Annotated in this window: 45 protein-coding genes (1 of these 45 running past the window's edge); 31 read left to right on the top strand and 14 right to left on the bottom strand. The window is 60.8% G+C overall.

All coding sequences use genetic code 11. The annotated features are described in order from the left end of the window. From accB to EDC28_RS13305, 3 genes are all read left to right on the top strand, one after another. Window positions 1-446, top strand: partial view of an acetyl-CoA carboxylase biotin carboxyl carrier protein gene (gene accB / locus EDC28_RS13315; protein ID WP_050659663.1) — the 3' portion only. The gene continues 13 nt to the left of window position 1, outside the view; 446 of the gene's 459 nt are visible here — the last part of the coding sequence; its start codon lies off the left edge, out of view; it ends in the stop codon at window positions 444-446. Window positions 447-456: 10 nt separating this feature from the next. Next, entirely contained in the window at window positions 457-1,812 is a 1,356-nt protein-coding gene (gene accC, locus EDC28_RS13310) for an acetyl-CoA carboxylase biotin carboxylase subunit (RefSeq protein ID WP_050659664.1), read from the top strand. A gap of 85 nt (window positions 1,813-1,897) precedes the next feature. After that, the gene (locus tag EDC28_RS13305; protein WP_123421934.1) at window positions 1,898-3,895 is read left to right on the top strand and encodes an OPT family oligopeptide transporter; all 1,998 of its coding nucleotides are present in this window, start codon (window positions 1,898-1,900) and stop codon (window positions 3,893-3,895) included. Between the two features lie 27 nt (window positions 3,896-3,922). On the opposite strand, the gene EDC28_RS13300 is transcribed toward EDC28_RS13305, so the two are convergent. The 3 genes from EDC28_RS13300 to EDC28_RS13290 all read right to left on the bottom strand — a co-directional run bounded on the left by EDC28_RS13300 (window position 3,923) and on the right by EDC28_RS13290 (window position 7,392). Next, complete coding sequence (locus EDC28_RS13300) at window positions 3,923-4,393, bottom strand: hypothetical protein (RefSeq protein WP_148049852.1); 471 nt, start codon at window positions 4,391-4,393, stop codon at window positions 3,923-3,925. Beyond that, window positions 4,357-4,752 carry a hypothetical protein gene (locus EDC28_RS13295; protein WP_050660123.1) on the bottom strand — a complete coding sequence of 132 codons (396 nt, stop codon included), beginning with the start codon at window positions 4,750-4,752 and terminating at the stop codon, window positions 4,357-4,359. Before EDC28_RS13295 ends, EDC28_RS13300 begins: the two co-directional genes overlap by 37 nt. A 129-nt stretch (window positions 4,753-4,881) precedes the next feature. Beyond that, window positions 4,882-7,392, bottom strand: coding sequence for a S8 family serine peptidase (locus tag EDC28_RS13290; RefSeq protein ID WP_123421933.1), 2,511 nt, complete (start codon window positions 7,390-7,392; stop codon window positions 4,882-4,884). A gap of 293 nt (window positions 7,393-7,685) precedes the next feature. On the opposite strand from EDC28_RS13290, the gene EDC28_RS13285 reads away from it, so the two are divergent. The 5 genes from EDC28_RS13285 to EDC28_RS13265 are packed head-to-tail and all read left to right on the top strand — an operon-like array spanning window position 7,686 to window position 11,181. Next, on the top strand, window positions 7,686-8,105 hold the full coding sequence (locus EDC28_RS13285) for a curlin subunit CsgB (RefSeq protein ID WP_232338740.1): 420 nt from the start codon (window positions 7,686-7,688) through the stop codon (window positions 8,103-8,105). An 18-nt stretch (window positions 8,106-8,123) separates the two neighbouring features. After that, on the top strand, window positions 8,124-9,605 hold the full coding sequence (locus EDC28_RS13280; protein ID WP_123421932.1) for a hypothetical protein: 1,482 nt from the start codon (window positions 8,124-8,126) through the stop codon (window positions 9,603-9,605). 37 nt (window positions 9,606-9,642) lie between these two features. Continuing rightward, window positions 9,643-10,023: a curli production assembly/transport protein CsgE gene (locus EDC28_RS13275; RefSeq protein WP_050660126.1), complete on the top strand. Its 381-nt coding sequence runs from the start codon at window positions 9,643-9,645 to the stop codon at window positions 10,021-10,023. A gap of 2 nt (window positions 10,024-10,025) precedes the next feature. Continuing rightward, a complete protein-coding gene (locus tag EDC28_RS13270) occupies window positions 10,026-10,409 on the top strand; it encodes a curli assembly protein CsgF (protein ID WP_123421931.1) in 384 nt (127 codons plus the stop codon). A 4-nt stretch (window positions 10,410-10,413) separates the two neighbouring features. Further along, window positions 10,414-11,181, top strand: coding sequence for a CsgG/HfaB family protein (locus EDC28_RS13265; RefSeq protein WP_050660128.1), 768 nt, complete (start codon window positions 10,414-10,416; stop codon window positions 11,179-11,181). Between the two features lie 24 nt (window positions 11,182-11,205). Here EDC28_RS13265 and EDC28_RS13260 read toward each other — a convergent pair whose 3' ends face one another. After that, window positions 11,206-11,868: a helix-turn-helix transcriptional regulator gene (locus EDC28_RS13260; RefSeq protein ID WP_050660129.1), complete on the bottom strand. Its 663-nt coding sequence runs from the start codon at window positions 11,866-11,868 to the stop codon at window positions 11,206-11,208. Window positions 11,869-12,041: 173 nt separating this feature from the next. Then, on the bottom strand, window positions 12,042-12,275 hold the full coding sequence (locus EDC28_RS13255; protein ID WP_050660130.1) for an HP1242/YdcH family protein: 234 nt from the start codon (window positions 12,273-12,275) through the stop codon (window positions 12,042-12,044). Window positions 12,276-12,408: 133 nt separating this feature from the next. On the opposite strand from EDC28_RS13255, the gene prmA reads away from it, so the two are divergent. The 3 genes from prmA to fis all read left to right on the top strand — a co-directional run bounded on the left by prmA (window position 12,409) and on the right by fis (window position 14,715). Continuing rightward, window positions 12,409-13,284, top strand: a complete 876-nt coding sequence (gene prmA, locus EDC28_RS13250; protein WP_050660131.1) for a 50S ribosomal protein L11 methyltransferase — start codon at window positions 12,409-12,411, stop codon at window positions 13,282-13,284. A 139-nt stretch (window positions 13,285-13,423) separates the two neighbouring features. Next, complete coding sequence (gene dusB / locus EDC28_RS13245; protein ID WP_123421930.1) at window positions 13,424-14,386, top strand: tRNA dihydrouridine synthase DusB; 963 nt, start codon at window positions 13,424-13,426, stop codon at window positions 14,384-14,386. 32 nt (window positions 14,387-14,418) lie between these two features. Then, window positions 14,419-14,715, top strand: a complete 297-nt coding sequence (gene fis / locus EDC28_RS13240) for a DNA-binding transcriptional regulator Fis (protein ID WP_050660133.1) — start codon at window positions 14,419-14,421, stop codon at window positions 14,713-14,715. 95 nt (window positions 14,716-14,810) lie between these two features. On the opposite strand, the gene EDC28_RS13235 is transcribed toward fis, so the two are convergent. The 3 genes from EDC28_RS13235 to EDC28_RS13225 all read right to left on the bottom strand — a co-directional run bounded on the left by EDC28_RS13235 (window position 14,811) and on the right by EDC28_RS13225 (window position 20,119). Then, window positions 14,811-15,950: an efflux RND transporter periplasmic adaptor subunit gene (locus tag EDC28_RS13235; RefSeq protein ID WP_123421929.1), complete on the bottom strand. Its 1,140-nt coding sequence runs from the start codon at window positions 15,948-15,950 to the stop codon at window positions 14,811-14,813. Next, complete coding sequence (locus EDC28_RS13230) at window positions 15,943-19,098, bottom strand: efflux RND transporter permease subunit (RefSeq protein ID WP_123422089.1); 3,156 nt, start codon at window positions 19,096-19,098, stop codon at window positions 15,943-15,945. Before EDC28_RS13230 ends, EDC28_RS13235 begins: the two co-directional genes overlap by 8 nt. A 127-nt stretch (window positions 19,099-19,225) precedes the next feature. Next, window positions 19,226-20,119, bottom strand: coding sequence for a LysR family transcriptional regulator (locus tag EDC28_RS13225; RefSeq protein ID WP_123421928.1), 894 nt, complete (start codon window positions 20,117-20,119; stop codon window positions 19,226-19,228). A 603-nt stretch (window positions 20,120-20,722) separates the two neighbouring features. On the opposite strand from EDC28_RS13225, the gene EDC28_RS13220 reads away from it, so the two are divergent. The 9 genes from EDC28_RS13220 (at window position 20,723) to EDC28_RS13180 (ending at window position 35,369) form a co-directional block, all read left to right on the top strand. After that, window positions 20,723-21,694, top strand: coding sequence for an aldo/keto reductase (locus tag EDC28_RS13220; protein WP_123421927.1), 972 nt, complete (start codon window positions 20,723-20,725; stop codon window positions 21,692-21,694). A 439-nt stretch (window positions 21,695-22,133) separates the two neighbouring features. Continuing rightward, window positions 22,134-23,327, top strand: coding sequence for an efflux RND transporter periplasmic adaptor subunit (locus EDC28_RS13215; protein ID WP_123421926.1), 1,194 nt, complete (start codon window positions 22,134-22,136; stop codon window positions 23,325-23,327). Continuing rightward, on the top strand, window positions 23,324-26,524 hold the full coding sequence (locus EDC28_RS13210) for an efflux RND transporter permease subunit (protein ID WP_123421925.1): 3,201 nt from the start codon (window positions 23,324-23,326) through the stop codon (window positions 26,522-26,524). Before EDC28_RS13215 ends, EDC28_RS13210 begins: the two co-directional genes overlap by 4 nt. Window positions 26,525-26,697: 173 nt before the next feature. Beyond that, window positions 26,698-27,294 (top strand): TetR/AcrR family transcriptional regulator, encoded by a 597-nt coding sequence (locus tag EDC28_RS13205; protein ID WP_050660141.1) that lies wholly within the window; start codon window positions 26,698-26,700, stop codon window positions 27,292-27,294. Between the two features lie 89 nt (window positions 27,295-27,383). After that, a complete protein-coding gene (locus EDC28_RS13200) occupies window positions 27,384-28,421 on the top strand; it encodes an NADP-dependent oxidoreductase (protein WP_050660142.1) in 1,038 nt (345 codons plus the stop codon). A 12-nt stretch (window positions 28,422-28,433) separates the two neighbouring features. Next, window positions 28,434-29,111 carry a type 1 glutamine amidotransferase domain-containing protein gene (locus tag EDC28_RS13195; RefSeq protein ID WP_050660143.1) on the top strand — a complete coding sequence of 226 codons (678 nt, stop codon included), beginning with the start codon at window positions 28,434-28,436 and terminating at the stop codon, window positions 29,109-29,111. A 4-nt stretch (window positions 29,112-29,115) separates the two neighbouring features. Continuing rightward, window positions 29,116-29,403 carry a DUF1330 domain-containing protein gene (locus EDC28_RS13190; RefSeq protein WP_123421924.1) on the top strand — a complete coding sequence of 96 codons (288 nt, stop codon included), beginning with the start codon at window positions 29,116-29,118 and terminating at the stop codon, window positions 29,401-29,403. Window positions 29,404-29,562: 159 nt separating this feature from the next. Next, the gene (locus EDC28_RS13185; RefSeq protein WP_148049851.1) at window positions 29,563-34,422 is read left to right on the top strand and encodes a CHASE domain-containing hybrid sensor histidine kinase/response regulator; all 4,860 of its coding nucleotides are present in this window, start codon (window positions 29,563-29,565) and stop codon (window positions 34,420-34,422) included. 17 nt (window positions 34,423-34,439) lie between these two features. Beyond that, on the top strand, window positions 34,440-35,369 hold the full coding sequence (locus EDC28_RS13180; protein WP_244946593.1) for a diguanylate cyclase: 930 nt from the start codon (window positions 34,440-34,442) through the stop codon (window positions 35,367-35,369). A 5-nt stretch (window positions 35,370-35,374) separates the two neighbouring features. On the opposite strand, the gene EDC28_RS13175 is transcribed toward EDC28_RS13180, so the two are convergent. The 3 genes from EDC28_RS13175 to EDC28_RS13165 form a co-directional block, all read right to left on the bottom strand. Beyond that, the gene (locus tag EDC28_RS13175; RefSeq protein WP_123421922.1) at window positions 35,375-36,793 is read right to left on the bottom strand and encodes a S10 family serine carboxypeptidase-like protein; all 1,419 of its coding nucleotides are present in this window, start codon (window positions 36,791-36,793) and stop codon (window positions 35,375-35,377) included. A gap of 95 nt (window positions 36,794-36,888) precedes the next feature. Continuing rightward, window positions 36,889-38,253, bottom strand: a complete 1,365-nt coding sequence (locus tag EDC28_RS13170; RefSeq protein WP_123421921.1) for a heavy metal sensor histidine kinase — start codon at window positions 38,251-38,253, stop codon at window positions 36,889-36,891. After that, window positions 38,246-38,926 (bottom strand): heavy metal response regulator transcription factor, encoded by a 681-nt coding sequence (locus EDC28_RS13165; RefSeq protein WP_050660148.1) that lies wholly within the window; start codon window positions 38,924-38,926, stop codon window positions 38,246-38,248. The genes EDC28_RS13170 and EDC28_RS13165 overlap by 8 nt, the downstream gene beginning before the upstream one ends. 154 nt (window positions 38,927-39,080) lie before the next feature. Here EDC28_RS13165 and EDC28_RS13160 point away from each other — a divergent pair, with 154 nt between their 5' ends. The 3 genes from EDC28_RS13160 to EDC28_RS13150 are packed head-to-tail and all read left to right on the top strand — an operon-like array spanning window position 39,081 to window position 42,113. After that, window positions 39,081-40,946, top strand: a complete 1,866-nt coding sequence (locus EDC28_RS13160) for a copper resistance system multicopper oxidase (protein WP_123421920.1) — start codon at window positions 39,081-39,083, stop codon at window positions 40,944-40,946. Further along, a complete protein-coding gene (locus tag EDC28_RS13155) occupies window positions 40,946-41,755 on the top strand; it encodes a copper resistance protein B (protein WP_211355739.1) in 810 nt (269 codons plus the stop codon). Before EDC28_RS13160 ends, EDC28_RS13155 begins: the two co-directional genes overlap by 1 nt. A 10-nt stretch (window positions 41,756-41,765) precedes the next feature. Next, window positions 41,766-42,113, top strand: coding sequence for a heavy-metal-associated domain-containing protein (locus EDC28_RS13150; protein ID WP_123421919.1), 348 nt, complete (start codon window positions 41,766-41,768; stop codon window positions 42,111-42,113). 164 nt (window positions 42,114-42,277) lie between these two features. Here EDC28_RS13150 and EDC28_RS13145 read toward each other — a convergent pair whose 3' ends face one another. Then, window positions 42,278-44,224 carry a M1 family metallopeptidase gene (locus EDC28_RS13145; protein ID WP_123421918.1) on the bottom strand — a complete coding sequence of 649 codons (1,947 nt, stop codon included), beginning with the start codon at window positions 44,222-44,224 and terminating at the stop codon, window positions 42,278-42,280. Between the two features lie 258 nt (window positions 44,225-44,482). Between EDC28_RS13145 and EDC28_RS13140 the strand changes: the two genes are divergently transcribed. Continuing rightward, complete coding sequence (locus tag EDC28_RS13140) at window positions 44,483-46,789, top strand: GH92 family glycosyl hydrolase (RefSeq protein ID WP_123421917.1); 2,307 nt, start codon at window positions 44,483-44,485, stop codon at window positions 46,787-46,789. Between the two features lie 40 nt (window positions 46,790-46,829). Here the strand turns inward: EDC28_RS13140 and EDC28_RS13135 are convergent, their stop codons facing one another. Further along, a complete protein-coding gene (locus EDC28_RS13135; protein WP_050660152.1) occupies window positions 46,830-47,480 on the bottom strand; it encodes a DsbA family oxidoreductase in 651 nt (216 codons plus the stop codon). A 163-nt stretch (window positions 47,481-47,643) separates the two neighbouring features. Here EDC28_RS13135 and EDC28_RS13130 point away from each other — a divergent pair, with 163 nt between their 5' ends. Next, complete coding sequence (locus tag EDC28_RS13130; RefSeq protein WP_123421916.1) at window positions 47,644-48,477, top strand: AraC family transcriptional regulator; 834 nt, start codon at window positions 47,644-47,646, stop codon at window positions 48,475-48,477. A 62-nt stretch (window positions 48,478-48,539) separates the two neighbouring features. Then, window positions 48,540-49,157: a LysE family translocator gene (locus tag EDC28_RS13125; protein WP_050660154.1), complete on the top strand. Its 618-nt coding sequence runs from the start codon at window positions 48,540-48,542 to the stop codon at window positions 49,155-49,157. On the opposite strand, the gene EDC28_RS13120 is transcribed toward EDC28_RS13125, so the two are convergent. Next, window positions 49,154-50,062, bottom strand: coding sequence for a LysR family transcriptional regulator (locus EDC28_RS13120; protein WP_336391537.1), 909 nt, complete (start codon window positions 50,060-50,062; stop codon window positions 49,154-49,156). The two genes, EDC28_RS13125 and EDC28_RS13120, sit on opposite strands and share 4 nt — an antisense overlap. Before the next feature lie 150 nt (window positions 50,063-50,212). On the opposite strand from EDC28_RS13120, the gene EDC28_RS13115 reads away from it, so the two are divergent. Genes EDC28_RS13115 through EDC28_RS13095 form a run of 5 tightly spaced genes read left to right on the top strand, consistent with a single transcriptional unit; the run spans window position 50,213 to window position 57,529 of the window. Continuing rightward, on the top strand, window positions 50,213-51,904 hold the full coding sequence (locus EDC28_RS13115) for an L-lactate permease (RefSeq protein ID WP_050660155.1): 1,692 nt from the start codon (window positions 50,213-50,215) through the stop codon (window positions 51,902-51,904). An 11-nt stretch (window positions 51,905-51,915) separates the two neighbouring features. Beyond that, window positions 51,916-52,674: a (Fe-S)-binding protein gene (locus EDC28_RS13110; RefSeq protein WP_123421915.1), complete on the top strand. Its 759-nt coding sequence runs from the start codon at window positions 51,916-51,918 to the stop codon at window positions 52,672-52,674. Continuing rightward, a complete protein-coding gene (locus tag EDC28_RS13105) occupies window positions 52,667-54,091 on the top strand; it encodes a LutB/LldF family L-lactate oxidation iron-sulfur protein (RefSeq protein WP_123421914.1) in 1,425 nt (474 codons plus the stop codon). Before EDC28_RS13110 ends, EDC28_RS13105 begins: the two co-directional genes overlap by 8 nt. Beyond that, complete coding sequence (locus EDC28_RS13100) at window positions 54,084-54,731, top strand: LutC/YkgG family protein (RefSeq protein WP_123421913.1); 648 nt, start codon at window positions 54,084-54,086, stop codon at window positions 54,729-54,731. The genes EDC28_RS13105 and EDC28_RS13100 overlap by 8 nt, the downstream gene beginning before the upstream one ends. Next, window positions 54,731-57,529 (top strand): FAD-binding and (Fe-S)-binding domain-containing protein, encoded by a 2,799-nt coding sequence (locus EDC28_RS13095; RefSeq protein ID WP_123421912.1) that lies wholly within the window; start codon window positions 54,731-54,733, stop codon window positions 57,527-57,529. Before EDC28_RS13100 ends, EDC28_RS13095 begins: the two co-directional genes overlap by 1 nt. The last annotated feature ends 142 nt before the right edge of the window (window positions 57,530-57,671 follow it).

Raw genomic sequence — 57,671 nt, 5'->3', positions numbered from 1 at the left:
AAATCAAGAAGCTGATCGAGCTGGTCGAAGAATCTGGCATCAACGAACTGGAAATCACCGAAGGTGAAGAAGCGGTTCGCATCAGCCGTGGCGGCACCGCCCCCATGATGCCCATGCAATACAGCGTTGCCCCGCAAATGGCCGCTCCGGCGCCTGCCGCTGCTGCCCCGGCTCCTGCCGCCGCGCCGGTTGCCGCCAAAGAAGAAGTCAGTGGCCAGGTGCAAAAATCACCCATGGTCGGTACCTTCTACCGCTCCTCCAGCCCGGGCGCCAAAGCCTTTGCTGAAGTGGGCCAGCAGGTCAGCAAAGGCGACACCCTGTGCATCATCGAAGCCATGAAGATGATGAACCAGATCGAAGCCGAAGTATCCGGCACCATCAAAGCCATCCTGGTGGAGAACGGCGAGCCTGTCGAATTCGACGAGCCCCTGTTTATCATCGAATAAGGACAGCCCCATGTTGGATAAAGTGGTTATTGCCAACCGTGGTGAGATTGCGCTGCGAATTCTGCGCGCCTGCCGCGAGATGGGCATCAAAACCGTGGCCGTGCATTCAACTGCCGACCGCGACCTCAAGCATGTGTTGCTGGCCGATGAAAGCATCTGTATCGGGCCGGCACCGTCGCCCCAGAGCTACCTGAACATTCCGGCCATCATCGCCGCCGCCGAAGTCACCAACGCCGTGGCCATTCACCCCGGTTATGGCTTCCTGGCCGAGAACGCCGACTTTGCCGAGCAGGTAGAGAACAGCGATTTCATCTTCATCGGCCCCAAAGCCGACACCATCCGCCTGATGGGCGACAAGGTGTCGGCCATTGCCGCCATGAAAAAAGCCGGTGTGCCTTGCGTACCGGGCTCCGACGGCGCTCTGACCGACGATGAATCCCGCAACAAGGCCATTGCCAAGCGCATCGGCTACCCGGTGATCGTCAAGGCCTCTGGCGGCGGCGGCGGCCGCGGCATGCGCGTAGTGCGCAGCGAAGCCGAGCTGACTAGCGCCATCGCCACCACCCAGGCCGAGGCCAAAGCCGCCTTTGGCAACCCGGAAGTCTATATGGAGAAGTTCCTCGAGAACCCGCGCCATATCGAGATCCAGGTACTGGCCGACGGCCAGGGCAACGCCATTCACCTGGGCGAGCGCGACTGCTCCATGCAGCGCCGCCACCAGAAGGTGGTGGAAGAGGCCCCGGCCCCGGGTATCACCGAGTCCATGCGCAAGGCCATTGGTGAACGCTGTGCCCGCGCCTGTGTGGAAATTGGCTACCGCGGCGCCGGTACCTTCGAGTTCCTGTACGAAAACGGCGAGTTCTATTTCATCGAGATGAACACCCGTATTCAGGTGGAGCACCCGGTTACCGAGATGGTTACCGGTGTGGATCTCATCAAGGAACAGCTGCGTATCGCGGCCGGCCAGCCGCTGTCTATCAGCCAGTCTGACGTGATCATTCGTGGCCATGCCATCGAGTGCCGTATCAACGCTGAAGACCCGCGCACCTTTATCCCCAGCCCCGGCAAGATCACCCGTTTTCACTCTCCGGGTGGCCTGGGTGTGCGCTGGGACAGCCACATCTACGCCGAGTACAAGGTGCCGCCGAACTACGATTCGATGATCGGCAAACTGATCTGCTACGGCGAGAACCGCGATGTGGCCATCGCCCGCATGCAGAACGCCCTGTCTGAGCTGGTGGTTGACGGTATCAAGACCAACATCGACTTGCATAAGCTCATTATGAAAGACGAGAACTTCTACAACGGTGGCACCAACATCCACTACCTGGAGAAGAAGCTCAAAGCGATGGAAGGCCAGGCCTGATATCGACCAAGACGCCGGCAATAAGCCGGCGTTTTCTTTTTGTTAACAACCGAATAAGGTAGGGCATAACAACAAGGAGATTGTGATGTCTGACCAACCCCTGGTATCGCCCGAGCGCAATTTGCAGGAGCTCACCCTCAAGGCCCTGCTGCTGGGGGCCTTCCTCTCTGCGGTACTGGCCGCTGCCAACGCCTATATCGGCCTTTTGGTGGGGCTGACCGTATCCGCCTCTATTCCTGCTGCGGCCTGTTCCATGGGCATTTTGCGGCTGTTTCGCCGCTCCAGCATCTTGGAAAACAACATGGTGCAAACCGCCGCCTCTGCCGGGGAATCCCTGGCGGCGGGCATCATCTTTACTCTGCCGGCGCTGGTGATGATGAAGGCCTGGGCCGGCTACGAGTGGGGGCCGATGGTGGCCATCGCCATTCTTGGCGGTGTGTTGGGGGTGGCCTTTACCATTCCCCTGCGCCGGGCGCTGATCGTGGAGGCTAAACTGGCCTTCCCTGAAGGGGTGGCTACCGCCCAGGTGCTGAAAACCGGCGGCATTGAAACCGACAAAGACCACCCCGAGTGGAAGCCGAGCGTTGAGGCCAAAGAGGGGTTCAAGCAATTGCTGCAAGCGGCCGGCCTTGGTGGCGGCATCAAGTTGCTGGAAGCAGGCTTTGGGGTGCTGTCTGGCGGGGTGGCGGCCACCAAGGGCTTTTTTGCCGGCAAGTGGCTGTTTACCGGCGACATTACCCTGAGCCCGGCGCTGCTGGGGGTGGGTTATATCGTTGGCCTTAACATCGCCGCCCTGGTGTTTATGGGCGGCGTGATCGGCACCTTGATTGGCGTGCCCTTGAACTGGGCCTTTAACGGCGACGAAATCGCCCAGCTTGCCGGGGTAACCGGCAACCCGGCAAGCTGGACCGCTCAGGATTGGGAAGCCTTGGCTGGCAGCTCCTGGCAGCAGTGCCGGCGCATCGGTGTGGGGGCCATGATGGTGGGCGGGCTCTGGTCCCTTATCACCCTTGCCAAGCCGTTGTGGCAGGGCGTGCGGGCGTCCTTGCAGGCGTATAAGGAATCGAAAAGTGAGGCCGGCAAGGTGCTGCGCACCGAGTTCGACATTCCCATTCCCTACGTGGGGATGATGGTGCTGGTGTCGGTTATTCCGCTCTATTTCCTGTTCCTGAACGCCCTTGGCGACTACAGCGAGCGCTACTGGATAGCCGGGGTGATGACGGTACTGATGCTGCTGTTTGGGTTTATTTTCTCGTCGGTGGCCGGTTACATGGCGGGGCTGGTGGGGTCTTCCAACAACCCCATCAGCGGCGTGACCATTGCCACCGTCATTGTCTCTGCGTTGATTTTGCTGCAATTGATGGGTAACGAGGGCCTGGCCGGCACCTTGGGGCCCATCGCGGTGATTTATCTCGCCGGCATGATCTGCTCGGCGGCGGCCATTGCCGGCGACAACATGCAGGACCTCAAATGCGGCCATATGGTTGGCGCCACGCCCTGGCGCCAGCAGGTGTTCCAGATAGTGGGGGTGGCTGCCGCCGCGACCGCCATTCCCTGGGTGCTCAACATCCTCGATAAGGGCTACGGCATCGGCCGGGTCAGCCCGGTTAACCCCGACGCCACGCCACTTTCTGCTCCGCAGGCCGGGCTGATGAAAGATCTCTCCACCGGCATCTTTGGTGCCGGTATCGAGTGGACCTACATCTACATCGGCTTTGTTCTGGCGGTGGCGCTGATCATCCTCGACGAAGTGCAGAAAAGGCGCGGCGCCAGCTTTCGCTTCCCGGTGCTGGCGGTGGCGGTGGGGGTTTACCTGCCGCTGGGGTTGTCGGTGCCCATCTTCCTTGGCGGCCTGCTGGCCCATTGGCAGCAGAAAAAACGCGGCACCCATGAGGCAGAAGGCAAAGGCTTGTTACTGGCCTCCGGCCTTATCACCGGTGAAGCGCTGATGGGAGTGCTGGTGGCCATTTTGGCGGTGAGCCTGCCGGGCAAGGTGCCCTTTATGGACGGCTTTGCCCTGGCGCCCTGGTTGGGCACGGCAGGCTTGCTGCTGTGCCTGGGTTACCTGGCCAAAAAAGGCTGACAAAAAACCGCCCCTCGGGGCGGTTTTTCACTGGGCGTTATCTGCTGGCGGGCCGGTGCGGTGAAAGACGGTGCCGATAAAACCTTGGTTCATGCGCTGCAGCGCGAAGTAGTGGTTTTTATCGAGCTTGAGGATGTAGGGCAGGCGCAGGCTGTTATCGACCCGGAACTGGGCATCGTCCGGCGGGTTTTCCAGGCTGAACAGGTTGCGGTTGGTGTCCGGGGTTTTACCCAGATACACCAAGTCCATCTGCTGCTCGCCTAAAAAGGCTTTGCTGTCGCTGTAACGGACAGTGGCATTGATGCGTTTGCCTTCGGTGTGCAGGCGATAATCCATCTTGATGAGCTGGTCACCTAAGTCCTGGAAGTAAACCCCCTGCCAGTTGCCCTCGATGGACCACAGCGGCCGCCACTGGGCGCTCAGGCGCCCGGCAACAAAAGCCAGGGCCAGCACACACAGGCTCAGGATGATGGGATAGGCAAACCTTGGCACTGCCATCCGTCCTCCCAAGGGGTGCAAGCGACCCACTGTTCTTCAAAGTAAGCCACCACGCTACCGGCTGGCAGCGTTTTGGTGGCATCCAGTACCGCTTTGGTGGGGGCTTGGGTGTAGATCACCTGCTGCTCAAGATAGGCCTTATGGTCGACAGCAATGCTGAAGCGGGAAAAGGCGTAACAGAAGGTGGCAACGGCGCCAGCGGCAAGCAGAACGTAAAATAGCAGTTGTCGCCAGGGGAAACGGCGTTTCCTGGGACTGTACAACTGACCGAGGAAGTTAAGCTCCTCATCACTCAGTACGTGGTCGATTGAATGCTGCTCGCTAATGGTAACATCCTCCAATGGAGCAGAGACTGACATGCTAATTCCTAACAATGCCTGACTGAATTTTAGGCAACAGCAGGTAACTTCGCCAAAATAGGCAAGAAATGTGCAAATAGAGCGAGATTGAAGAAAAGGCAGCCCGAAGGCTGCCTTTTTTGTGGGGTCTTAGAAATCGACCACCAGCGGGGAGGAGCAAAGGGCAGTACCACTCAAGCACAGGGTGTAACTGACGCTGGCGCTACTGGTAGCAAAGCGGTCGCGGTAGCGGCCATCGTTGAGGGTGCTTTCTACCAGCACGCCGTCACGGTACAGGTCTACCAGCTCGCCGTCGGCCCCTTCCCAGCGCAAGTCCACCAGGGCATTGCCGGTGCGAGACAGGAAGCTGCGGTTGAGGGTCAGGGCGATGCTGGTGTCAGACACCGTGACCGCTTGCCGGGCTTCGTTACTGAGGCCGGTCGAGTCGGTGACAGTGAGCGAGACATTGTAGGTGCCAGCTTCCAGGTAGCTGTGACTGGGGCTGGCTTCCACCGAGGTGGTGCCATCGCCAAAGTCCCACAGCCAGCCGCTGATGTCGTCATCGCGGTCGGTGGAGCTGTCGGTGAAGGTCACCTCCAGGCCGTTGGCGGCCGCGCTGAAAGCCGCCACCGGCGCGCTGGGGCCGGCGTCACCGGTAAGGGCGGTGATATGCAGGTTCCAGCTATTAAGAGTGCCGGTATCCGAGCCTGCGTAATCGGCCACTTTCAGCGTCCAGGTGCCTTGCATCTGCTCACCGTTGAATACATTGCTGCTCCAAGTATCGACGATGTCGTCTTCGCTGCCCCCTTCGCGGTCGCTGAGCACCAACTCGGTGCCTGCCGGTGATACCAGGGTCACGGTCAGGTCGCCACGCCAGGTATGGGTGATGTCGACGCCTACCGACATGGCGAATACCGGCCCGCTTTGGCCTATCTCAATAGTGCTTTGAATGCCGCTTGGGTCCAGATCCGGAATGGGCATGGCGCTGTTGTTGCTGTAGTCAAAGTCTTCCAGGCCCTGGGGCAGCAAGTTCAGGCGCATCTGGGCTTCTTTGTGCAACTCGCCGCTAACACCAGTGACGGTAAAGACGTATTCGCCCCAAGGGGTGTCGGCGCTGGTGGGGATGGTGAGCATTACCACATCCCCCGGCTGGGCGGTTGCAGCAGAGAGGCTGGCACCGGCCAGGGGACTGGCCAGGGTCAGGCTGACATCGCCGCTCCAGTCGGCAACGTTACCGATGCTGATGGCAAAGGTGGCGGTGCTGCCGGCCACCAGTTCCTGGCTGCGGGTATCGGGGGTCAGTTTGAAGGTGGGGCTGGGGTCGGCGGCGTCGATGGCCGATTTGAGGTTAATGCGCTTGCCGGAAACCGTGGTGCCGGCCAAGTCTGCCAGCGGGTCTCCTGAGTCCATCAGCAGGGTTTTCACCTCATCAATACCCAGGGCGGGGTTCACCGACCACACCAGAGCGGCGGCCCCTGTTACATGAGGGGTAGCCATGGAGGTGCCGGAGGCCATGGCATAACCACCGCCGAGGTAGGTGGAGAGAATATCGCTGCCCGGCGCGCCAAGGTCGATGGTGGTGGCGCCGTAGCTTGAGAAGTAAGACATCTCGTCGTTGTGCTCGGTAGAGGCCACCGCCAGGATGGCGTCCGAGTCATAACTCGCCGGGTAGCCTGGGCTGGCGTCCAGATCCAGCGCGTCGTTACCGGCAGCCACCACAAACAGGATGCCGGCGTCCCCGGCCGACTCAATGGCCGCCTTGAGGGACTCGGAATAATCGCCGCCACCCCAGGAGTTGTTGGTGGCGCGGACATTCACCCCGTGGTTGAGCTTGAGGTCGGTGAAGTAATCCAGGCACTCGATGGCATCGTCGGTATCGCCGTAGCCGTCGGCGTCAAGGAACTTACAGCCGACGATGGTCACGTCCCAGTTCACCCCCACCACACCGATGCCGTTGTTACCCTCGGCGCCGATGGTGCCGGAAACATGGGTGCCGTGGCCATGGTCGTCCATGGGGTCGCCACTGTTGGCGAAACTGGATATGCCGTGTACGTCGTCAACGTAGCCGTTGCCGTCATCATCGATGCCGTTACCGGGGATTTCGCCGGGGTTGGTCCAGACATTGGCGGCCAGGTCGGGATGGCTGTAGTCGATGCCGGTGTCAATCACCCCCACCACCACGTCATGGCTGCCGGTGGTGATGTCCCAGGCTTCGGGAGCGTCGATATCGGCGTCAGCACTACCGCCGGTCTGGCCGGTGTTATTCAGCCCCCAAAGCTCGCTAAAGCGCGGATCGTTCGGCTCGGCTGCCAGGTGCAGCCGGTAGTTGGGCTCGGCCACGGCAATGGCCGGGTCCTGGCTCAGTTTTTTCAGTAGCGCATCCCGGTCCATCCCTTGCGGCACCATCACCTTGGCCAGGCGACCACCGGCAAGGTGCTTGAACCGCAGGTCGCGCCCGGCGCTATCCAGGGTCCGCAATTTGCCGCCGGCACTTTGAATGGACAGCAACCGCTGCTGGCGGTCGATGCCGGTTTTGAACATCACCAAGATGGAATCGGTAGCGGCGCTCGGGGTCAGGGACTTGCCAGGGGCTGCGTAGGCGCTACTGGCGCCAAGCAATGCAGCGCCCACCGCGAGCGCGATTAGCTTTTTATGACTCATGAATTTTCCTTGTCTGTGGTCTCTGAAGGTTGGTGCAGGCACCTCTTCAAGCCTTATCAAGGAGTTGGGGTTCTGCCCGTACCCAAGCGGTAATACACCCTTTTGGGCTAGTCCCGCTGGCAGTGCTATTGCCGGGCATTGGCGTTAGAGGGCTGAAACTTAAGAAATAATTAAGTTTGGGCATGGCTCTCGTTTTTGCTCCCTATCACCCTTTCTTCCGATTGCCTGAGATCCTCGCTGGGGTAGGCTGAAGGCTGAACTGTCAAAATAATGACGCTTGCCAAGGAGCCAAGGTGAAAAGTCATCCCCTCTTGTTGTCTCTGCCACTGCTGCTGAGTTGTGCCGTTTGGGCTGACGACCCCTTGCCCGGAGGCCAGGTATTGAGCCCGACCCTGGCAGCGCTGTTGGAGCGCCAGCAACTGGCCAACACCCTGGTGCTGGCACAAACCGGCCAGGCCAACAGCGCCGTGCTTAACCAGCAGGGCCTGGCCAACCTGGCCGTTATCCAGCAACTGGGTGAGCAAAACAGCCTGGATTTGCTGCAAATCGGCCGCGGTAACCAGGCCAATGTGCTGCAACAAGGCACCGGCAACCAGGCCAGCCTCAGCCAACTTGGCAATGACAACCAGATCACGCTGGGACAATGGGGCCAGAGCGGCTTTTCCATTGAACAGCTTGGGAACGGGGCGGAAATCACCGTCCTGCAATATTAAAGATAGGGAGAGTCCTCGATGTGTTCGTTTAAATACCGTAAACACCTGCTCAGCCTGGCCATTGGCCTGGCCTTCAGTGGCAGTGTGCTGGCTGCTGGCAATGAAGCCACCATTACCCAAACCTCCGCTGCCGGCGTAGCAGCAGGTAACACCGCCACCGTGACTCAGACTGGCGACATCAACGTTGCCGAAGTGACCCAAGACGACGAGCTGAACGTGACCACCGTGACCCAGGATGCGGTCTGGGCGGAAGCCTATGTCGACTCCGCCGGCGTCAACAACCAGGTGACCGTCACCCAAAGTGACGACTGGCATATCGCCAGCGTGTCTGCCGAAGGCAACGACAACACCGCCAGCGTTATCCAGACCGATTTCCTCAACGTTGCCGACGTAGAAATGAGCGGCGATGCCAACAGTGTTGCCATCGAACAGCATGGCCAGCTCAATGAAGCCACAGCCCTGACCTACGGCGACAACAACAGCGTCAGCCAAAGCCAGTTCGGCTCCAGCAACTGGAGTGAAGGCAGCTTTGTTGGTAACAACAACAGCCTGGAAAGCACCCAGGAAGGCAGCGGCCAAGAATCCGGCCTGATGGATGTGTACGGCAACAACAACGCCATGGAAGTCGAGCAGTACGGCGTGTCCAACGTCGGCGGCGTGGTGGGTGTTACCGGCGACGACAACACCGCCTACATCTACCAAGAAGGCACCTCCAACGTCTTTATCGCCCGCGATCTGTCCGGCACCAACAACATGCTGGACGCCTATCAAAGTGGCGTGAGCAACCAGTTTTTGCTGCAACCGGTTTCCGGTGACGACAACGTGGTGCTGGCCGACCAGCGCGGCGACTACAACACCATCGAAGCCGGCTACGGCCTCCCGGGTGACGACAACTACGTCGATATCCAGCAGCGCGGCGACGACAACTACAGCTACGTGGAAGTGGGTGAAGATCACCACGATGTGGTGATCAACCAACTGGGTGACCAAAACCAGGCCGAAGCCCTGACCTACGGCGACAGCAACAGCGTCAAGATCACCAGCCGCGGCGACATGAACCTCGCCAGCGTCTATGCCGATGGCGTAGAGGTGGATGCCGAAGTGATCCAAGAAGGCACCGACAACTGGGCCATCATGGATGTGTCCGGCGAGTTCACCACTGTCGACGTTGACCAGGACGGTACCTCCAACACTACTTACATCTACGGTGACCGTGCCCAGAACGACACCATCGCTGTTGCCCAAACCGGCGACCTGAACATGGTGGATCTGCTGGTATCGAGCTCCCAGAACGTGGTGGATATCGCCCAGAACGGTAACACCAACACCGTGGTTGGCCTCGATGGCGGCGCCTTTGCGGTAACCGGCACCGGCGGCGATGTCAGCATCACCCAAACCGGCAACGGCAACATGGTGATGGGTGCCCAGGGCGGCGCGTCCAACATCATGACCATCACCCAGAGCGGTGACATGAACACCGCCACCATCAGCCAAAACTAAGGCTAAAGGCGCGGCCGTCTGGCCGCGCCTTTTCACCATGAAAAAGCATTGGCTGCTACTGGTGATACTGCTGCTAAGCCCGGTGAGTATTGCCAAGGAAATCGAGCTGTCCGGCCTGGTACTGGACCGAACCCTTACCCGTTTTGGTAAGGATTTCGTGTTTTATTTTTCTAGTTACTGGCGGGACTTGCCCCAGACCGACGGGATCTCGGTGGTGGTCTATGAGCGGGTTTATCCCCAGGCCGGCACCTATCTGTGGGTCGAGATGAATCAAACCCGCATTTACGCCACCTACTTTGGCCGGCGTTACAACAACATCAAAGAAAAGGCCGAGCAGGCCACCCTGGTAGCGGTGAATGAGCTGGCGCAGATCCGCGCCCGGGTCATTACCGGCGAAGGATTGGAACAAGGATTGTAGCGATGACAAGAATGTTGGCCCTCGTGGCCTTGCTGGCGTCGGCCAGCGCCGGGGCAACCGAATTGGTCTATACCCCCATCAACCCCAGCTTTGGCGGCAACCCCCTCAACGGCAGTTTTCTGCTGAACAAGGCCCAAAGCCAGAACGACCACAAGGCCGAAGATGAGTCTCTGAGCTTTGAGGATCAATTCAAGGCCGCTCTTGAGCGCAACATTATCAGCTCCCTGACCCGGCGTATCTCAGACGGCGAGGTCACCGAAGGCACCTGGGACACCGGTGATTACCGTATTGATGTCAGCGCCGGTGACGGCAGCGGCGTGATTGTCACCATCACCAACCTGGCAACAGGGGAAGTGACCATCATTACCATGCCGTCCATGGGGTAACACGATGCGCCTTGTACTTTCGTTGGCAGCCAGCTTGCTGCTGGGTGGCTGCGCCGCCTTTAACAACCCCCAGTTCAACCTGAGCGATGCCCAGGTCAACCCGCCGTCCCAGGACATGCTGGCGTTGGAAAAAGGCCCCAAGCCACGCCACCCCATTCCGGTGGCGGTGTACGCTTTTCGTGACCAGACCGGCCAGTACAAACCCCAGGAGAACGTCAGCTCGTTCTCTACCGCCGTTACCCAGGGCGGCACTTCCATTCTGGTGCAGTTGCTGCTGGATTCGGGCTGGTTTATGCCCATGGAAAGGGAAGGCCTGCAAAACCTGCTGACCGAGCGCAAAATTGTCTCGGCTGCCCAGCAAAAGGGCCAGGAGCTACCCAGCCTGCAAGAGTCGCGACTGATCTTTGAAGGGGGCATCATCAGCTATGAAACCAACCTCAACACCGGCGGTATCGGGCTGGAGTATTACGGCATCGGCGCTTCTGAGCTGTATCGGGAAGACCAGGTGTCGGTTTACCTGCGGGCGGTGGACGTTCGCAGCGGCCGGGTGCTGTTGTCGGTGTCGGCCTCCAAGAAAGTGCTGTCTCAAGAAATGAGGGCCGGGCTGTTCCGTTATGTCAGCCTTAACCGCCTGGCCGAAGCTGAAGCCGGCTTTACCACCAACGAACCGGTGCAACTGTGTGTACGCCAAGCCATGGAAGCGGCCCTTATCGGGCTTATCCAGCAAGGCGAAGACAAAGGCTATTGGCGGGCAGACGACACCGGGGCCTGAGCGTCCATCAGGCCCCGGCTTGGGTTACATCATCATCCGCGGCTCCCGGCTGAGCTGCTGCGCCCAGCGCAGCAGCTCGACCCGGTTACGTGACTGGGTCTTTCGGAAAATCGACGACAGATGTGCCTTGACGGTATGGGCGCTGATGTTGAGGTTGTAGGCAATTTCCTTATTGCGTGCCCCTTGCCCCACCAGCTCGATGATGCGCTTTTCCTGGCGGGTCAGCGACATCATCGCCGACACATCACCCTGCTCGGCGCCCAAGGACTGGCGCTGGCGCACCATGTCGTCCACCAGCGCCGACAGCAGCGCCCGGTCGTAATAGAGCTGGCCCCGCATCAACAGCTTGATGGCCAGCAGCACCTGATCGAGCTGCTCCTCACGGTGAATAAGGCCCCGCACGCCCAGCATCAAGGCGATTTGCGGGTCGACCAGCCGACTCTCCACCTGATAAAGAAAGATGGGCGAGAACTGCATGGCATGGCGCAGGGTATTGGGCAGGCCGTGTTTATCCAAGCGCAAGCCACTAAAAGGGATCGCCAGCAGGGTGCTGTCGTCGGCTTTTTCCATGGCTTGGATATCGTCTCTGACCACCTCGGCTTCAAAGCCAAGGGATTGAGCCAGCAAGGGCAGGTTGCCCGGTGGCTCTCGGTTTGCAAGCACTATGATTTTTCTAAAGTCTTCCATGATCACCTCAAGGCATCATCAGTCATCCCACTTCACTGTGGTGTTATTGGTTGATTCAGGTACGCATCGCGGACGCCATTGAGTGACTTATATTGACGATTAATTAACCTTTTTTCTACATCTTTGCGTGATGTCCTAGCCCAATGGGCTAGGACAAAAGGGTGAGGTGGGGGTTAGCGGATCAGCCAGTTGTACAGTTCGTCCTTTAATTGGGCTCGTTTCTGTTTGAGCCCCTTCATGGTTTGGTCATCCACGGGCTGGTTACGCATCTGCAGGCCTCTTATCTGGTGGTCTAGCTTGTGATATTCGGCGGCGGCGCGCGCAAAATCGGCATGAGCGGACTTGAGTTCCTGGATACGGTCACAGTGATCGGGGAACTCGGTATAAAGGCTGTGGTTGTCCGACATCTCTTTGTTCCTCCTTTTCAGGCAGTGGATGAATTACCGGGCCCGTTGCGGCTGTTCCATACCGCTATCGCGCCCGGTCTCAGCAAGTATGACCCATGATAGACTTACCCGTTCGCGCGAATCGGAGAATGACATGGCCTGGATTCAGGTACGTACCAATACCACTGCCCAAGTAGCGGAAAAGCTTGGGGATCTGCTGATGGAACAAGGGGCACTGTCCATCACCTTTATGGACGCCAAAGACACCCCGGTGTTCGAGCCGCTGCCCGGCGAGACCCGCCTGTGGGGCGATACCGACCTGATGGCACTCTTTACTGCCGACGCCGACACCAGCGGCGCCCAGGCCCTGCTGCGCACCGTGTTGGGGGAAGAGGCGCCTATCAAGGTAGAAGTGCTGGAAGACAAAGACTGGGAACGGGCCTGGATGGACAACTTCCACCCCATGCAGTTTGGTAAGCGGTTGTGGATCTGCCCGTCCTGGCGTGATGTGCCAGACCCGAGCGCCGTCAACGTACGGCTGGACCCGGGCCTGGCCTTCGGCACCGGCACCCACCCCACCACGGCGCTGTGCCTCGAATGGCTGGATGGTCTCGATCTTAGCGGTAAAACCGTGGTGGATTTTGGCTGCGGCTCCGGCATTCTCGCCATCGCCGCCCTTAAACTGGGCGCCGCCCGGGTGGTGGGAGTGGATATCGACCCTCAAGCTATCGAAGCGAGCCGCGCCAACGCCGAGCGTAACGACGTAGCCGACCGCCTCGAGCTGTACCTGCCCAAAGACCAGCCCCTTGGCCTTAAAGCCGATGTGGTGGTGGCCAATATCCTCGCCGGCCCCTTGGCTGAGCTGCGTGACATCATCCTTGGTTACCTCAAGAGCGGCGGTGCCATCGCGCTTTCAGGGGTGCTGGAAAGCCAGGCCCAAGGCCTGGTCGAGCACTACGGCGAACAGTGCCAAATGGCGCCGGTGGTTACCCGCGAAGAGTGGTGCCGCCTGAGTGGTATCAAGGGCTGAATGCAAGGGAAATCGGGCCCTTGATGATGTTTTTGCCTGTGAGCCAACAAAAAACCGCTTTCGGTTAATTTGTGACCTTTTCAGACCGGTCATAAATGCGTAAACTACGCGGCCCTGTGCTACTGGCTTTCCCGGGTTCATGCAAATCGGTCCTTACAAACTGGATGTGCCGCTGATCCTGGCCCCCATGGCTGGGGTGACAGATCAGCCTTTTCGCAAGCTTTGTCTGCAGATGGGTGCAGGCCTGGCGGTGTCGGAAATGCTGTCTGCCAACCCCGATGTCTGGCAGTCGGAGAAATCCCGGCTGCGGATGGTCCATGACCAGGAAGCGGGTGTAAGGGCAGTGCAAATAGCCGGCTCAGAGCCCCAGTTGATGGCCGATGCGGCCCGTTTCAACGTTGAAAATGGCGCCCAGGTGATCGACATCAACATGGGTTGCCCCGCCAAGAAGGTAAATAAAAAGCTCGCAGGTTCTGCGTTGCTGCAATTTCCTGATCTGGTGGAAGACATTTTGAAGGCCGTGGTGGCGGCAGTGGATGTGCCCGTCACCTTAAAGATCCGTACCGGCTGGGACCCGGAAAACCGCAACGGTGTGGTTATCGCCAAGCTGGCCGAGCGTTGTGGTATCCAATCCCTGGCGGTGCATGGCCGAACCCGCGCCTGCATGTTCAAGGGCGACGCCGAGTTCGAGACCATCAGGGCCATCAAAAGGGCCGTGGACATGCCGGTGGTCGCCAATGGCGACATCACCAGCGTGGAAAAGGCCCAATGGGTGCTCAAGCATACCGGCGCCGATGCCATCATGATTGGCCGAGGCGCCCAGGGGCGACCCTGGCTGTTCCGGGAAACCGCACACTTCCTCGAAACAGGGCGGCACTTGCCGGCCCCCTCGATTGGGGAGCAGGCCTCTATCCTTCGGGAACATGTCGAGGCACTGCATGGGTTCTATGGCGATTTCAAAGGCGCCCAGATCGCCCGCAAACACGTGGGGTGGTATCTGGCGTCTCATGATGAGGGTGGCGAATTTCGCCGGGCTTTTTATGCGTTGACGGACGCCCAGTCGCAGCTTGATGCGCTGGCGCGCTATTTCCGTTCATTGTAGTTTTCAAGATAACAACCAAGAGCGTTAAGACTATGTTTGACTCCAACATGACGACTGATGTTTCCAAGTCTCTGACTGCCGTGAGCCCTAAAACTGGCGACTCACAGCCCCTGCGTAATTCCGTACGTCAAGCGCTCCAGAACTACTTCTCCCAATTAGATGGCCAGGAAGTAACCGAGCTGTATGAAATGGTGCTGAGCGAAGTCGAAGCCCCCCTGCTGGATGTAGTGATGACCTACACCCGTGGCAACCAAACCAAGGCTGCCAACATGCTGGGCATCAACCGCGGTACCCTGCGCAAGAAGCTGAAAAAATACGGCATGAACTAAGCGATTGGTTGATGCAAAAGAAAAACCCCGGTGCGAAAGCCCGGGGTTTTTTGTTGCTTGGGATATAAAAAAGCCCCGCTTCGGCGGGGCTTTTTTCAGGCGTCGGAGTTGACCACCCTGACCTGGGTATCGTTGCTGACCCCGTCGGGGGGATTGGTGATCACTTTGTCGTTAACGGTCAGGCCGGTGGCCACTTCCACATCCCGGCCCAGATCGCGGGCGATGCTGATGGGCTTGAGGTGGACCTTGTTGCCGCTATCGACGGTGGCCACGGACAGGCCCTTGGCATCGAAGATAATAGCGCTGGCGGGCACCGTCACCACCCCCTTGGGTTTGGGGAGATCGAGCTCGACGCTGGCATAGCCGCCGGGCAGCAATTCCCCTTGGCTGTTGTCCATCACCAGTTGCATCAAAGCGGTGCCGGAGTCCTGGTCAACCGCCTGGGAAGAGGCTTCCACCCTGGCCTGGTAGTGCTTGCTGGGATGTTCGGGCACGCTGATGCTGGCCAGGGTACCCACCGGCACTTGGGGCACGTCTTGTTGGGGCACCCGGATATAGACCCGCAGCCGGCTGACATCGGCCACCTGGAATAGCGCCTGGCCGCCATTGCTGCCAGAGCTAATAAGGTCGCCAATATCGGTGTTGCGGGCGGTTACCACGCCGGCAAAGGGCGAGACGATGGCGGCGTAATCTTTTTGCACTTCCAGGTATTTGACGTTGGCCTCGGCGGCGCGCACCTGGGCCAGGCTGGCCTCATAGGCACTTTGATTCTGCTGGGCTTCCTGCATCGACACCGCCTTGGTCTGGGCCAGTTTCTGCCAGCGCTCGGTGGTGGATTTGGCCAAGGCGGCGTTGGCCTTGGCCACGCCCAACTGGGCCTTGGCCTGCATCAATTGCTGGTCGATATCGGGGGTGTCGATGCTGGCCAGCTGCTGGCCAGCAGCCACCTTGCTGCCGATATCCAGTTGCCAGCTTTTTAAGTAGCCATTGACCCGGGCGTAGATGGGGGCCTGGCGATACGCCTCCAGGCGCCCTGGCAGTTGAAGCTGCATCTGGCCGGCCCCGGCGCTGGGGTTAACCACCGCCACCGCCGCAATGGCCTGGGCGTCGGTCCAGGTCTTGAGGGCGTCGTCTTCCTTGGCGCGCAGCACCAGGCCCGAGCTGGCAACGGCGGCCGCCACCACGAACACACCAATGCCGATGTTGCGCAGAGTATGGGATTGAGACTTAGACATGGGCGTCGCTCCGATGAGAGTGGCGGTGAAAGAGGCTAAACAGCACCGGTACAAAGAACAGGGTGGCGATGGTGGCAAACAGCAGGCCGCCAATAACGGCGCGCCCCAAGGGGGCATTCTGCTCGCCGCCGTCACCCAAGCCAAGGGCCATGGGCAGCATGCCGATGATCATCGCCAGCGCCGTCATCAATACCGGGCGCAGGCGAGCATAACCGGCCGCCATGGCGGCCTGGGTGGCATCCCCCAATTCAGCCAGTTTTTCCTTGGCAAAACTCACCACCAGCACGCTGTTGGCGGTAGCCACCCCCATACACATGATGGCGCCGGTCAGGGCAGGTACGCTGAAGGTGGTATGAGTGGCAAACAGCATCCAGACAATGCCGGCTAGGGCCGCTGGCAGGGCGCTCACGATGACGAAAGGGTCACGCCAGGACTGGAAGTTCACCACGATCAGCAAGTACACCATAACGATGGCTCCCAGCAGGCCATAAAGCAGGCCGGTGAAGGCGCTGTTCATGGTTTTCACCTGGCCGCTCAGGGTCACCACGGTGCCCTTGGGGCGGTCGCTTTGATGGGCGTCCAGCAGATTTTGCAAGTCGTTGGCCACGGCGCCTAAGTCCCTGCCTTGTACGGTGGCGAAGATCTGCACCACAGGTTGAATGTTGTATTCGGTTACCACCGCATCGGTGCGGCTACGGGTAAATTGCACCAGGCCACCCAGCACCGTGGTTTGCCCAGCGCCGGTGCCGTTGACCGGCACGTTTTTAAGGGCCTTGAGGGAGTCGATATGGTACTGCGGGGTTTGCAGGACTATGGGGTAGGTCACGTTGTTTTGGGGGTTTAGCCAATAGGTGGGCGCCACCTGGCTGGAGCCAACCAGATTGACCACCAGGCTGTTGGCGATGTCCTTTTGGGTTACCCCGGCATAGAGGGCGCGGGTGCGGTCAACGTTCACATCCATGGCTGGGGCGTTGGGGGATTGCTGGATGCGCACATCGGCAATACCGGGGATGCGTTTAAGCGCTGGCAGCAAGGTGTTGGCATAGGCAAAGCTGCTGGCGGTGTCGCGGCCTTGCAGCCGTACCTCGATAGGCGAGGGAGTACCGAAGTTCAATATCTGGCTGACGATATCGGCCGGCAGGAAGGAAAAGGCCATGTCGGGAAACTGCTGGGGCAGCACTTCCCGCAGCCGCTTGATGTACTCGGCGGTGGGGGCATGGCCCTTATGCAGCGAGATCTGGATGTCGCCGTCCTCGGTGCCAATCATGCCGTTGTTGGCATAGATGGTATTGATGCTGGACGCGTAGGTGCCCAGGTTGTCGGTCAGGGCCGCCAGATCCTTAGCCGGGATCACTTGGCGGACAGCCTGCTGCACCTTGGCAAAACGGGCAGCGGTTTCCTCTATCCGGGTGCCCACCGGCGCCCGGGCGTGCAGCACGATTTGCCCGGCATCAACGGTGGGAAAGAAGTCCCGGCCCACAAAAGGCACCAGCGCAAAAGACAGCATCACAAAGGCCATAAAGACGGCGATGAAGGTTTTGGGGGTGGCCATGGTGGCGGCAAGGAGCTGATGATAGCTATGGCGAAAGCGGTTGAAGCCGCGCTCAAAGCCAGCCTGGAAACGCTGGAAAAAACCCAGCTTGCTGTGGCCAGGGCCTTCGCCCTGGTGGGGTTTTAACAGGTACTTGGCCAGGGTCGGCACCAGGGTGAACGACAAAATAAAAGAGAACAGCATGGCCAGCATCACCGCTTCGGCCATGGGCACAAAGAGGTAGCGGGGTAGCCCATCCAGCAAGTACATGGGCACGAACACGATGCAGATACACAACAGCGACACAAAGGCCGGCATCAGTATTTGCCGGGTGCCGTCAAGGATGGCCTGCTCTACCGCTTGTCCCTCTTCAAGGTGAACGTTGACGTTCTCTATGGTCACCGTGGCCAAATCCACCAAAATGCCCACTGCCAGGGCCAGGCCGCCAAGGGTCATGATGTTAAGGGTTTCGCCCAGCAGCGACAGCACGATGATGGCGCCGAGGATCGATAGCGGAATGGACACCGTCACAATCAGGGTGGAGCGCCAACTGCCGAGGAACAGCAAAATCATCAAGCTGGTCAGCAGCGCCGCTATCACCCCTTCGGTGACTACGCCGTCGATGGCCCCCTCGACAAACAGCGACTGATCCCCCATGACCTTCACTTCCAGGTTGTCCGGCAGCTGGGCCTTAACCTGTTCAAGCTTGTCTTTCACCCCGTTGATGACATCCAGGGTCGAGGTGTTGCCGTTCTTGTAGATGTTCATCAGCACCGAACGGCCGCCGTCCACGTGCACGATATTGGTTTGCACGGCGCTGCCGTCGCGCACTGAGGCGACGTCACGGATAAACACCATGGCCCCGTTGACCATTTTCACCGGGAAGTCGGCAATTTCGGCCAGGTTTTTCGGGGAATTGTTGAGGTTGATGGCGTATTCGAGGTCGCCAATTTTCTCGGTACCGGCCGAAATCACCAGGTTCTGGGCCGCCAGGGCGTTGGCCACGTCCTGGCCGGTCATGCCGCGGGCCTTGAGCGCCTCGGGTTTGAGATCGATCTGCACCTGGCGCTGTTTACCGCCGTAAGGGTAGGGAATGGCGGCGCCGGGCACCGTCACCAGGGCGGTGCGCAGCCGGTTCAGCGCCAAGTCGGCCAGCTGTTGCTCGGTCAGACCCTTGCCCGACAGGGCCAGCTGCATCACCGGCACCGTCGAGGCGCTGTAGTTGATGATAAGAGGCGGCTGGGCACCGGGGGGCATGCGTTTGACGATGGTCTGGGCCACCGCTGTCACCTGGGCGTTGGCCAGGTTGATGTCCACGTCCGGCTGGAAGAAGATTTTAACGATGCCGGTGCCGTTGTAGGAGTTGGCCTCGATGTGCTCGATGTTGTTGACGGTGGTGGTCAGCACCCTTTCAAAGGCGGTGGTCACCCGGCCGGCCATTTCTCTTGGCGGCAGACCCTTGTACTGCCAGGCCACCGCCACCACCGGAATGTCGATGTTGGGGAAGATATCCTTGGGTGTGCGCTTGGCGAGCAGTGGCCCCAGGATCAACAGCACCAGGGCCATGACCACAAAGGTGTAGGGGCGGCTCAATGCAACGCGAACAAGTCCCAACATAAAGGCCAACTCTGTCTATAAGCAAAGCGCCAAACCTTATCCTGCTAATAAACACTGGCATAGAGAAGATGCGACGAGTCGCCCGAAGGGTGGGACTCATTCATGAAAAGCAGCACCTTTGCTACGGTTAATCCTTCAAACGCAGGGCATCGAGCACCAGGCTGAACGCCGTGGAGTGCTGGCGGCGATTGGGGTAGTAGAGCGAATACCCATCAAAAGGCGGGCACCAGTCATCGAGGATCTGCACCAGCTCGCCTCGCTCCAAGTAAGGCGTGACCATATCCAGGCTGGTAAAGGCGATACCATAACCATCCAGGCAGGCCTGCAGTGCATGTTGACTGTCGTTAAAGGCCAGCTGCCCCGACACGCGCACCGCCATTTCTTCGTCCCCTTTACCAAACTCCCATGCGTAAAAGCCGCCGTAAGTGGGCAAGCGAATGTTGATGCAGTTATGCCTGGCAAGATCGCTCGGATGCGTCGGCGCCGGGTGCTCGGCAAGATAGGCGGGGCTGGCCACCGCCACCATGCGCAGTGGCCCTGAGAGGGGCACCGCTATCATGTCTTTTGGCAGGCTTTCGGTGAGGCGCACCCCCATGTCGAAGCGCTCGGCAACAATATCGGTGAAGCGGTTTTCAGCGGAGATCTCGATATGGATCTCAGGGTAGTTTTGCAACAAGGGCTTGAGCCTTGGCCATAAAAATTGGCTAACGGCATGGCGCGATGCGTTGATGCGGATGGTGCCGGTGGGTTTGCCGCGCAAGTCGCCAATGGCCGAGAGCTGTTCTTCGATTTCTTCCAGGCGCGGCGCCACCGTCAGCAGTAGCTTCTCGCCAGCTTCGGTAGGAGACACGCTGCGAGTGCTGCGGGCCAGCAGCCGCAGCCCAAGGCGCTCTTCCAAGCCGCGCATGGCGTGGCTCAGCGCTGAAGTAGACACCCCCATCTGCGCCGCCGCCTTGGTAAAACTGCCCTCTCGGGCCACGGTGACAAAGGCCACCAGATCGTTGAGGTTTTCGCGCAGCATGGGGATCCTGATGGAGGGGGGGGGAGAATTGTTTTATTTTATATCACTCACCAAAGTGATTATTGTTGAGTTATTTTCATTAGGCCTTACGCAACTCTCCTCCTAATGCCCGTGACTTTCCTTTGGTAAGATCGGTGTTATGCCTTTTGGGCAACCGCCTGGAATTGCTCCGCCTCCACTTTCTTGGAAACCTTGGCCCTACCGCGGAAGCAGCAGCTCGGTATATGGCCATGCTGGCAGTACACTGAAAACAGGTCAGCGCGAAAGAATGGCGTTTAAAAGCCGGTCTTGAAAAAGGATGAAACCCGAAGCAGGCATAAAATAGGAGGCGGCTACTTACATTTTTATTTTGTATATGTCGTATATCGAAAAATGATTTGTAAAGTTAACGCCATCTTTTAAATCTTATTTCTTGAAAAATACTAATAAGCGCGTTCGGAAATTTAGTTTAATGAGTGACGAGCGAGCTTGTTAGAATCCTGTTTCCGTTGTATTCGCCCTGTAATTCTTATCGGACCATCACACGAATGATTTTCCTGCGCCTTCATATTGAGGGCTTGGTTGTCTTTCGTTTCTCACCTCACTTCCTGGCAGGAGATACCGATGCTGCAACGACAATTAGGTCAATTTGGTCCGCAGGTGTCGGCGCTGGGCCTGGGTTGCATGGGGCTGAGCGGCGGTTATGGCCGGCCGGTGAATCATGGCGATGCCCTGCGCCAGCTGCAAAGCGCCGTGGATATGGGGGTCAGTTTCTTTGATACCGCCGAAGCCTATGGCCCTTTTACCAACGAAGCCTTGCTGGGCCAGGCCCTGGCGCCGGTGCGGGACAAGGTGGTGATCGCCACCAAGTTTGGCTCGCAGATCAGCCGTGACGGTACCCTGCACGCGCCGCAAAGCCGGCCCGACCATATCCGGGGCGTGGTAGAGGCCAGCCTGACCCGGCTCGATACCGACCATATCGACATCCTTTATCAGGACAGGTTTGACCCACAAGTGCCCATCGAAGAGGTGGCGGGCACGGTGCAGGCGCTTATCAAGGAAGGCAAGGTGCGTTACTTTGCCATGGCCAACAGCTGCCCTGATATCATTCGCCGTGCTCACCAGGTACAGCCCCTGGCGGCAGTGCAATGTGAGTACTCACTTTGGCAAAGGCCCGAGCCGCAGATGCTGGCACTGGTCGCGGAGCTGGCCATCGGCCTGGTGGCCTGCCGCCCCTTGGGCCAGGGGCTGCTGAGTGGGCTGTTGGACCAGCACAGCCATTTTCGCCGTGGCGATGTGCGCCGCGACCAGCCCCGTTTCAGCCGTGCTAATTTGCAGCAGCTGGCGCCTTCCCTGGCGCGGCTGCACGCCATTGCCGAGGGCCACCGGGCCAGCTGCGCACAAGTGGCGCTGGCCTGGCTGCTGGCCCGCTATCCGGCACTGGTGCCGGTGCCGGGGTCCAGTAACCCCCAGCATCTGGCCGAAAACCTGGCGGCAACCCGCTTGGTGCTTCCCGAGGCAGAACTGGCCTTGCTGGATGGCCTTTTTGCCACTGAACAAAGCCTGCCGAATGAAGCCATGATGGCGATGGCCTAAGGCAGATATGGCGAAAGATTTGCTGTTTTTTCGGCAGGTAGCCGCTGATTGATGAGCCAGATTGAAAGATGTGTTCAGAAATACCTAACTAATCAAGGGATGATAAATGCGGTATTGTATTCATTGCTTGCCCTCGGGATTAAATAAAGCCAACACCCCCATTAGCCAGGCAACCTATTTTACTCCTAACCAATGCCGGTATTTATCCAGCCGATAAATCCAACCATGAGCGGCAAAATGCCGTGAATTACATCACTGATATGAATTGATTTTATAACCGTGGTGAATAGGTGTTTTGGTTTTCTCCAAAACACGGTTTGTGCCGCCCGGCGCAGTACACGAATTCAAGACATTTTTTATTTCCTATTCGGCGACGAAAGCCCTTTTCTTTCTGGCCGGTGAGGGTCCTTTTTTACTGTTAAAACGAAGGTGAATCGACATGAGCGCGCCCAAACTGCCCGTTCGCAATACCTGGCTGCTTGCCGCCGCCCTGGTGACCGCCAGTGCTGGCTTGTCCCTGATGATGCCTTGGGAGTCTTCCCAGGCCAGCGAGCCTGCCGCCGCGCCTGCCGCCGCGCCTGCCGCGGTGAGCGTGTCGGTGGCCAAGGTTGAGGCCAGCCACTTTACCAATTGGGCCGAGTTTTCAGGCCACCTGGATGCCATCAACCGTGTTGAGGTGCGGCCCAGGGTGTCTGGGATGCTGCTTAGCCGTCATTTCACCGAAGGGGCCCTGGTGAATAAAGGCGATCTGCTGCTGACCCTCGACCCAGCTCCTTTCGCCGCTGAAGTGGCCAGGGCCAAGGCCGATGTGGCCGCTGCCAAGGCGCGCCAAGCCCAGGCCCATAATGACTACGACCGGGCTCAAGGCCTTTGGAAAACCAAGGTGATTGCCAAGAACGACCTGGACCAGCGCCAAAACGCGGCCTTGGAGTCCGATGCCGAGCTGGAAGCGGCCAAGGCCCAGCTGCAAACCGCCGAGCTGAACCTTTCCTACACCCAGGTTAAGGCGCCCATCGCCGGGCGCATCGGCAAGCTGACCGTGACCGAGGGCAACCTGGTGGCCGCCGGCCCCAGCGCCCAGGCCCTGACCAGCATTGTCTCGGTTGACCCCATCTACGCCAGCTTTGACGCCGACGAACAAACGGTGATGCGCGCCTTGAGCGGCATTTCCGCCGCCGACCGTGCCACCAGCCAATATGGCGCCGTGGCGGTAGAGCTGGGCACCGCCGCCACCGACAACACCCCCATCCTGGGCAAATTGCAGTGGGTGGATAACCAGATTGACCCCGGCAGCGGCACCATTCGCCTGCGCGCCCAGTTCAGTAATGCCGGCGCCACTCTTATTCCCGGCCAGTTTGTACGGCTGCGCCTGGGCCAGGCCCAGCGCACCGACGGCTTGCTGATCACCGAGCGGGCCCTGGGCACCGATCAGGACAAAAAATACGTGCTGGTGGTGGGCACCGACAACAAGGTGCAGTACCGCGAGGTGCAACTGGGCGACGCCGTGGGCGACCTGCGCCTGGTGAAAAGCGGCCTCAAAGCCGGTGAAAGCATTGTGGTCAGCGGCCTACAACGGGTGCGCCCAGGCATGACCGTTGCGCCCCAAACCGTTCCCATGGAGCCGAAAGCATGAATTTATCCCGTTTCTTTATCGACAGGCCCATCTTTGCCGGGGTGTTGTCGGTATTGATCTTCCTGGCTGGGGCGGTGTCCCTGCCGCTGCTGCCCATTTCCGAATACCCGGAAGTGGTGCCGCCCACCGTGGTGGTGAAAGCCTCTTACCCCGGCGCCAACCCCAAGGTGATTGCCGAAACCGTGGCCACGCCGTTGGAGGAATCCATCAACGGCGTGGAAGGCATGCTCTATATGAACAGCCAGGCCACCACCGACGGCGCCATGACCCTGAATGTGGTGTTTGCCCTGGGCACAGACCCTGACAAGGCCCAGCAACTGGTGCAAAACCGGGTGGCTCAGGCCGAGGCCAAGCTGCCCCAGGAAGTGCAGCGCCTGGGGGTAACCACCACCAAGGCCTCGCCCGATCTGACCATGGTGGTGCACCTGGTGTCGCCCAACGACCGCTACGGCATGGACTACCTGCGTAACTACGCCCTGCTGCATATCCGTGACCGCCTGGCGCGGGTTAAAGGGGTAGGGGACGTAGCCATCTTCGGTGGCGGCGAGTACGCCATGCGGGTTTGGCTGGACCCGCAAAAAGTGGCCGAGCGAGGTCTTTCTGCCAGCGACGTTGTTTCCGCTATTCAAGGCCAGAACGTGCAGGCGGCGGCCGGTATCATCGGCGGCTCACCCAGCCTGCCCGGCACCGAGCTGCAACTGTCGGTTAACGCCAAGGGGCGCCTTAAAGACCCGGAAGAGTTCGGCAACATCATCATCCGTACCTCCCAAGATGGCGCCGTCACCCGCTTAAAAGACGTGGCCCGCATCGAGATGGGAGCGGCGGATTATTCGCTGCGGTCGCTGCTGAACAACAAGCCGGCGGTGGGTATCGGTATCCACCAGGCGCCGGGCGCCAACGCCCTGGAGATCTCCACCCAGGTACGGGCGATCATGCAGGAGATCGGCAAAAAGATGCCCGAGGGCGTCCAGTACCGTATCGCCTATGACCCCACCCAGTTTGTGCGCGCCTCTATTGAGTCGGTGATCCACACCCTGTTGGAAGCCATTGCCCTGGTGGTGTTGGTGGTGGTGGTATTCCTGCAAACTTGGCGGGCCTCGCTTATTCCGCTGCTGGCGGTACCCATTTCCATTGTCGGTACCTTTGCGGTGCTGAATCTGCTGGGCTTTTCCATCAATGCGCTGAGCCTGTTCGGGCTGGTGCTGGCCATCGGTATCGTGGTGGACGACGCCATCGTGGTGGTGGAAAACGTCGAGCGTAATATCGAGGCAGGTCTTAGCGCCCGTGAGGCCACTTACCGCGCCATGCGCGAGGTGTCCGGCCCCATTATCGCCATTGCCCTGGTGCTGGTGGCAGTGTTCGTGCCGCTGGCGTTTTTCAGCGGCCTGACCGGCCAGTTCTACAAGCAGTTTGCGGTAACCATCGCCATCTCTACGGTGATCTCTGCCTTTAACTCCTTGACCCTGTCACCGGCGCTTTCGGCCCTGCTGCTGCGTGGCCACGATGCCCCCAAAGACTGGCTGACCCGCTTTATGGAGCGCTACCTGGGCTGGTTCTTTACCGGCTTTAACAAGCTCTTTCATCGCGGCAGCGACACCTACCAGGGCGGTGTGCGCCGGGTGCTTAACCATAAAGGCGCCATGCTGGTGATGTATCTGGCCCTTGGCGCCGTCACCGGCGGGCTGCTCAAATCGGTGCCCTCTGGTTACGTGCCGGCCCAAGACAAGCAATATCTGGTGGGCTTTGCCCAACTGCCGGACGGCGCCACTCTGGACCGCACCGAATCGGTTATTCGCCGCATGGGCGAGCTGGCCATGAACAACCCCAACGTGGCCGACACTCTGGCGTTCCCGGGCCTGTCCATCAGCGGTTTTACCAACAGCCCCAACTCCGGCATCGTCTTTGTGGTGCTCAAACCCTTTGCCGAGCGTAAGCGAGCCGACCAGTCCGGCGCGGCAGTGGCGGGGCAGCTCAACCAGGCTTTTGGCGGCATCCAAGACGCCTTTATCGCCATGTTCCCACCGCCACCGGTGCAAGGCCTTGGCACCACGGGTGGCTTTAAGCTGCAATTGGAAGACCGTGGCGACCTGGGTTACGACGCCATGAACAAGGCGGTGGCCGACTTCACCGCCAAGGCGGCCAAGGCCCCTGAGCTCACCGGCATCTACAGCAACTGGAAGCTCAACGTGCCGCAGCTCTACGCCGATATCGACCGCACCAAGGCTCGCCAGTTGGGGGTGCCGCTGGCAGATATCTTTGACACCCTGTCTATCTATTTGGGCAGCGCTTATGTCAACGATTTCAATGCCTTTGGCCGTACCTACACGGTACGGGTGCAGGCCGACGCCCCTTACCGGACCAAGCCTGAGAATATCGGTGGCTTGAAGGTTCGTTCGCAAAACGGTGACATGGTGCCCCTGGCGGCGCTGATGAAGGTCGAGCCCAGCTACGGCCCCGAGCGGGTGATGCGCTACAACGGCTTTTTGAGCGCCGATGTCAACGGCGGCCCGGCGCCAGGGTATTCCTCCGGCCAGGCCCAGGATGCCATTGCCCGCATCGCCCAAGAGACGCTGCCTCCTGGCATCAGCTACGAGTGGACCGAGCTGACCTACCAGCAAATTTTGGCCGGTAACTCGGCGGTGTGGCTGTTCCCGCTGACCATCCTCTTGGTGTTCCTGGTGCTGGCCGCCCAGTACGAAAGCCTGATGCTGCCGCTGGCCATCGTGCTTATCGTGCCGATGAGTGTGCTGGCGGCCATGGTCGGGGTGTGGCTCACCGGCGGCGACAACAACATCTTCACCCAGATTGGCCTGATGGTGCTGGTGGGGCTGTCGGCCAAGAACGCCATCTTGATTGTCGAGTTTGCCAGGGAGCTGGAATTTACCGGCAAGACCCCGGTCCAGGCCGCCATCGAGGCCTGTAAGCTGCGCCTTCGCCCCATCTTGATGACCTCCATCGCCTTTATCATGGGGGTGTTGCCGCTGGTGCTGAGCTCCGGCGCTGGCGCCGAGATGCGCCAAGCCATGGGCATCGCCGTGTTTAGCGGCATGATAGGGGTCACCCTGTTCGGGCTGATGCTCACCCCGGTGTTCTACGTGGGCCTTCGCCGCCTGAGCGGCAACCGGCCCCTTAAACAGCACGGCCAGACGCCGCACTTCGAAGGCTTTGCCGAGGAGCAACCGGCCAGGCAATCATAAAAGCGGTAATAAAAAGCGGGCCCTCGAGGCCCGTTTTTGCTGGGCGCCGATGTCGAGCGCGATCGGGTTATCTAGAACGGCACGCTTAAGGGCAACCGGGGTAGGATAGTGGCCATTGGTTGAGGATTTAAAAGCACTAGACGACCGGTCTAGTTGTTGTTAAGGTAGCCGCCATGAACAGCATCCCTGCCAACCGCGACGTAAAAGACCATATCCTCGATACCGCCCAGCGGATCATGGGGAGCCGGGGCTTTTCGGCGGTGGGACTAAACGAAATTCTCACCTCCTCCGGAGTGCCCAAAGGGTCCTTCTACCATTATTTTGGTTCCAAGGAAGCCTTTGGGGTGGCCCTTTTGGAGCGCTATTTCAGCCTCTATATGACCGGGCTTAATCAGCTCTTGGACAGCAACCAAGGCACGGCGGTGTCACGGCTGATGGATTATTGGCAGCGCTGGGTGGATACCCAAGCCGGGACCGATCTGCAAGGCCGCTGCCTGGTGGTGAAATTAGGCGCCGAGGTCAGCGACTTGTCTGAAGACATGCGCCAGGTACTGGAGCAGGGCACCAGCCAACTGCTGGCCCGCCTGACCCGGGAGATCGCCCTTGCCCAGCAAGAAGGCGACGTTGAGCCAAGTGTCGACCCGGCCGAGCTGGCCGATGCTTTGTACCAGATGTGGCTGGGGGCCAGCATGTTGGCCAAGGTTACCCACACCGGTAAACCGCTGGCCTCGGCATTGGCCACCACCTCGCGGCTGCTGAGCCGAACCTAAACCCAAGGGCTGCCCCGGCAGCCCTTTTATTTACATCGCAACTAGACGACTGGTCTAATGCAATAAACGTCAGCCGACAGGAGAACTCCATGGCCCAATCGAACACCACTAACCGGCAATGGGTATTGGCGTCTCGCCCCCATGGCGAGCCGAGCCCTGACAACTTTCGCCTTGAGCAAAGTGCCATCCCCGAAGTGACCGACGGCAAGGTGCTGCTGCGCACCGTGTATCTCTCCCTCGACCCTTATATGCGCGGCCGCATGAGCGACGCCCCTTCCTACGCACCGCCGGTGGCGCTGGGTGAGCTGATGGTGGGCGGCGCCGTCAGCCGGGTGGTGGCCTCCAAACTGGACGGCTTCAAGGAAGGGGACTGGGTGCTGGGCTACACCGGCTGGCAGGACTATGCCCTGTCTGACGGCGCCATGCTCACCAACCTTGGCCAGCAGCCGGGGCACCCCTCCTATGCCCTCGGCATCATGGGTATGCCCGGTTTTACCGCTTACATGGGGCTGCTGGATATCGGTAAACCCAAAGCTGGCGAGACTCTGGTGGTAGCGGCGGCTACCGGCCCGGTTGGCGCTACCGTTGGCCAGATCGGCAAGATTTTGGGGCTGCGGGTGGTGGGCGTGGCTGGCGGCGAAGACAAATGCCGCTATGCCACCGAGCAACTGGGTTTTGATGCCTGCATTGACCACCGCAGCGCCGATTTTGAGGCCCAGCTGCAAGCCGCCTGCCCGGCTGGCATCGATGTCTACTTTGAGAACGTCGGCGGCAAGGTGTTCGACGCCGTACTGCCGCTACTGAACACCGGGGCCCGGGTGCCGCTTTGCGGCCTGGTTGCCCAGTACAACGCCACCAGCCTGCCAGCCGGCCCCGACCGCCTGCCGCTGCTGATGGGCACCCTGCTGAAAAAACGCATCACCATGCAAGGCTTTATTATTTTTGACGACTATGGCCACCGCTACGGCGAGTTTTCTGCCCAGATGTCCCAATGGCTCAAAGAAGGGCGTATCCAATACCGTGAAGAAGTGAAAGACGGTTTGGAGAACGCACCGGCTTTGCTGGTGGGGCTCCTCAAAGGGGAGAACTTCGGCAAATTGGTGGTCCGTGTCGGTGACGAAGGCTAAGGAGTGAATGACATGAAAGTACTGATGGTATTGACCTCTCACGACCAACTGGGCAACACCGGCAAAAAAACCGGTTTCTGGCTCGAAGAACTGGCCGCCCCCTATTACGCCTTTAAAGATGCCGGTGCCGACATCACCCTGGCGTCTCCCAAAGGCGGCGAGCCGCCGCTGGACCCGAAAAGCGACGACCCAGACGCCCAGACCGAAGACACCACCCGCTTCAAGGCCGATGTCGACGCTGTAGCCGCTCTTGGCAACACCGCCAAACTGGCCGATATCGACCCTTCCGGCTTTGACGCGGTGTTCTATCCTGGCGGCCATGGCCCGCTGTGGGACTTGGCCGAAGACAAAGACTCCATCGCCCTGATTGAGGCCACCCTGGCGGCTGGTAAACCGGTGGCGGCGGTGTGCCATGCCCCGGGCGTGCTGCGCCATGTTAAAGGCAGCGATGGCCAGCCGCTGGTAAAAGGCAAGCAGGTCACCGGTTTTACCAACAGCGAAGAAGACGCCGTAGGCCTCACCGAAGTGGTGCCGTTTTTGGTTGAAGACATGCTCAAGGCCAATGGCGGCCAATATAGCCGCGGTGACGATTGGGCCTCATACGTGCAGACCGACGGCCTGTTGGTGACCGGCCAGAACCCGGCCTCTTCCGCCGACACCGCCAAGGCGCTGCTGGCGCTGGTGGAGTAACGCTATGACCGCCTACGTTATCTTCATCAAAGACGGGGTCAAAGACCCGGACGAAATGGCCATTTACGCCGAAAAAGCTGGTGCGGCGCGGGGCGATCATCCCCTCACGCCCCTGGTGTTCTACGGCGATATCACCACCCTCGAAGGCCCTGAGGCAGAAGGGGCGGTGGTGCTGGCCTTCCCCGACATGGCGGCGGCCAGGGCCTGGTATGACAGCCCGGCCTACACCGAAGCCAGGGCCCATCGCTTTAAGGGCGCTGACTACCGGGTGTTGCTGGTAGAAGGGGTCTGAATCAAAAAGCTGGCATTAAGCCGGCTTTTTGGCTGTTGGGGCGCTGTTAGCTGCTCGTATATCAGGCTGTTGTCCTCTAAGCTAAGGTCCTGAACGGATTGGCATTCGCCGTCTGGGTGGCGCCATTATTGGGCCTGATAGCTGGGAGGGATTTTGGCTTTGCAGACAGCGATATCTCAAAAGTACGGCATCAATATCCGGGGCAGATCCTCTGCCACCTGGTTTTTCATCACTTTTATTACCTGCCTGCTGCTGACCTTGCTGCTGGCCTGGGGCCAGCACAATGCCAATCGGGCTGGCGCCGAAGACGCCGTCAAGGAGCATGCCCAGCGCATCAAGGATGCGGTGCTGGCGCGTATCACCCTCTACCAATACGGCTTGCGCGGCGCCCGTGGCGCCATCCTGGCGGCCGGTGAAGAGAACCTTTCCCGGAAAGTCTTCCTGCGCTACAGCGCCACCCGAGACGTAGACACCGAATTCCCCGGCGCCCGGGGTTTTGGTTTTATTCGCCGGGTCAGCTCCGCAGATGAGGCCGCTTTTGTGGCCAACGCCCGCAAAGACGGCTGGCCGGATTTTTCGGTGCGCCAATTAAGCCCCCGCGACGGCGAGCGCTTTATCATCCAGTACATCGAGCCGGTGGCCCGCAATGTCCAGGCGGTGGGGCTGGATATTGCCTCTGAGACCAACAGGCGCACCGCCGCCATGGCCGCCATTGATACCGGCGCGGTGCAGCTGACCGGCCCCATTACCTTGGTGCAGGCCACCGGCGCACCCACCCAGTCATTTTTGATTTTGATGCCTATCTACCGTGGCGCCGTGGTGCCTACCAGTGTTGCCAAAAGGCGCGAGCAGGGCTTTGGCTGGAGCTATGCGCCGCTACTGACAAGTGAAGTGCTGGCTGACCTTCCCATCAAAGACGAGCGTTTCCAACTGGCGCTAAGGGATGTCACCGACCCCAAAGCCGCCGTGCAGTTTTATGCCACCTCGCCGCAACAAAAGACCCAGTGGCTGTTCCCGCAGCAATCTCGCGAGTCGGTGTTTGGCCGCACCTGGGAGTTTGATATTGCCGCCTCGCCAGCCTTTGTGGTGGGGCTGCACCAACTGCAACCCAACCTCATCCTGACCGTCGGTACCCTGGCCAGCATACTGGCGGGGCTGCTGGCCATGGCGCTCACCGCCAACCTGCGGGGTCGGCGCGCCATCAGCATGGAGCGGGCCCGCACCGCCACCATTGTCGACAACTCCTCTGATGCCATCATCGGTGAGGCGCTGGATGGCCACATCATCCATTGGAACAAAGCGGCCAGCGAGCTGTTCGGCTACAGCGAAGAAGAAGTGTTGGGCCAGCCCCTGGCTGACTTGCTGTTGCCCGAGGGGCTGATTGATGAAGACCGCTTGATGCTGGCGCAAGTCGCCAAGGACAACACCGTGCGCCTCAACGAAACGGTGCGCCGGCGCAAGGATGGCAGCACCATCGAGGTGTCAATAACCGCCAGCGCCATCAAGGATGGACACGGCCAGGTGATTGGCGCCGCCAAGTTGATTCATGACATCAGCCACCACAAGGCCGCCGAGCGGCAGTTAAAGGAATTCAACATTCGCCTGGAGCGGCAGGTCGCCGAACGCACCGCCGAGCTCGACAGTGCCCGCAATACCCTGCGCACCGTGCTGGACGCGGTGCCGTCGATGATCGGCTATTGGGATAAGCAACTGGTGAACCGGGTGGCCAACCGCGCCTACCACGACGGGTTTGGCCTCGAACCCGGCCAGATGCCCGGCAAGACCCTGATGGAGCTGCTAGGGCCGCAGCGCTTTGCTCAAGATAAAATAGCGCTAGAGCAGGCCCTGGCGGGGATCGCCCAGACCTTTGAGCGGGTCACCCCCAAGCCCGATGGCAGCGGCGACCTGCACGCCTTGGTGTATTACCTGCCGGACGTGGTGGCAGGAGAAGTGCGTGGCTTTTATTCGGTTATCCACGACGTGACCGAACTGGTGGAAAGCCGCCAGGCTCTGGCCGATGCGCTACGTGAGAACGAGGCGCTGCTTAGCACCATCAATGCCCAAATGCTGTATTCGGCTACCGATGCCAAGGGCCTTATCATCGATGTCAACGACAGGTTCTGCCAGCAAACCGGCTACAGCCGCCAGGAGCTGCTTGGCCAAGACCATCAGCAGCTGCAGTCAGGAGAACACAGCAGCGCTTTTTGGCAACAGATGTGGCAGCAGGTGCTGGGGGGCAAAGCCTGGCACGGCGAGGTGTGCAACCGCAGCAAAGACGGCGAGCTGCATTGGTTTGATACCGTGATTGCCCCTTTCCACGACAGTGCCGGCAACATCGAACGGCTGGTGGCGCTGCGCACTGACATCAGCGACCGCAAAGCCGCCGAAGCCGAGAGCCACCGCGTCAACGTGATGCTCAACAACGTGCTCAAGGCCGCCTCCGAATTTGCCATTATCGCCACCGACACCCTGGGCCAAGTCACCATCTTCAACGCCGGCGCCGAGCGGATGCTCGGTTACAAGCATGGCGAGATGCTGGACCAGTCTCCCCTCAAGCTCTTTAACCATGAGCAAATCAGCGAGCGCGCCAAGATGCTCAATGGCCTGTACCACACCAGCGTCATGGGGTTTGAGACCCTGGTCTATCGCTCCAAGCTGGAGACTGCCGAGCGCCGCGACTGGGATTTGTACCGCAAGGACGGCTCCATGGTGCCGGTGTCCCTGGTGGTCACCTCCATTCGCGATGAGCGCCGTAACATCGAGGGTTACCTGATGGTGGCCCAGGATATTGGCCGCCAGAAGGAGTTTGAGCAGCACCTGATGACCGCCAAGCAGGCCGCCGAACAGGCCGCCAAGGCCAAGGGCCAGTTCCTGGCTAATATGAGCCACGAAATACGTACCCCCATGAACGCGGTGCTGGGCATGCTGCAACTGGTGCAGCAAACCAACCTCAGCCCCCGCCAGGGCGACTACGTGAACAAGGCGTTCTCGGCGGCTAAATCCCTGCTGGGGCTGCTCAATGACATTCTCGACTTTTCAAAAATCGATGCCGGCAAACTGGATTTGGACCCTTACCCCTTCAGCCTCGAAGAGCTGATGTGCGATTTGGCCGTGGTGTTGTCGGGTAACCTTGGCAGCAAGCCGGTGGAGCTGATGTACGACATCGACACCCGCCTGCCTGCAGAGGTGGTGGGGGATGCCCTGCGCCTACAACAGGTGCTGATTAACCTGGCCGGCAACGCCATTAAATTTACCGACCAGGGCCATGTGCTGGTGCGGGTATCCGAGCTGATGCGCGGTGGCAACCATATCAAACTGCGCTTTTGTGTCGAGGACACCGGTATCGGCATCAGCAAGGAGCAGCAGGCGCGTATCTTTGACAGCTTTACCCAGGCCGAAGCCTCCACCACCCGCCGTTTTGGCGGCACAGGCCTTGGCCTGGTGATCTGCAAGCGGCTGGTGGCGATGATGGGCAGCGAGCTGAGCCTAGACAGTACCCCCAATCGGGGCAGCCGTTTCTGGTTTGACGTTGAGCTGCCCATCGCCGACCAAAGCCCGATGACGGCGCTGCGCGTAAAAGACCAACCCAAGATTTTGGTGGTGGACGACAACAGCGTGGCCCGGGAGCTGATAGTCGATTTAGGCACCGATCTTGGCTGGCAGATGAAGGCCGTCGCCAGTGGTATTGACGCCCTGGCGATGCTGGATAAAGCGTTCAAAAAAGGCCCCGAGCATGCCTTTAAATTGGTGCTGCTGGACTGGCGGATGCCGGAGATGGACGGCCTGAGCGTGGCCCAGCAAATTGGCGAGCGTTATGGCGATAAGGCCCCGGCCATCGTGATGCTGAGCGCCTACGGCCAGCAGGTGTTTCTAGAGGCCCAGAAAAAGGGCGATGCCCCTTTTGATACCTTCCTTCTTAAACCCGTTACCCCGGTGCAGCTGGCCACTGTGGTGTCGGCTTGCCTGAGCGGCGAAGTGCCGGCGCCACAGGCGAGAGCCGTGCCCAAGCAGCGCCGCCTGCAAGGCCTGACCCTGCTGGTGGTTGAAGACAACGCCCTTAACCGGGAAGTGGCCGAGGAGCTGCTGACCGGCGAGGGCGCCACCGTGGTGTTGGCCCAGGACGGCCAAGTGGGCGCCAACCAAGTGCTGGCTGCCCGCCAGACCTTTGATGCGGTGTTGATGGATATGCAGATGCCGGTGATGGACGGCCTGGAAGCCACCCAGATGATCCGCACCGACGGGCGCTTCGACAACCTGCCCATCATCGCCATGACCGCCAACGCCAGCGCCACTGACCGCCAGCAATGCCTGCAAGCGGGCATGAACGATTATGTCGGTAAACCTTTTATTTTTGAGCAGCTTATCACCGTGCTGCTGGCCGCCACCGGCCGTCAGCAAGGGGTGGCAAAACCCGAAAGTGCACCCCTGGAGGGCATGGAGCTGGTGCTGAGCCGCTTTGGCGGCAAGGTGGGGCTTTATAAACGCAGCCTGGAGCGGTTTAAAGCCGAGGGCCTGGCGCTACTGGGAGCGCTTCGCCAAGGCTTTGCCGACAACGACGTGGCCGCTTGCCACACCGCTTTGCATAGCCTTAAAGGGCTGGCGGCCACCCTGGGGGCCAACGCCCTGGCAGCTCAGGCGGCGGCGCTGGAGGCGCTGTTCAAGGCCAGAGACGTGAGCCTTGCCGATATCCACGAGCTGATCGGCGAGGCCGACATCGACCATTTGCACCAGCAGTTTCGCGACAGCTGCGAGCAACTGGCCGCAGAGCTTGCCGGCCTTGGCCGCCTCAATGAGGAAGATGCAGAGCCTACGTCAGTAACGGCTGCGCCGCTCAAGGTTTTGTTGCAGGATATCCAAGGGCTTATAGACGAGCGTAACCTCAAGGTGCTGAGCGAACTGCCGTCGCTCAAGGGCCATGCCGAGGCCAGGGGGCCGCTCTATGAGGCCCTTAACCAGCAGGTGGAATCCCTGGATTTTGAATCGGCCTCGGCCACAGTGCGGCAATTGCTAAGCCAATAACCTGACAAGGAGCATTCATGCCTGATATCGCCAGCATGATCGCCAACAGTCTGCCCCGTGGGCGTTTGCTGGTGGTGGACGACCAGCCCACCAATATCCGCCTTCTATACGAGGCCTTTCACCAGCAGTACGACATCTTTATGGCGGCCAATGGCGAAGAGGCCCTGGAGCAGGTAAAGCGGGCCCAGCCAGACTTGGTGCTGCTGGACGTAATGATGCCCGGCATCGACGGCTATGAGGTGTGCCGCCGCCTCAAGAGCGACCCGCAATCGGCGCAAATCCCGGTGATCTTCGTTACCGCCCAGCGCAGCGAAGCCGATGAAGTGATGGGCTTTGAACTGGGCGCTGTGGATTTCATCACCAAGCCCATTAACCCGGTTATCGTCAAAGCCCGGGTGGCTACGCACATGGCCCTGAAGCGCCAGAACGACTTGCTGCGCTCCATCGCCATGCTCGATGGCCTGACCGGGGTTGCCAACAGACGCAAGTTCGACGAAGAACTGGTGCGGCTATGGCGCCAGTGCCAGCGGGACAACGCGCCGCTGTCGCTTATCATGCTGGATGTGGATTACTTCAAGCTCTACAACGACAGCTACGGCCACCAGGCCGGCGATGACTGCCTGCGCAAACTGGCCGAGCTGTTTCGCCACACCTTGCAGCGCCCGCAAGATCTGCTGGCCCGTATCGGCGGAGAGGAATTTGCCTGCATTCTGCCCTGGACCGAGGCCAAGGGCGCGTTGACCATCGCCAACCGCATCAAAGAGGCGGTGCGCCAACAGGCGCTGGAGCACCGGGCTTCACCCTCGGGGCAAATGGTGACCGTCAGCATGGGGGTTGTCACCCAGGTGCCGGGGGCTGCCGGTCGCATTGCCGCCCTGATGGAGCTGGCCGACCTGGCGCTGTACCGGCAAAAGGCCAATGGCCGCGATGGCATCTGTGTGGCCTAGGAGTGCTAATCGCCGCTGATAAAGCGGCGAAGATCCTGGCTAAAACGCGCCAGCTCGCTGCTGCTGGTGTAGCTCATATGGCCGCTTTGATAGTAATAAAGCCGCCCCTGAGCGGCGGGCCCACTGGCCTGTTGCAGCAGGTATTCACTGGCCCCCACCGGGGTTAGCGTATCGAAGTAACCCACTCCCAGCGCCAGCTTAAGGGTGGGCATTCTTGCCATCAGCTCGTCCAAATCCCTCTCGTAACCTTGCCTGGTAAAAGGCGCCAGCCCCCAGTGCCATTGGGCCGGGTTTTTTACCGGCGAGTCGGTGAGGTAGGGCGGTAACTTACGTAGCCCCAAAAAGCCCTGGGCAAAGGCCAGATAAGCCTTTTCAACCGGGCCGCTAAGGGGCATGGACGGGTCGGTGCTGGGGTCTTGCTGCAAGGGCGCCGTCACCCGGCCGTCGGCTTGGCCAAGGCGCAGCCCTTTATCGGCCAGCAGGTTTTCCCTGAAGGTAGCCATATCCACTTTCAGCCCCGTTTTGAGATAGAGCGCAGTGTTCAGGCCGGTCAGCGCGCTTAGGCGATTGGCCAGGGCCAGGCGGTCTTGCTCTGCCAGCCGGTTGCCAAGGTAGAGCGCCTTTAATAGCGGCCCGGCGGCAAACTCGCGGCTTTGCGCCATAAACTGCTCGAAGGTGCGGCCCTGGTGACTGACCTTGCCGTGGTACCAGCCAAGGGCGCTTTGGGTGGGTAAATCGCTCACCGCTTGCAGCGGGTTTTGCCCGGCAAGACTGCTGACATTAAGGGCCTGGCCCAATAAAAACAGGCCTTTAAGAGGGAGCTTTGGGTCCTGGTGGCTAAGGGCCAAGGCGGCCTCGACAGCGCGGATACTGCCGTAGCTCTCGCCCAGCAAATAGAGCGGCGAGCCCTGGCGGCGGTGGCGTTGTACCCAGGCCCGCATAAAGGCCAGCAGCGCCTCGGCGTCGCTTTGGGTGGCAAAGTAGCCGGTTGGATTGGCGTCTGCGTCAAAACGGCTAAAGCCGGTGCCGGCCGGGTCGTAGAACACCAGATCCGCCACATCCAAGGGGCTGTGGGGGTTGTTGATAAGCGGCGCGGCCTGGGGGTCATCTCCCAGCACCAGCCGTTTTGGCCCCAGCGCCAACAGGTGCAGGTACATGGACGGCGCCAGCGGGCCGCCGTTAAACACAAACAGCACCGGCCGCTGACGCCCGGCCTGCTCGGCGATATAACTGGTGCTGACCAGGGTCAGGGGGCCATGGCGGGTGGGGGTGAGGCTAAAATGCTCCACCACCGAGCGGTAACTGAGGGTTTGGCCGGCAAACTGGCCTTGGTGGTTGAGGGTTTTGCCGCGCAGTTGCGGTTCGGCGCCCTGGACCCCACACATCAGGCCAGCGGCGCATAGCAGCAGGATGGTCAGTCGCATCTGGGACTCGCCTTGGTTAACCGTTGCCTTGTCGGTACCGCGTCCCTGCTACCCGACACTACCCAGAATAGTCGGCCTGCAAGGGTGTGGCGGGCTCAGGGCAAAGAGAGGCTAAAGCAGGTGCGCTGGGGAGTGGAGCTGACGGTGACATCGCCGCCGTGTAGCCGGGCGATGGATTTGACGATGGCAAGGCCCAGGCCGACGCCCCCTTGGCCTCGGGCCGGGTCAACCCGGTAGAAGCGCTCAAAAAGGTGCGGCAGGTGTTCGGGGGCGATGGGGCTGCCGGGGTTGCAGACCTCTACCCAATGGCGTTTGCCCTCGGTGTGCAGGCGAATCGTGACCGCTTGCCCGGCCGGGGTGTGGCGAATGGCATTGGAGATGATGTTACTCAAGGCCCGGCGCAGCAGGTGGCGGTCAGCCTGCACCGTCAGCGGCCCGCCTTCGAGCACCAGCCGCACCCCTTTGTCTTCGGCCAGTAGCTCGAAGTAATCGCAAAGGCCTTTGACTTCCTCTGCCAGTGCCAGGGGCACAAGAGCTGGGGTGATGTTGCCGTTGTCGGTTTGGGCCAGCCACAGCATGTCGGTCACCATCTTGGCCAGGCGCTCAAACTCCTCCAGGTTGGAGTAGAGAATTTCTTTGTATTCCTCGGCCGAGCGGGCCTTGCCCAGGGCCACCTGGGTCTGGGTGCTCAAGTTGGTGATGGGGGTGCGCAGCTCATGGGCGATATCGGCAGAGAAGTTACTTAAACGTTCGAATAAATCCTCAAGGCGCCCCAACATGTCGTTAAAGGCCGCTACCAGTTCGGCCAGTTCTGCCGGCACCTGGCGCGGGTCGAGGCGGTTTGATAGCCGATCGGAGCGGATGGCGCGAATGTCGGCCGAGAGCCGGCGAAGGGGGGCATGGCCCCAGCGCACCGCCAGCCTGGCAGCCAGTATGGTGATAAGGGCCGCCAGCGCCATGATGCCCCATAGGGCTTTGCCGAAGTGGGTGAGAAAATGCTGGTGGATGTCGATGTTCATGGCCAGTGCCAGCTTGTAGGGCTGGCCTTGGCTGCCCTCGATGATAAGCGCTGCGCCACGGTAGCTGTGGTCGCCCTGGCTGAAACGGGCCAGATGACGATGGTCTATTTGCGCCCGCGCCTGGGCGGCGAGAAAGTGAAGATCTGGCCCCGGCGTGCGATACAGCACCTTATCGGCCGGGCCGAACACGGTAAAGGAGATACCTTTAAGGCCGCGCAGGGTGCGGTCGAGATGGGCGGCGTCGGGAGGCTGGTTCTGTAAGGCCATGGCCAGGGGCTGGGCGGCGTTGGTGAGCTCGTTGCCGTCCATGTCGGCAAAGTGCTGCTCTATGGCCTGCTGGATAACCCAGCCCAACAGGCCCAGGCACAGAATGATGCTGAGCCCCACCAACAGCATGACCCGCCGGGCCAGGGAGGCTGGCGCCTTGCTCCTCTCAAGCATCGGGCAGTTCCAGCTTGTAGCCCATGCCGCGCACCGTTTGGATAAGCTTGGGCTCGAAGGGGTCGTCTATCTTGGCCCGTAGCCGGCGAATGGCGACATCAATCACGTTGGTGTCGGAGTCGAAATTCATGTCCCACACCTGGGAGGCAATCAGCGAGCGCGGCAGCACCTCGCCCTGGCGGCGAACCAACAGCTCCAGCAGGGCAAATTCCTTGTTGGTAAGGGTGATGCGCTGGCCGGCCCGCACCGCGCGGCGCTTGGCGATATCCAGTTCCAGGTCGCCAAGGGCCAGGGTATCGCTACTGGGGCTTACCGCCCCCCGGCGCAGCAAGGTGCGCACCCTGGCCAGGAGCTCGGCAAAGGCAAAGGGTTTGACCAGGTAGTCGTCGGCCCCCAGCTCCAGGCCTTTAACGCGGTCTTCGATGCTGTCGCGTGCCGTTAAAAACAGCACCGGGGTGGTTTTACCGGCGTCTTTTATCGAGGCGAGGATGCGCCAGCCGTCCACGTCCGGCAGCATCACGTCCAGCACGATAAGGTCAAATTCTTCGGTCATGGCCAGGTGATGGCCGTCTAGGCCATTGCGGGCCAGCGCCACCTGAAAACCGGCCTCGGACAGGCCCTTTTGCAGGTAGTCACCGGTTTTGTGTTCGTCTTCTACAACCAGAAGTCGCATAAAGGTTCCGAAGTGGTTGATTTGGCCAGTGTAGCCCGGCGCCGCGCACCGCCAGATTACCCCAAGATGACAACTTTGTAATGAAGGGGTCATGCCCATGAAAGTGGCCGCGCTCTAAGCTGATAGCATCATCAAGCTGGCCGGAGGCCCAAGCATGTCATCTTCCAAGCCGAATTTGCCTCGGCGCCGTTTTGTTCAAGGACTGGTTGCCGGCGGAGTGCTGCTTGGCCTGGGAGCCGGCACGGCCAGGGCGGCAGCGCCGCAAACCCACCGCGGCGCCCCGGTACTCAAGGGCCGGGAGTTTCACCTGAAAATTGGCACCTCGCGGGTCAATTTTACCGGCAGCGAACGCACCGCCATTACCGTTAACGACTCCTTGCCCGGGCCGACCCTGGTATGGCAGGAAGGGGACGAAGTCACTATTCACGTGACCAACAACCTCAAGGTACCCACCTCCATTCACTGGCATGGTTTTATTCTGCCTTTTCAAATGGATGGGGTTCCGGGGCTGAGCTTTAAGGGCATTGCCCCGGGCCAGACCTTCACTTACCGCTTCAAGGTGCAGCAAAACGGCAGTTACTGGTACCACTCCCATACCGGTTTTCAGGAGATGCTGGGCCTGAGCGGCGCCATCGTGGTGCTGCCCAAGGATAAACCCCGCTATAGCGCGGACCGCGACCACGTAGTGCTGCTGGCCGACTGGACCGACGACGACCCCATGGCGCTGTTTTCCAAGCTCAAGCAGCAAAGCGACTACGACAATTTTATTAAGCCTACGGCGGGGGATTTTTTCAAAGACGCCTCCCGCTATGGCCTCGGCCAAGCCCTTGAAAAGCGCAAGATGTGGAACCAGATGCGCATGAGCCCCACCGACTTAGCCGACCTTGGCAGTCATTCCATGACCTTCCTGATCAACGGTCGCACCCCAGCCGGTAACTGGACCGGGCTATTCAAACCCGGCGAAAAGGTGAGGCTGCGCATCATCAACGGCTCCTCCAACACCTTTTATGACGTGCGCATTCCCGGCCTCAAACTCAGCGTCATCCAGACCGACGGCCAGGACGTGGAGCCGGTAACGGTAGATGAGTTTCGCTGCGGCCCCGGCGAAACCTACGACGTGCAGGTGTCGCCCAAGGCCGATGCCTACACCCTCTTTGCCCAGACCATGGACAGAACCGGCTACGCCGCTGGCACCCTGGCGGTTAAAGAAGGGCTGCGGGCGCCGGTGCCCAAACCCGACCACCCTCAGTGGCTGACCATGACCGACATGATGGGCACCATGCACATGGGCGATATGGCCGGCATGGACCACGGCAAGATGGCCGGTATGGACCATGGCGCCATGAACATGGACCACAGCAAAATGGCCATGGGCAGCGGCAACATGGCCGGTATGGATCACAGCAAGATGGCCGGTATGCAGGGTATGGACCACAGCATGCACGGCATGGCCATGGATCACAGCATGCATATGAAAGGCCCGCTGGCGGTGCCCTCTAAAACCGTGCATCACGCCCGCACCGAATTTGGCCCCAGTACCGACATGCGGGTCGACAGCCCCCGCACCAACCTTGACGACCCAGGGGTTGGCCTTCGCAATAATGGCCGTAAAGTGCTGACCTTGGCCGACTTGGCCACCATCGGCGGGCCGCTGGACTCACGTGAGCCCGACCGGGAGCTGGAGCTGCATCTGACCGGCAATATGGAGCGCTACACCTGGTCCTTCGACGGCCTGGAGTTTGGCCAATCCACCCCGGTGCATTTTCGCCAGGGCGAGCGGCTGCGGGTGATTTTGCAAAACGACACCATGATGACCCACCCCATGCACATGCACGGCATGTGGAGTGAAGTCGAAGACGACCAGGGCAACTTTGTGGTGCGCAAGCACACGGTGCCGGTGCAGCCCGCCCAGCGAGTGAGTTTTCTGGTCAACGCCGATGCCCCCGGCCGCTGGGCCTGGCATTGCCACCTGCTGTTCCATATGGAAGCAGGGATGTTCCGCGAGATCCTGGTGGTGTGATGATGAAAAGTTCCCAACTGCTCTGCCTGCTGGCCCTGCCGCTGTTGGCCCAGGCTGCCGATATGAACATGGACATGGCCAAACCCCAGCCTCAGGCCGAGCTGCGTGACCCCAACGCCTACTCAGACGGCTACCAAAAAGGCGAGGGCCCCTACGCCATCCAAGACGCCCCCATGCACATGGGGGACGAACACAACTTTGCCCACCTGCTGGCCGACACCTTCGAGTGGGGCGACGGCGGTAGCGGCGCTTACGATGTCAAAGGCTGGTACGGCGGCACCTATGACCGGGTGCTACTGAAAGCCGAGGGCGACTACAGCCACTCGCGCCTTCAAGATGCCCGCACCGAACTCTTGTGGGACCATGCCATCAGCCCGTTTTGGAACACCCAGCTTGGGGTGCGCAGCGACAACGGCGAGGGCCCTGCCCGCCAGTGGCTGGCCTTTGGGGTGGAGGGGCTGGCCCCCTATTGGTTTGACTTGGAAGTCACTGCCTATCTTGGCGACAATGGCCGCAGCGCCCTTCGCTTTGAAAGCGAATACGAGCTGTTACTGACCCAGCGGCTTATCCTGCAGCCCAAGGCCGAGCTCAATATTTACGGGAAAAGCGACCCTGAGCGCGGCATTGGCAGCGGCTTTAGCGACGCCAGCCTCGGGCTTCGGCTGCGCTACGAAATCACCCGCCAGTTCGCCCCCTATGTGGGGGTGCAATACAGCCGCAAGCTGGGTAACACCGCCGATCTGGCCCGCCACGAAGGCGAAGACCCCGGCGAAACCCAATGGCTGGCCGGGGTGCGATTCTGGTTTTAAGGAGGCTTAGATGACAACCCTCAGACCCGGCGTACGGGAAGCTTATCTGGTTCGCCGCAAACTGACTGTTAGCGGCGAGCAGGCCGCCGCCCGAGATTGCGCCGAAGCGCTGGACGCCTTGCCTGGCATCAACAGCGTGACTTTGACTGGCAACCGCCTGACCCTCAGTTACGACGCCACCGTCGCCAACCTCGATGCGCTGGAGCAAGCCATTAACGACTTTGGCCTTGGCGTAAAACGCCGCGGCCTGGCCGGTATCCGTTTTGGCTACTACCGCTTTGTAGACCAAAACATCCGCGACAACGCTACCCACGAACCCTGGTGCTGCCACCGCTTGCCACCCAATGTGAAGAAGTAACGCGCGGGCGGCGCCAGGTAACAAAAAGGAGGCGATCGCCTCCTTTTTGTTTTTACCTAAGGTGCTTTGAGGTCAGTAAAGGTACAGGCACCCTGAGCTGCTTAGGCTCTGCTCGCTACTAAAGAAGGCGGCCTTTGGCCGCCTTCTTGTTTACCTCGATGAGCTCAGAGGGTCAGGCTGTTATTGGCCCGGTTGGCGTCGGGGATTTTATGGTCAGGGTCGAGGGTAACCTTGGCCACTGCCTTGGTGGTGGGCAGCAGCACGCTGGGGTTGGCCAGTTGGCGCCAGGTTTCTACCGGCAGGCGGATGTCCTGGTGGCTGCCGTCTTTATAGTCCACCCGCACTGTGGCTGGCATCACCAGCTTTTGGTGCGCAGAGAAGGTCACCTTCAGGCCTTTGGCCGGATCTTTGGCATCCTGGTAGGCGGCTTTGTCGACGGCCATGTCCAGCTGCCAGTTGTTGAGATACCAGCCGCGCCACCACCAGCTCAAGTCTTCACCGGCTTCGCTTTCCATCATCCTGAAAAAGTCTGACGGGGTGGGGTGTTTGTAGGCCCAGGTGGCGATGTATTGACGAAACGCCTTGTCGAACCGCTCTGGCCCCAAAATCTGCTCGCGCAGCAGCACCAGGCCAAGGGCCCCTTTGAAGTAGCTGATGGCATGGCGGTATTTCTCGGAGATGGAATCGGCCGGGGCCATCAAGGTGGGGGCCTCTTTGTCGGCCAGGATAGGCAGAATTTCATCCACCGGGTTGCCGCCACCGGGAGCGTATTCGCTGTCGCGTTTGGGGCCGTACTCGCCGCCGTTAAAGGCGTCGGAGGCGTAAACGTCGATAAAGGTGTTAAAGCCTTCGTCCATAAAGGCGTTGCGGCGCTCGTTGGAGCCCACCACCATCGGGAACCAGGTGTGGCCGATTTCGTGGGCGGTTATCCAGAACAGGAAACCGGCGCTGTCGTCCATGCCGTCAAAGACGATGCCGGGGTATTCCATGCCGGCACCATGGCCGCCCAGGTTAACCGCCACCGGCCAGGGGTAGGGGTACCACTTGTTGGAAAAGTGCTCCACGGCACCTTTGAGGTACTCGGTGGAGCGGTCCCATTTGTCCTTGCCCACCGCTTCTACCGGGTAGGCCGACATGGCCAGGGAGTGCTTGTTGCCGGGCAGGTTGATGCGGGCGGCGTCCAGAACAAAGGCCTTGGAGGCGGCAAAGGCTACGTCGCGGGTGTGCTCCATATGAAAGCGCCAGGTTTGGGTGCCGCTGTGGCTGGGGCGGCTGGCCGGGTCTGTGACTTCCGCCGGGGTGCGGATATACACCGTTTTGTCGCTGTTTTCGGCCTGGTCAAGGCGGCGGCGCTGGGTGGTGGTCAGTACCTCTTTGGGGTTCATCAGCTTGCCTGAGCCTACCACCAGATAATCCCAGGGCACCGTCACCGAATAGTCGATATTGCCGTACTCGAGGTAGAACTCGGAGCCCAGATAAGGCTGGGTATCCCAGCCGCGCAGGTCGTCATAGACCGCCATCCGCGGGAACCACTGGGCGATCTCGAAGATCTCGCCGTTGTTGCTGGGGGTCACGGCGGTGCGGCCGCCCCAGGTGCCGGGGATCTGGTACTGATAAGTGATTTTTAGCTGCAAGGTGCCGCCGTGGGCCGCCAGGGGCTTGGGCAGGTCAATGCGCATCCGGGTGTCGTCTACCAGGTAATGAAGAGGCACTTCCTTACCACCGGACACCAACGCTACCGCTTTTAGCTGATAGCCGTCGGTGTAGCCCTTGCGCTCACGGCCAGAGCTCATGGCCGCGCGGGAATCGCGGCGGTAGATGTTCTGGTCCAGCTGCACCCACAGCTCGTCCAGGGCGTCGGGGCTGTGGTTGGTGTAGGCAATCACCTCTTCGCCGCTCAGGCTGTGCTGGTCCGGGTTGATGGTGGCGGCTATCTGGTAGTTGACCTTGTTCTGCCAAAAATTGCTGCCGGGCAGGCCGCTGCCGCCGCGGATGCTATTGGCCTGATGAGGCAGGGTCAGGGGCGCAAAAAGCTGCTGGGGGTCAAAGCCGGTGTCGGCGGCGCAGGCGCCGGCAGAGGCCAGGCAAAGCAGGCTGATCCATTTCAGCATGGGGACTCCATTGGGGGTATGGACGACGAACACTCCGGAAATAATGCCGGTAAGTTACGGGATACTGGTAACAACGCTACCAGAGAGAATAAAGGCAAACCGGGCGGAAAGTCTCAACAATGCGGTAAAAGGATATTGTGTTTGCCGCCAGTGGCTTAGCCTGGGTTTGTCGCTGCAAAGCGGCGCTTGGCCCCGGCCGGTTTTGCCCATCGTGGCCGGTGGGGCATGCTGGAAAAAACCACAACAACGGAGCCCTCGATGCTGCGAAAATCCCTGTTGCTTGCCCTGGTTACCCTGCCGGTTCTGGCCGCCCCGGTCTTTGCTGACGCCCTGGCAGATGTCGACCCCTTTATCGGCACCGGTGGCGATGGCCATACCTTCCCCGGCGCTACCCTGCCTTTTGGCATGGTGCAGCTCAGCCCCGATACCGACATGCCCAATTTTCACCACGCCTATGGCTGGGCGGCGGGGTATCGCTACAGCGACCACAGCATCCTGGGCTTTTCCCACACCCATTTTTCCGGCAGTGGCCACTCCGACTTGGGGGATGTGCTGCTGATGCCCATGAGCGGCGAGCTGCATCTTGACCCTGGGGCCAAGGACCAGCCTAGCAGCGGCTACCGCTCCCGCTTTAGCCACCAGAGTGAGCGCGCCAGCCCCGGCTATTACGCCGTGACGTTGGACGACAACCAGGTCAAGGTAGAGCTGACCGCCGGCAAGCGGGTTGGCTGGCACCGCTATACCTTCGCCGAGGGCGCTGAGGCGCGGGTGCTGCTGGACCTTCGCCCCAGCATTTACGACTACGACGGCAAGGTGCTGTGGTCCAGCCTCAGGCTGCGCCCGGACGGCGTGCTGACCGGCATGCGCCAAACCCGTGGTTGGGCGCCAGGGCGCCAGCTGTTTTTTGCCATGCGCTTTTCCAAGCCCCTCAAAGGCCACCAGCTCCTGAACCGCGAGCAAAATGTCAGTTACCGGGGCTTTAAAGGCCCGGGCCACAACCCTGGCGATGTGGCGGCCATCAGTGGCCGGGCCTTGGAAGCGGCGCTGGATTTTGGCCCCCTCAACTCGCCGCTGCTGGTCAAGGTGGCTATTTCCAGCGTCAGCGAACAGGGCGCGTTGGATAACCTCAGTAAAGAGGCCTCCGGCTGGGACTTTGACGGCGCCAAAACCGCCGCCCAAGCGCAGTGGCAAAAAGCCCTTGGCGCCATTGATATCAAAGCCCCGGCGCCCATTCGGCGCAGTTTCTACACCGCCCTTTATCACGCCCTTATCGCCCCCAACCTCGCCTCCGACGCCGATGGCCGCTACCGGGGCCCGGACCAAGAGGTGCATCAGGCCAAGGGCTTTGACTTCTATTCCACCTGGTCGCTGTGGGATGTGTACCGTGCCCAGCAGCCGCTGTTGACCATCCTTGAACCCAAGCGCATGGGCGAGCTGGTAAGCTCCCTGGTGGCAGCCCAGCAAAGCAGCCCCTTTGGCATCCTGCCGGTGTGGAGTTATCAGGGCCAGGAAACTTGGTGCATGATTGGCTACCACGCCTTGCCGGTCATTGCCGACGCCTACCTCAAGGGCATCACCGGCTTTGACAGCGCCGCCGCCCTCAAGGCCATGGTGGCAAGCGCCGATTACGGCCCCTATGGCGACCTATCCGATTACATCACGCTTGGCTATGTGCCCATCGACAAAGAACCCGAGGCCGCGTCCAAGACCCTCGAATACGCCTTTGACGACTGGACGCTGGCCCGCATGGCCAGTGCCATGGGCAAGGACGCGCTGGCCAAACGCTTTTTTAAGCGGGCCGGCAACTGGCAAAACGTCTTTGACCGCCAAACCGGCTTTGCCCGGGCCCGGCTCAGTAATGGCGACTACCGCACCCCTTTCGACCCGGCCGCTGTGGGTTACGGCAGCGACTACACCGAGGGTAACGCCTGGCAATACTCCTGGTATGTGCCCCAGGACATCGCTGGGCTGATCAACGCCATGGGCGGCCAGTCGGCCTTTGTGAACAAGCTCGATGCGGTGTTCGACACCAAGGTAGACCCGAAAACCTTCGCCCACGTGGAGGACATTTCCGGGCTTATCGGTTACTACGCCCACGGCAATGAGCCGAGCCACCATATGGCCTACCTCTATGACTACGCCGGTGCGCCCTGGAAGACCCAGGAGCGGCTGACCACCATCATGAACAGCCAATATCACGACGGCCCCACCGGCCTTGCCGGGAACGACGATCTGGGCCAGATGTCGGCCTGGTATCTCTTTACCGCCATGGGCTTTTACCCGGTGGCGCCGGGCTCCAACCAATATGTGCTGGGCCGGCCCTTTGTCGAGGAAGCGAGTATTCGCCTGCCGGGCGGCAAGCGCTTTGTGGTCAAGGCCGAGCACCTGGACGACGCCCACCCCTATGTGGGCAAGGTGCTGCTCAACGGCAAGGCGCTGGCCACCAGCTACATCACCCATCAAGATCTGGTGGCCGGGGGCACCCTGACCTTTGTGATGCAGCAAAGCCCCAATAAAAACTGGGCCACAGGCCCCGCCTCAAGGCCATACAGCTTAAGCCGCTGACAACAAAAAGCCCGCCGATTGGCGGGCTTTTTCTAAGGCCTCAGGCCTCGCTTTCGTCGGCCACCTGGCGCAGCGCCATCTCGAAGTAGTCGCTGCTTTGGCCACCGGTGATGAGGTACTTGTCGTTCAGCACGATGGAGGGCACCGAGTTGATGCCGCGCTTGCGGTACACCTCTTCGGCGGTGCGCACCTCTTCGGTAAAGAGCGAGCTTTCCAGTATGGTGGCCGCCTCTTCGCGGCTCAGGCCCACTTCGGCCACTTTGTCCAGCAGCTGGGCGCGGTCGCTGGGGTTCATGCCCTTGGCAAAATAGCCGTCCAGCAGCGCTTTTTTCAGGGCATATTCCTTGCCCTGGGGTGCGGCCCAGAACAGCAGGCGGTGGGCGTCGAAGGTGTTGTAGGTGCGGCTGCGCAGCCCTAAATCAAAATGCACACCTGCCGCCTCGGCGCGGGCCAGCAGGTTGGCCTCGTTCTCGGCCAACTGCTGCTCGGTGAGGTTGTACTTGCGGGACAGGTGCTCTTTGATATCTTCGCCCTCTGGGCCCATCTGCGGGTTCAGCTCGAAGGGCCGAAAATGCAGCTCCACCTTGATGTCACCTTCGACCTTGCTCATGGCGTCTTCCAGGGACGCCAGGCCAATGGCGCACCAGGGGCAGACCACGTCTGAAACAAAATCCACTTTGACGGTTTTCATGCTGTCTCCTTAGAAGGCAATGCTCGCCCCAGCCTATGGGGGCGATGGCCCGGTGCCGGGCCCTAAATGGGCCCACCATGAACCATCGGCTGGCAAAAGAAAAGGCCGAGGGCATTGCAATTTTTTACAAGACACCGGCCCCGGCGCTCCTTAAGCTGGAGCCATGGCCGCCAACACCCCTTCTCGCCACATCGAACACCAAAGCCTGCCCGGCTGGCCCGGGCTGGAGCTGGTGCGCGCCCATTACAGCGGCTTTGTGTTTGACCGCCACGTACACCTCGATTATCACATCGGGCTGGTTGACCAAGGCGCCCAGGCCTTTATGCATAAGGGCCAGCGGCTGATCTTGAGCCCTGGCAGTCTGTCAACCTTCAACCCCGACGAAGTACACGACGGCGCCGGCCATGAAAGCGGCGACTACCAGGTGCGGCTGATACGGCTGCCCATGGAGGCCATGGCCACACTTGGCGAGCAGTTGGGGGGCGATGGCCGGCTGCATTTTTTCAAAGGGCCCATGGTGGCTGACCCCATCCTCTACCAGGGCTTGCTGCAGCTGCACAACCAGCAGCACAGCCCTGAGCCGCTGGCGGCCCAGAGCCACATGCTGCTGTTGATGGCGCACCTGTTGCTGCGCCACGGCGAGCCGGGGCTAAAGCCGGCTCGCCACCAGGGGCTGAGCCGCTTCCAATTGGCCGACCTTAAGGGCTATTTGCTGGCGCATCTGGACAGCAAACACAACCTGCCCACCCTGGCCGAGCGCTATCAGCTCAGCCAATACCAGTTTTTGCGCCAGTTCCGGGCTGCCACCGGCATCACCCCCCATGCCTACCTCACTTCGCTGCGGGTAGAGGCCGCCCGCCAGCACCTTAAAAGCGGCATGCTGATAAAAGACGTGGCCGCCGCTGTGGGGTTTTTTGACCAAAGCCACCTGGTCAAGGCCTTTAAACGCCATTACAACCTGCCGCCGCAAAGCTACCAGCAGCAGATCTGCCGCTAGTTTTTACAAGGCGCGCTAAGGCCTATGGCGCCACCCTTGGGGTTTTCCCAAGGAGACCTGTCATGAGCCTGGCTTCACTGTTCCTCACCCTTGCCCTTGTACACCTGGCCGCCCTGGTGGCGCCGGGCCCCGACTTTGCGCTGATGCTGCGCTCCAGCCTCAACCAGGGCCGGGCCCAGGCGCTGCAGATGGCGCTGGGGCTGGCCTCGGCGATCATGGTGCACAGCCTGGTGGTGGTATTTGCCTTTGCGCTGCTGGCCAAGGTGTTGCCGGGGCTGCTTCATTGGCTGCCGCTGGTGGCGGGGTGCTGGCTGCTTTACCTGGCGGCCCAGTGCCTTAAAAGCGCCCGGGCACCCCAGGGGGCCATCGACACTCAATCGGCCCCGGCTGGTGGCGCCTGGCTGGCCGGCTTTGCCACCAATATCCTCAACCCCAAGGCGTACCTTTACTTCTTTACCCTGGTGGGCGGGTTATTGCCGCCGGCACTGCCGCTGGCGGCCAAGCTGGGGGTGGTGGCGCTCTTTTTCAGCCTGGCCCTGGCCTGGTTTGGGATGCTGGGTTGGCTGCTGGGGGCGCCGTGGTTTCGGCAAAAAATGCTGGGCTGGCGCCGGGGCATGGAAGGGGCGACGGCGCTGGTGTTTACTGCCGTCGGGGTGCTGATGCTGCTGCGCCTTGCCTAGAAGTAGTGGGCGATGGCCAGGTAGCGCTGGCGGATGTGCTCAATCAGCAGCCGGATCTTGGCCGGCAACTGGCGGGTGGTGGGATAGACGGCGTAGATCCCCAGTTTCTTGCCCACCTGCTGGGGGAAAAGCTCCGTCAACATGCCCTGGGTCAGATCGTTGTAAATAAGGCAACGGGGCACATAGATGATGCCGTAACCGGCCAGGGCCGCCTTACGCAGGGCGGCGGCGTTGTCAGTGGTCATGTTGCCTTCTACCCGCACCGTAAAGGGGCCTTTTTTGTTCTTGAAGGCCCAGTCGGAGGCGCCGGTGCTCTGGTAGCTGTAGCGCAGGCAGTTGTGCTGGCGCAGATCTTCGGGGTGGCGCGGGGTGCCGTGGCGCTCCAGATAACTGGGGGAGGCGCAAATGGCCCAGCGTGAATCGATGATGTGGCGGGCGATCAGGCTGGAGTCGTCCAGGTAGCCGGTGCGGATCACCAGATCCATGCCCTCGGCGATGATGTCCACAAAGCGGTTTTCCAACGACATGTCGATGCTGAGCCCGGGGTAGCGGTCACAAAACTCTGCAATGGCGTCCGCCAGCACCAGCTCGCCGGAGATGGTGGGCACCGACATCCGGATATGGCCGCTCACCTTCTCACCAAAGCCCGACAGGGTGTCCAGGGCCCGGTCGGTGGCCATCTTTATTTGCCTTGCCTGCTGGTAAAGCAGCCGGCCCGCCTCGCTTAGGGTCAGGCGCCGGGTGGTGCGGTACAGCAGCTGGGTACCCAGTTCTTCTTCGAGTTTCGAGATCCGTTTGCTGGCCACCGAATTGGTGACGCCGGCCAGTTCGGCTGCCTTGCTGAAGGAGCCGGTATCCACCACTTGGGCAAACAAAATGAGGTCGTCGGCGCGGGGCATATTCATGCAGTTTTGGAATTTATGTTTTCGATTATCTCCGTATATCCATAAGAAGGAAAGGGGTATTGTCTGCAAGCTTACCTTTACGTAAGCCCACTATTCGTGCAGCAAAAGCCCTGAAAACCGGCTCGCCGGTATAAAAAAAGGACAACAACCATGAGCAATACCCTGCTTGCCATTATTGCCTTTATTCCCATTATGGCCGCCGGCATCCTGCTGCTCGGCCTGAACTGGCCGGCGCGCCGGGCCATGCCGGTCGCCTTTGCACTGACGGTGCTGGTGGCCCTGTTTGGCTGGGACATGAGCATCAACCGCATTCTGGCCTCCACCCTGCAAGGGTTGGTGGTGACCATTACCGTGCTGTGGATCATCTTCGGCGCCATTTTCCTGCTCAACAGCCTCAAGCACACCGGGGCCATTACCAGCATCCGTAACGGCTTTACCAACATCTCGCCGGATAGGCGCATCCAGGCCATCATCATCGCCTGGTGTTTCGGCACCTTTATTGAAGGGGCCTCCGGGTTCGGCACCCCGGCCGCCATCGCCGCGCCGCTGCTGGTGGCCATTGGCTTTCCGGCCATGGCGGCGGTGCTGATGGGGATGATGATCCAATCCACCCCGGTGTCCTTTGGCGCCGTGGGCACCCCTATTCTGGTGGGTATCAACAAGGGCCTGGACAGCCACACCATCGGCCTGGAACTGGCCGCCAAAGGCTCCAGCTGGGACGCCTTCTTGCAGTACATCACCAGTGACGTGGCCATTATCCATGCCCTGATCGGCACCTTTATGCCACTGCTGATGACCATGATGCTGACCCGCTTTTTCGGCCGTAACAAAAGCTGGCGCGAGGGCCTGGATGTATTGCCCTTCGCCATCTTTGCCGGCCTTGCCTTTACCCTGCCTTATGCCCTGACCGGTATCTTCATGGGCCCGGAGTTTCCGTCGCTTATCGGTGGCCTGGTCAGCTTGCCGCTGGTGGTGCTGGCGGCCCGCAAAGGCTTCTTGGTGCCCAAGAGCACCTGGGATTTTGAACCTGCCGCCCATTGGCCCGCCGAGTGGCTGGGTAACCTGAAGATGGATTTAAGCCAGGTGCGCGAGCGGCCCATGTCGCTGGTGATGGCCTGGTTCCCCTATGTGCTGCTGGCGCTGCTGCTGGTGATAAGCCGCATGGACGCCGGCATCAAGGCCTGGCTGGCTGGGGTCAGCATCGGCTTTAACAACATTTTGGGCGAAGCCGGGGTCAGCGCCGCCATTCAGCCTTTTTACCTGCCCGGCGGCCTGCTGGTGGTGTCGGCGCTGGTGGCGGTGCTGGTGCAGGCCCGCTCCGTCAAGCCGCTGCTGGGGGCGGCCAAGGAGTCCGGTAAAACCCTGCTGGGCGCCGGTTTTGCCCTGGTGTTTACCATTCCCATGGTGCGCATTTTTATCAACTCCGGGGTCAACGGCGCCGACCTTGCCTCCATGCCTATCACCACCGCCAACTGGGTGGCAGGCATGGTAGGCCACGCCTTCCCGGCGCTGAGCGCGGTGATTGGTGCCCTGGGCGCCTTTATCGCCGGTTCCAACACCATCTCCAACATGATGTTCAGCCAGTTCCAGTTTGAGGCGGCCCATGCCCTGGGAGTGTCGTCGGTGGTGGTATTGGCGCTGCAAGCGGTAGGGGCGGCAGCCGGCAATATGATTGCCATCCACAACGTGGTGGCGGCCTCGGCCACTGCCGGTTTGATGGGCAGGGAAGGGGCGGTGCTGCGAAAAACCGTGCTGCCCACCTTCTATTACCTGCTGTGCTGCGGCCTGCTTGGCATGGCCATGATCTACCTGCTTGGGCAAACCGACGTTTTGATGCAGTAAACGAGAGTGTTATGGACGTTATCCGTGTTTACCCGGCCAAACCGGCCCATGTCTACCTGTACGCCACCTGCCTGGTGGACTTGTTCGACCCCCAGGCAGGCCTGGACGCCATCGGCCTTTTGGAGCGCCAGGGGCTGGCGGTAACGGTCGTTACCGGCCAAACCTGCTGCGGCCAACCGGCCTACAGCGCTGGTTACAACGATGAGGCCCGCGCCGTGGCCCAAAGCCAGATGGCGCTCTTTCCCGAGCCCTGGCCGGTGGTGGTGCTGTCCGGCTCCTGCGGCGGCATGATGCACCACCATTATCGCCGCCTTTTTGCCGGCGACGCCGCCGTGGCGGCCTTTTGCGAGCGGGTGTTCGAGTTCACCGAGTTTTTGGTGCAGGTGTGCCGGGCCAAGCTTGATGACAAGGGCGAGCCGCGGCAGGTGACTATGCACACCTCCTGCGCCGCCCGCCGCGAGATGAAGGTGCATGTCACCGCCAGCCAGCTCCTTGGCCAACTGGCCCAGGTGGAGCTGGTGAAGCACGGCTATCAGGAAGAGTGCTGCGGCTTTGGCGGCACTTTTGCGGTGCGCCACCCGCAGATCAGCCAAGCCATGGTGGAGGACAAAACCCGGCACATCGTTAACAGCGGTGCCCCGGAGCTGGTCAGTGCCGACTGGGGCTGCCTGCTCAATATCAACGGCGCCTTGGAATACCAGGGCGAGCGGCTGCAAGGCCGGCACCTGGCCAGCTTTTTGCTGGAACGGGTAGGAGGCGGCCATGGCTGAGCACAGCCCCCGGCGCTTTACGCCCCAGGCCCAAGAGGCCCTGGCCAGCCCCGTTATCCGCCAGAATTTTCGCGGCGCCATGGATTACCTGCGTAAGGCCAGAAGCAACGCCTTTAGCGACCCGGTTGAAGCCGACGCGGTGCTGGCCAAGGCCGAAGCGGTGCGCCGCCGCTGCCTAAGTCAGCTCCCCGCGCTTTTAGAGACCCTGGAGCAGCGCTGCACCGCCAACGGTATCCAGGTGCACTGGGCCGAGACCCCGGCCGAGGCCAACGCCATCATCCGCGCCCTTTGCCAGCGCGAAGACGCCAAACTGGTGGCCAAGGGTAAATCCATGGTCAGCGAGGAAATCGGCCTTAACAAACACCTGGCTGGCCTTGGCATCGATTGCCGCGAAACCGACATGGGCGAGTTTATCGTCCAGTTGGACGGTGACCGGCCCTCCCACATCATCATGCCGGCCATCCACAAGAACAAAGACGAGATAAGCGCCACCTTCGAGCAGCACCTTCCCGACTTTGAGGCCACCCGGGATGTCGATCAGCTGATCGCCGCGGGGCGCCAGGCGCTTCGCGAAAAATTCCAGGCCGCCGAAGTGGGGCTGACCGGAGTTAACTTCGCCGTCGCCGAAACCGGCACCCTGTGTCTGGTTGAAAACGAAGGCAACGGCCGCATGTGCAGCACCATCCCCAGGGTCCATATCGCCGTTACCGGCATTGAAAAGGTGGTGGAGCAGCTTAGCGACATCGCCCCGTTGTACAGCGCTCTGACCCGCTCGGCCACCGGCCAAGCCATTACCACCTACTTCAATATGGTGAGCAGCCCGCGCCGCCCCGGTGAATGGGATGGCCCAGAGGAAGTGCACCTAGTGCTGCTGGATAACGGCCGCTCCCAGGCCTTTGCCGACGACGAACTGCGCCAAACCTTGCAATGCATTCGCTGCGGCGCCTGCATGAACCACTGCCCGGTGTACGGGCGCATCGGTGGCCACGCCTACGGCACCGTCTACCCGGGGCCCATAGGTAAAATAATCTCGCCGCACCTCTTGGGGCTGGACGACGCCGGCGAACTCCCTACTGCTTCTAGCCTGTGCGGCGCCTGCGGCGAGGTGTGCCCGGTGGGCATTCCTATCCCGGCGCTATTGCAGCGGCTTAGGGTGGAGGCCAAACATGGCGCCAGCGCCGGCCATCCGCCGCTAAAAGGGCAGGGGGCCAAAGCCAACCGCCTAGAGGCCCTGGCCATGAAGGGGTTTGCCTGGCTGGCCCGCCACCCCCGTTGCTACCGTGCCGGTACTTGGCTGGCCAGGCGGCTTGCGCCTTTTTACCCGCGCCGCCTTGGTGCCTGGGGCCAATGCCGGGTCACCCCGAAACCGGCCCCCAAACCGCTCAGTCAGCTATTAAAGGAGCAGCGCCGTGTCTGAGGCTAAAAACCGCATTCTGGCCAGGTTGCGCCAGGTGAACCCGAGCGCCCCTGAGCGCCCAGAGCAGCCCTACGCCCCCTACCTGGGGGAAGACGCCCCGGCGCGGCTGGCCCGGTTTTGCAGCCGCCTGGAAGCGGCCCATGCCGAGGTGGTGCGCTGCCCCCAGCAAAGCCTGGCCGCGCAGTTGCAGGCCATGGTTAAGGGCGCTTCGCTGACACGGCTGCTGGCGGGCAATGACGGCCCCTTTAGCGCCGCCATCAGCCAAGCGGGCGGTTCGCGCTTAAGCTGCTTTGATAAACCCATGAGTGAATTCAAGGCCGTGCTTTTTACCGATGTTGACGCCGGCATCAGCCAAGCCTGGGGCGCTATTGCCGATACCGGCACCCTGGTATTGTGGACAGGCCCCAACGAGCCGCGCAGCTTGTCGCTGGTGCCGCCGGTGAGCATCATCATTGTGGCGGCCTCGGCCATCATGGATAACTTCGCCCAGTTGCTGGCAAAGCCCCAGTGCCGCCAGGGGCTGCCCACCAACCTGCTGCTGGTGTCAGGCCCGTCCAAGACCGCCGATATCCAGCAAACCCTGGCCTATGGCGCCCACGGGCCCCGCCAGCTTTATGTCGTGGTAGTAGAGGATTGTTGATGAGCTACGCCAGCCTGGTTGCCACCCTTACCGAGCGTATCGACGCCGAGCGTGTGCTGACCGACCCGTCCTTGTGCCTAGCCTACGGCACCGACGCCAGTTTTTACCGGCTGCTGCCCAAGGTGGTGTTGCGCCTCGACGGCCTTGATGAAGTGCTGTTTGCCATGGCCAGCTGCCGCGCCCTTGGCCTGCCTTTTACCTTTCGGGCGGCGGGCACCAGCTTGTCGGGGCAGGCGGTGTCAGACTCGGTGCTGATTACCCTGAGCGACAAGTGGCGCGGCCACAAAGTGTGGCAGCAGGGGGAGCGCATTAGCCTGCAACCGGGGGTGATAGGCAGCGACGCCAACCGCTACCTGGCGCCTTTTTTACGCAAGATTGGGCCAGACCCAGCCTCCATCGACAGCTGCAAAATAGGCGGCATTGTGGCCAACAACGCCAGCGGCATGTGCTGCGGCACCGCCCAAAACAGCTACCGCACCCTCGACACCCTGACGATAGCTTTGAGTGACGGCACCGTGCTGGACACCAGCTCCCCCGAGAGCGTGGCGGCCTTTCGCAAGCGGCGCCCCGAACTCTTAGCAGGGCTTAGCGCCCTTCGCCAGGAGGTGCTGGCCGATGACACCTTAAGCGCCCTTATCCGCCACAAGTACCGCCTTAAAAACACCACCGGCTATGCCCTTAACGCCCTGGTGGATTTTGAAGACCCCATCGATATCCTCGCGCACCTGATGGTGGGCTCCGAAGGCACCTTGGGTTTTATCGCCGAGGTGACGTACCGCACCGTGCCTGACCACCCCCACAAGGCCACGGCGCTGTTGGTGTTTGCCGATGTAGAGCAGGCCAGCCAAGCGGTGTCGGCCCTGGCTAAAACCGAGGTCAGCGCGGTAGAGCTGATGGACGGGCGCTCCCTGAAAGCCGTGGCCGACAAACCCGGCATGCCGGGTTTTGTGGCGGGGCTAAGCCTCGATGCCACGGCGCTGCTGGTCGATTGCCGGGCGGCGAGCCTTACCGGCCTTGAAGCGCAGTGCCAGCAGGTGATGGCGGCCATGGCGGCCTTTACCCTTAGCCAGTCGGTGCCCTTTTCTACCGACCCCAAGGCCCAGGCAGCCCTTTGGGGCATTCGCAAAGGCTTGTTCCCGGCGGTTGGGGCGGTGCGGGAAACCGGCACCACCGTCATCATCGAGGATGTGGCCTTCCCGGTAGAAGAGCTGGCCAGTGGCGTGCGCGCCCTGCAACAACTCTTTGACCAGCACGGTTATCACGAGGCGCTGCTGTTTGGCCACGCCCTGGCCGGCAACCTGCATTTTGTCTTTACCCAGGGCTTTGGCAGCGACGCCGAGGTCAAACGCTATGGCGCCTTTATGGACGCGGTGGCCGAGCTGGTGGCGGTGCGTTTTGGCGGCTCGCTCAAGGCCGAGCACGGCACCGGCCGCAATATGGCCCCTTATGTGGAGCTGGAATGGGGCCCGGCCGGTTACCAGTTAATGCAGCGCATCAAGGCCCTGTTTGACCCCGAAGGGCTGCTAAACCCCGGCGTTATCATCAACCCGGACCCGGCTGCCCACTTAAAAGACCTCAAGCCGCTGCCGGCCGCCGACCCTCTGGTGGATGCCTGCATCGAGTGCGGCTTTTGCGAAGTGGTATGCCCGTCGCGCACCTTGAGCCTGAGCCCCCGCCAGCGCATCGTGCTGTACCGCGATTTGCAGCAGCGCCGCCGCGAAGGGCAAGGCACCGAGACGCTGGCCGCGCTTTTTGAATACCAGGGCCTGGATACCTGCGCCGCTACCGGCCTATGTGCCGAGCGTTGCCCGGTAGGCATCAATACCGGCAGCCTGGTCAAAACGCTGCGTCAGGACAAATACCGGCGCTTTGAGCCCATTGCCCGCTGGACCGCCGAGCACTTTGGCGCCACCACCAGTCTGGTAAAAACCGGCTTGCGGCTGGGGGCCGCGGCGCAAGCGGTGCTGGGCGGTGAACGACTGGAAAAACTCAGCGACGGCGTCAATCGCCTCAGCGGTGGCCGCACCCCGCGCTGGTTGGCCGAGATGCCCAAAGCCAACGGCGCCAAGGTACAGGCGCCGCTGGCGCATTTTGGGCGCCGGGTGCTGTACATGCCGTCTTGTGCCAGCCGGGTGATGGGCCAGCAGCAGGGCAATAGCGAGCCGCGCTCCTTGACCGATGTCACCCTGTCGCTGCTGCAAAAGGCGGGTTTTGATGTGGCTCTCCCCGAGCACCTGGCGAGCCTATGCTGCGGCATGCCCTATGACAGCAAAGGCATGGGAGAGCTTGCCGCCAGCAAGGCCCGTGAGCTGGAAGCGGCGTTGTGGCAGGCCAGCGAACAGGGCCGCCTGCCGGTGCTGATGGACACCAGCCCCTGCGCCCTTCGCAGCATCGAGCAGTTCGAGATGCCGCTAGCCATCTTTGAGCCGGCTTCTTTTGCCATGGAATATCTGCTGCCGCACCTGAAGGTGGAGCCCTTGGACGAAACCGTGCTGCTGCATATTACCTGTAGCGCCCGGCGCATGGGCCAGAGCGAGCAGCTGCTGGCGCTTGCCAAGGCCTGTGCCAAGCGGGTGGTGGTGCCTGAGCATATTCAGTGCTGCGGCTTTGCCGGTGACAAGGGCTTTAGCACCCCAGAGCTTAACGCCGCGTCTTTGGCCCCTCTGGCTGAGCAGGTGCCGGCCGATTGCAAGCGGGGCTTTAGCAACAGCCGCACCTGCGAGATTGGCCTGTCACGCCACAGCGGCGTGCCTTACCAATCGCTGCTCTACTTGCTGGATGACGCGTCCCGGCCATAAAAAAGCCCGCCAATCGGCGTAATGCCAGTCAGTTAAGCTGACTGGCATTTTTCTTTCTCGCTGGATACTTGCTGTATTTTGGCCGGATGCAGCGTGGATATGACCGGTCTGGTCGTCGGTCGGGGAGCTTGAACTGGGCCAG

Origin of the sequence: Gallaecimonas pentaromativorans (genome assembly GCF_003751625.1) — a bacterium.
In the GTDB taxonomy this organism is placed as follows: domain Bacteria; phylum Pseudomonadota; class Gammaproteobacteria; order Enterobacterales; family Gallaecimonadaceae; genus Gallaecimonas; species Gallaecimonas pentaromativorans.
The sequence above is the reverse complement of the archived record's forward strand: the minus strand, read 5'-3'. Positions and strand labels throughout refer to the sequence as shown.

What these genes read in the sequence shown, in the direction of transcription:
- EDC28_RS13110 (WP_123421915.1), top strand. Translation starts at nt 51,916, where the DNA reads ATGGACGTTATCCGTGTTTACCCGGCCAAACCGGCCCATGTCTACCTG.
- EDC28_RS13225 (WP_123421928.1), bottom strand. Translation starts at nt 20,119, where the DNA reads ATGCTGCGCGAAAACCTCAACGATCTGGTGGCCTTTGTCACCGTGGCC.
- EDC28_RS13115 (WP_050660155.1), top strand. Translation starts at nt 50,213, where the DNA reads ATGAGCAATACCCTGCTTGCCATTATTGCCTTTATTCCCATTATGGCC.
- EDC28_RS13265 (WP_050660128.1), top strand. Translation starts at nt 10,414, where the DNA reads ATGCGCCTTGTACTTTCGTTGGCAGCCAGCTTGCTGCTGGGTGGCTGC.
- EDC28_RS13260 (WP_050660129.1), bottom strand. Translation starts at nt 11,868, where the DNA reads ATGGAAGACTTTAGAAAAATCATAGTGCTTGCAAACCGAGAGCCACCG.
- EDC28_RS13255 (WP_050660130.1), bottom strand. Translation starts at nt 12,275, where the DNA reads ATGTCGGACAACCACAGCCTTTATACCGAGTTCCCCGATCACTGTGAC.
- EDC28_RS13165 (WP_050660148.1), bottom strand. Translation starts at nt 38,926, where the DNA reads ATGCGACTTCTGGTTGTAGAAGACGAACACAAAACCGGTGACTACCTG.
- EDC28_RS13205 (WP_050660141.1), top strand. Translation starts at nt 26,698, where the DNA reads ATGAACAGCATCCCTGCCAACCGCGACGTAAAAGACCATATCCTCGAT.
- EDC28_RS13230 (WP_123422089.1), bottom strand. Translation starts at nt 19,098, where the DNA reads ATGTTGGGACTTGTTCGCGTTGCATTGAGCCGCCCCTACACCTTTGTG.
- EDC28_RS13125 (WP_050660154.1), top strand. Translation starts at nt 48,540, where the DNA reads ATGAGCCTGGCTTCACTGTTCCTCACCCTTGCCCTTGTACACCTGGCC.
- dusB (WP_123421930.1), top strand. Translation starts at nt 13,424, where the DNA reads ATGCAAATCGGTCCTTACAAACTGGATGTGCCGCTGATCCTGGCCCCC.
- EDC28_RS13290 (WP_123421933.1), bottom strand. Translation starts at nt 7,392, where the DNA reads ATGAGTCATAAAAAGCTAATCGCGCTCGCGGTGGGCGCTGCATTGCTT.
- EDC28_RS13140 (WP_123421917.1), top strand. Translation starts at nt 44,483, where the DNA reads ATGCTGCGAAAATCCCTGTTGCTTGCCCTGGTTACCCTGCCGGTTCTG.
- EDC28_RS13180 (WP_244946593.1), top strand. Translation starts at nt 34,440, where the DNA reads ATGCCTGATATCGCCAGCATGATCGCCAACAGTCTGCCCCGTGGGCGT.
- accC (WP_050659664.1), top strand. Translation starts at nt 457, where the DNA reads ATGTTGGATAAAGTGGTTATTGCCAACCGTGGTGAGATTGCGCTGCGA.
- EDC28_RS13295 (WP_050660123.1), bottom strand. Translation starts at nt 4,752, where the DNA reads ATGTCAGTCTCTGCTCCATTGGAGGATGTTACCATTAGCGAGCAGCAT.
- EDC28_RS13280 (WP_123421932.1), top strand. Translation starts at nt 8,124, where the DNA reads ATGTGTTCGTTTAAATACCGTAAACACCTGCTCAGCCTGGCCATTGGC.
- EDC28_RS13305 (WP_123421934.1), top strand. Translation starts at nt 1,898, where the DNA reads ATGTCTGACCAACCCCTGGTATCGCCCGAGCGCAATTTGCAGGAGCTC.
- EDC28_RS13120 (WP_336391537.1), bottom strand. Translation starts at nt 50,062, where the DNA reads ATGAATATGCCCCGCGCCGACGACCTCATTTTGTTTGCCCAAGTGGTG.
- EDC28_RS13275 (WP_050660126.1), top strand. Translation starts at nt 9,643, where the DNA reads ATGAAAAAGCATTGGCTGCTACTGGTGATACTGCTGCTAAGCCCGGTG.
- EDC28_RS13130 (WP_123421916.1), top strand. Translation starts at nt 47,644, where the DNA reads ATGGCCGCCAACACCCCTTCTCGCCACATCGAACACCAAAGCCTGCCC.
- EDC28_RS13300 (WP_148049852.1), bottom strand. Translation starts at nt 4,393, where the DNA reads ATGGCAGTGCCAAGGTTTGCCTATCCCATCATCCTGAGCCTGTGTGTG.
- EDC28_RS13145 (WP_123421918.1), bottom strand. Translation starts at nt 44,224, where the DNA reads ATGCTGAAATGGATCAGCCTGCTTTGCCTGGCCTCTGCCGGCGCCTGC.
- EDC28_RS13215 (WP_123421926.1), top strand. Translation starts at nt 22,134, where the DNA reads ATGAGCGCGCCCAAACTGCCCGTTCGCAATACCTGGCTGCTTGCCGCC.
- fis (WP_050660133.1), top strand. Translation starts at nt 14,419, where the DNA reads ATGTTTGACTCCAACATGACGACTGATGTTTCCAAGTCTCTGACTGCC.
- EDC28_RS13155 (WP_211355739.1), top strand. Translation starts at nt 40,946, where the DNA reads ATGATGAAAAGTTCCCAACTGCTCTGCCTGCTGGCCCTGCCGCTGTTG.
- EDC28_RS13105 (WP_123421914.1), top strand. Translation starts at nt 52,667, where the DNA reads ATGGCTGAGCACAGCCCCCGGCGCTTTACGCCCCAGGCCCAAGAGGCC.
- EDC28_RS13220 (WP_123421927.1), top strand. Translation starts at nt 20,723, where the DNA reads ATGCTGCAACGACAATTAGGTCAATTTGGTCCGCAGGTGTCGGCGCTG.
- EDC28_RS13175 (WP_123421922.1), bottom strand. Translation starts at nt 36,793, where the DNA reads ATGCGACTGACCATCCTGCTGCTATGCGCCGCTGGCCTGATGTGTGGG.
- EDC28_RS13235 (WP_123421929.1), bottom strand. Translation starts at nt 15,950, where the DNA reads ATGTCTAAGTCTCAATCCCATACTCTGCGCAACATCGGCATTGGTGTG.
- prmA (WP_050660131.1), top strand. Translation starts at nt 12,409, where the DNA reads ATGGCCTGGATTCAGGTACGTACCAATACCACTGCCCAAGTAGCGGAA.
- EDC28_RS13095 (WP_123421912.1), top strand. Translation starts at nt 54,731, where the DNA reads ATGAGCTACGCCAGCCTGGTTGCCACCCTTACCGAGCGTATCGACGCC.
- EDC28_RS13210 (WP_123421925.1), top strand. Translation starts at nt 23,324, where the DNA reads ATGAATTTATCCCGTTTCTTTATCGACAGGCCCATCTTTGCCGGGGTG.
- EDC28_RS13150 (WP_123421919.1), top strand. Translation starts at nt 41,766, where the DNA reads ATGACAACCCTCAGACCCGGCGTACGGGAAGCTTATCTGGTTCGCCGC.
- EDC28_RS13135 (WP_050660152.1), bottom strand. Translation starts at nt 47,480, where the DNA reads ATGAAAACCGTCAAAGTGGATTTTGTTTCAGACGTGGTCTGCCCCTGG.
- EDC28_RS13160 (WP_123421920.1), top strand. Translation starts at nt 39,081, where the DNA reads ATGTCATCTTCCAAGCCGAATTTGCCTCGGCGCCGTTTTGTTCAAGGA.
- EDC28_RS13190 (WP_123421924.1), top strand. Translation starts at nt 29,116, where the DNA reads ATGACCGCCTACGTTATCTTCATCAAAGACGGGGTCAAAGACCCGGAC.
- EDC28_RS13200 (WP_050660142.1), top strand. Translation starts at nt 27,384, where the DNA reads ATGGCCCAATCGAACACCACTAACCGGCAATGGGTATTGGCGTCTCGC.
- EDC28_RS13270 (WP_123421931.1), top strand. Translation starts at nt 10,026, where the DNA reads ATGACAAGAATGTTGGCCCTCGTGGCCTTGCTGGCGTCGGCCAGCGCC.
- EDC28_RS13195 (WP_050660143.1), top strand. Translation starts at nt 28,434, where the DNA reads ATGAAAGTACTGATGGTATTGACCTCTCACGACCAACTGGGCAACACC.
- EDC28_RS13170 (WP_123421921.1), bottom strand. Translation starts at nt 38,253, where the DNA reads ATGCTTGAGAGGAGCAAGGCGCCAGCCTCCCTGGCCCGGCGGGTCATG.